The organism is Nocardia sp. NPDC005998 (assembly GCF_040614395.1).
Classification (GTDB): Bacteria; Actinomycetota; Actinomycetes; order Mycobacteriales; family Mycobacteriaceae; genus Nocardia.
In genome coordinates, this window is sequence record NZ_JBEXUI010000031.1 from 1 (window position 1) to 57,671 (window position 57,671).

The 57,671-nt window shown below is 65.4% G+C and carries 37 protein-coding genes and 2 pseudogenes (1 of these 39 running past the window's edge); 16 read left to right on the forward strand and 23 right to left on the reverse strand.

Annotated elements, in window-relative coordinates:
• Positions 1 to 117: 117 nt before the first annotated feature.
• Positions 118 to 280, reverse strand: a pseudogene (locus tag ABZ293_RS30995) (IS1380 family transposase); the annotation flags it as partial.
• 605 nt (positions 281 to 885) lie between these two features.
• Here ABZ293_RS30995 and ABZ293_RS31000 point away from each other — a divergent pair.
• Genes ABZ293_RS31000 through ABZ293_RS31010 form a run of 3 tightly spaced genes read left to right on the forward strand, consistent with a single transcriptional unit; the run spans position 886 to position 3,864 of the window.
• Positions 886 to 1,761 (forward strand): hypothetical protein, encoded by an 876-nt coding sequence (locus ABZ293_RS31000; RefSeq protein WP_355186431.1) that lies wholly within the window; start codon positions 886 to 888, stop codon positions 1,759 to 1,761.
• Positions 1,718 to 2,218: a hypothetical protein gene (locus ABZ293_RS31005; protein ID WP_355186433.1), complete on the forward strand. Its 501-nt coding sequence runs from the start codon at positions 1,718 to 1,720 to the stop codon at positions 2,216 to 2,218. The genes ABZ293_RS31000 and ABZ293_RS31005 overlap by 44 nt, the downstream gene beginning before the upstream one ends.
• A complete protein-coding gene (locus ABZ293_RS31010) occupies positions 2,218 to 3,864 on the forward strand; it encodes a hypothetical protein (protein WP_355186435.1) in 1,647 nt (548 codons plus the stop codon). Before ABZ293_RS31005 ends, ABZ293_RS31010 begins: the two co-directional genes overlap by 1 nt.
• A 563-nt stretch (positions 3,865 to 4,427) precedes the next feature.
• Here ABZ293_RS31010 and ABZ293_RS31015 read toward each other — a convergent pair.
• From ABZ293_RS31015 to ABZ293_RS31025, 3 genes and pseudogenes are all read right to left on the reverse strand, one after another.
• Positions 4,428 to 4,613: pseudogene (locus tag ABZ293_RS31015) on the reverse strand (DDE-type integrase/transposase/recombinase); the annotation flags it as partial.
• A 230-nt stretch (positions 4,614 to 4,843) separates the two neighbouring features.
• The gene (locus ABZ293_RS31020; protein WP_355186437.1) at positions 4,844 to 5,470 is read right to left on the reverse strand and encodes a hypothetical protein; all 627 of its coding nucleotides are present in this window, start codon (positions 5,468 to 5,470) and stop codon (positions 4,844 to 4,846) included.
• A gap of 146 nt (positions 5,471 to 5,616) precedes the next feature.
• Positions 5,617 to 5,904, reverse strand: a complete 288-nt coding sequence (locus ABZ293_RS31025; protein ID WP_355186439.1) for a hypothetical protein — start codon at positions 5,902 to 5,904, stop codon at positions 5,617 to 5,619.
• 151 nt (positions 5,905 to 6,055) lie between these two features.
• Between ABZ293_RS31025 and ABZ293_RS31030 the strand changes: the two genes are divergently transcribed.
• Positions 6,056 to 6,184 carry a hypothetical protein gene (locus tag ABZ293_RS31030; RefSeq protein ID WP_355186441.1) on the forward strand — a complete coding sequence of 43 codons (129 nt, stop codon included), beginning with the start codon at positions 6,056 to 6,058 and terminating at the stop codon, positions 6,182 to 6,184.
• A 345-nt stretch (positions 6,185 to 6,529) separates the two neighbouring features.
• Here the strand turns inward: ABZ293_RS31030 and ABZ293_RS31035 are convergent, their stop codons facing one another.
• Positions 6,530 to 7,807, reverse strand: coding sequence for a hypothetical protein (locus ABZ293_RS31035; RefSeq protein ID WP_355186442.1), 1,278 nt, complete (start codon positions 7,805 to 7,807; stop codon positions 6,530 to 6,532).
• Positions 7,808 to 7,962: 155 nt separating this feature from the next.
• Between ABZ293_RS31035 and ABZ293_RS31040 the strand changes: the two genes are divergently transcribed.
• From ABZ293_RS31040 to ABZ293_RS31060, 5 genes are all read left to right on the forward strand, one after another.
• The gene (locus ABZ293_RS31040; protein WP_355186504.1) at positions 7,963 to 8,583 is read left to right on the forward strand and encodes a DUF2744 domain-containing protein; all 621 of its coding nucleotides are present in this window, start codon (positions 7,963 to 7,965) and stop codon (positions 8,581 to 8,583) included.
• Positions 8,584 to 8,738: 155 nt separating this feature from the next.
• Positions 8,739 to 9,614: a hypothetical protein gene (locus tag ABZ293_RS31045; protein WP_355186443.1), complete on the forward strand. Its 876-nt coding sequence runs from the start codon at positions 8,739 to 8,741 to the stop codon at positions 9,612 to 9,614.
• A 3-nt stretch (positions 9,615 to 9,617) separates the two neighbouring features.
• The gene (locus ABZ293_RS31050) at positions 9,618 to 9,908 is read left to right on the forward strand and encodes a hypothetical protein (protein WP_355186445.1); all 291 of its coding nucleotides are present in this window, start codon (positions 9,618 to 9,620) and stop codon (positions 9,906 to 9,908) included.
• A gap of 6 nt (positions 9,909 to 9,914) precedes the next feature.
• Positions 9,915 to 10,703, forward strand: a complete 789-nt coding sequence (locus ABZ293_RS31055) for a hypothetical protein (protein ID WP_355186446.1) — start codon at positions 9,915 to 9,917, stop codon at positions 10,701 to 10,703.
• Between the two features lie 8 nt (positions 10,704 to 10,711).
• Positions 10,712 to 11,038: a hypothetical protein gene (locus ABZ293_RS31060; protein ID WP_355186447.1), complete on the forward strand. Its 327-nt coding sequence runs from the start codon at positions 10,712 to 10,714 to the stop codon at positions 11,036 to 11,038.
• A gap of 1,420 nt (positions 11,039 to 12,458) precedes the next feature.
• Here the strand turns inward: ABZ293_RS31060 and ABZ293_RS31065 are convergent.
• Entirely contained in the window at positions 12,459 to 12,785 is a 327-nt protein-coding gene (locus ABZ293_RS31065; protein ID WP_355186449.1) for a hypothetical protein, read from the reverse strand.
• 835 nt (positions 12,786 to 13,620) lie between these two features.
• Here ABZ293_RS31065 and ABZ293_RS31070 point away from each other — a divergent pair.
• Both ABZ293_RS31070 and ABZ293_RS31075 read left to right on the forward strand, forming a co-directional pair.
• Positions 13,621 to 14,169, forward strand: a complete 549-nt coding sequence (locus tag ABZ293_RS31070; protein ID WP_355186506.1) for a hypothetical protein — start codon at positions 13,621 to 13,623, stop codon at positions 14,167 to 14,169.
• A gap of 399 nt (positions 14,170 to 14,568) precedes the next feature.
• Complete coding sequence (locus ABZ293_RS31075) at positions 14,569 to 15,177, forward strand: nuclear transport factor 2 family protein (RefSeq protein ID WP_355186451.1); 609 nt, start codon at positions 14,569 to 14,571, stop codon at positions 15,175 to 15,177.
• Between the two features lie 295 nt (positions 15,178 to 15,472).
• Here ABZ293_RS31075 and ABZ293_RS31080 read toward each other — a convergent pair whose 3' ends face one another.
• Both ABZ293_RS31080 and ABZ293_RS31085 read right to left on the reverse strand, forming a co-directional pair.
• Complete coding sequence (locus tag ABZ293_RS31080; protein WP_355186453.1) at positions 15,473 to 18,730, reverse strand: protein kinase; 3,258 nt, start codon at positions 18,728 to 18,730, stop codon at positions 15,473 to 15,475.
• A 137-nt stretch (positions 18,731 to 18,867) separates the two neighbouring features.
• Entirely contained in the window at positions 18,868 to 19,476 is a 609-nt protein-coding gene (locus ABZ293_RS31085) for a GNAT family protein (RefSeq protein ID WP_355186455.1), read from the reverse strand.
• A gap of 163 nt (positions 19,477 to 19,639) precedes the next feature.
• On the opposite strand from ABZ293_RS31085, the gene ABZ293_RS31090 reads away from it, so the two are divergent.
• A complete protein-coding gene (locus tag ABZ293_RS31090) occupies positions 19,640 to 20,761 on the forward strand; it encodes a hypothetical protein (RefSeq protein ID WP_355186457.1) in 1,122 nt (373 codons plus the stop codon).
• A 105-nt stretch (positions 20,762 to 20,866) separates the two neighbouring features.
• Here the strand turns inward: ABZ293_RS31090 and istB are convergent, their stop codons facing one another.
• Together istB and ABZ293_RS31100 are read right to left on the reverse strand one after the other, a co-directional pair.
• Complete coding sequence (istB, locus tag ABZ293_RS31095) at positions 20,867 to 21,754, reverse strand: IS21-like element helper ATPase IstB (RefSeq protein ID WP_355186508.1); 888 nt, start codon at positions 21,752 to 21,754, stop codon at positions 20,867 to 20,869.
• 579 nt (positions 21,755 to 22,333) lie between these two features.
• Entirely contained in the window at positions 22,334 to 23,212 is an 879-nt protein-coding gene (locus ABZ293_RS31100; RefSeq protein WP_355186459.1) for a ferredoxin, read from the reverse strand.
• 121 nt (positions 23,213 to 23,333) lie between these two features.
• On the opposite strand from ABZ293_RS31100, the gene ABZ293_RS31105 reads away from it, so the two are divergent.
• Positions 23,334 to 23,927, forward strand: coding sequence for a TetR/AcrR family transcriptional regulator (locus tag ABZ293_RS31105; protein ID WP_355186460.1), 594 nt, complete (start codon positions 23,334 to 23,336; stop codon positions 23,925 to 23,927).
• 181 nt (positions 23,928 to 24,108) lie between these two features.
• Here ABZ293_RS31105 and ABZ293_RS31110 read toward each other — a convergent pair whose 3' ends face one another.
• The 9 genes from ABZ293_RS31110 to ABZ293_RS31150 all read right to left on the reverse strand — a co-directional run bounded on the left by ABZ293_RS31110 (position 24,109) and on the right by ABZ293_RS31150 (position 32,199).
• Positions 24,109 to 24,363, reverse strand: coding sequence for a hypothetical protein (locus ABZ293_RS31110; RefSeq protein ID WP_355186462.1), 255 nt, complete (start codon positions 24,361 to 24,363; stop codon positions 24,109 to 24,111).
• Between the two features lie 497 nt (positions 24,364 to 24,860).
• Positions 24,861 to 25,511: a hypothetical protein gene (locus tag ABZ293_RS31115; RefSeq protein WP_355186464.1), complete on the reverse strand. Its 651-nt coding sequence runs from the start codon at positions 25,509 to 25,511 to the stop codon at positions 24,861 to 24,863.
• Positions 25,512 to 25,762: 251 nt separating this feature from the next.
• Positions 25,763 to 26,998, reverse strand: a complete 1,236-nt coding sequence (locus ABZ293_RS31120; protein WP_355186466.1) for a cytochrome P450 — start codon at positions 26,996 to 26,998, stop codon at positions 25,763 to 25,765.
• A complete protein-coding gene (locus ABZ293_RS31125) occupies positions 26,995 to 28,281 on the reverse strand; it encodes a cytochrome P450 (protein WP_355186467.1) in 1,287 nt (428 codons plus the stop codon). The genes ABZ293_RS31120 and ABZ293_RS31125 overlap by 4 nt, the downstream gene beginning before the upstream one ends.
• On the reverse strand, positions 28,278 to 28,925 hold the full coding sequence (locus ABZ293_RS31130) for an ATP/GTP-binding protein (RefSeq protein WP_355186510.1): 648 nt from the start codon (positions 28,923 to 28,925) through the stop codon (positions 28,278 to 28,280). Before ABZ293_RS31130 ends, ABZ293_RS31125 begins: the two co-directional genes overlap by 4 nt.
• Positions 28,906 to 29,277, reverse strand: coding sequence for a DUF742 domain-containing protein (locus ABZ293_RS31135; RefSeq protein ID WP_355186469.1), 372 nt, complete (start codon positions 29,275 to 29,277; stop codon positions 28,906 to 28,908). Before ABZ293_RS31135 ends, ABZ293_RS31130 begins: the two co-directional genes overlap by 20 nt.
• On the reverse strand, positions 29,274 to 29,687 hold the full coding sequence (locus ABZ293_RS31140; RefSeq protein WP_355186471.1) for a roadblock/LC7 domain-containing protein: 414 nt from the start codon (positions 29,685 to 29,687) through the stop codon (positions 29,274 to 29,276). Before ABZ293_RS31140 ends, ABZ293_RS31135 begins: the two co-directional genes overlap by 4 nt.
• Positions 29,684 to 30,949, reverse strand: a complete 1,266-nt coding sequence (locus ABZ293_RS31145) for an ATP-binding protein (protein WP_355186512.1) — start codon at positions 30,947 to 30,949, stop codon at positions 29,684 to 29,686. The genes ABZ293_RS31140 and ABZ293_RS31145 overlap by 4 nt, the downstream gene beginning before the upstream one ends.
• 662 nt (positions 30,950 to 31,611) lie before the next feature.
• Entirely contained in the window at positions 31,612 to 32,199 is a 588-nt protein-coding gene (locus tag ABZ293_RS31150) for a GNAT family N-acetyltransferase (RefSeq protein WP_355186473.1), read from the reverse strand.
• A 700-nt stretch (positions 32,200 to 32,899) separates the two neighbouring features.
• Between ABZ293_RS31150 and ABZ293_RS31155 the strand changes: the two genes are divergently transcribed.
• Complete coding sequence (locus ABZ293_RS31155; RefSeq protein WP_355186475.1) at positions 32,900 to 33,823, forward strand: SMP-30/gluconolactonase/LRE family protein; 924 nt, start codon at positions 32,900 to 32,902, stop codon at positions 33,821 to 33,823.
• Positions 33,824 to 33,979: 156 nt separating this feature from the next.
• On the opposite strand, the gene ABZ293_RS31160 is transcribed toward ABZ293_RS31155, so the two are convergent.
• From ABZ293_RS31160 to ABZ293_RS31175, 4 genes are read right to left on the reverse strand one after another with little or no spacing between them, the layout of a single operon-like run.
• The gene (locus ABZ293_RS31160) at positions 33,980 to 35,425 is read right to left on the reverse strand and encodes an AMP-binding protein (protein WP_355186477.1); all 1,446 of its coding nucleotides are present in this window, start codon (positions 35,423 to 35,425) and stop codon (positions 33,980 to 33,982) included.
• Positions 35,422 to 36,552, reverse strand: coding sequence for an acyl-CoA dehydrogenase family protein (locus ABZ293_RS31165; RefSeq protein ID WP_355186479.1), 1,131 nt, complete (start codon positions 36,550 to 36,552; stop codon positions 35,422 to 35,424). The genes ABZ293_RS31160 and ABZ293_RS31165 overlap by 4 nt, the downstream gene beginning before the upstream one ends.
• Complete coding sequence (locus ABZ293_RS31170; RefSeq protein WP_355186481.1) at positions 36,552 to 37,571, reverse strand: ketoacyl-ACP synthase III family protein; 1,020 nt, start codon at positions 37,569 to 37,571, stop codon at positions 36,552 to 36,554. The genes ABZ293_RS31165 and ABZ293_RS31170 overlap by 1 nt, the downstream gene beginning before the upstream one ends.
• Positions 37,572 to 37,591: 20 nt before the next feature.
• Complete coding sequence (locus ABZ293_RS31175) at positions 37,592 to 37,861, reverse strand: acyl carrier protein (protein WP_355186483.1); 270 nt, start codon at positions 37,859 to 37,861, stop codon at positions 37,592 to 37,594.
• Between the two features lie 467 nt (positions 37,862 to 38,328).
• Between ABZ293_RS31175 and ABZ293_RS31180 the strand changes: the two genes are divergently transcribed.
• Together ABZ293_RS31180 and ABZ293_RS31185 are read left to right on the forward strand one after the other, a co-directional pair.
• Positions 38,329 to 46,629 (forward strand): type I polyketide synthase, encoded by an 8,301-nt coding sequence (locus ABZ293_RS31180; RefSeq protein WP_355186485.1) that lies wholly within the window; start codon positions 38,329 to 38,331, stop codon positions 46,627 to 46,629.
• A 53-nt stretch (positions 46,630 to 46,682) separates the two neighbouring features.
• A protein-coding gene (locus ABZ293_RS31185; protein WP_355186487.1) for a type I polyketide synthase crosses the window boundary here: on the forward strand, positions 46,683 to 57,671 show its 5' portion. 192 nt of this gene lie beyond the right edge of the window; only the first 10,989 of its 11,181 coding nucleotides appear in the window; its start codon is at positions 46,683 to 46,685; its stop codon lies off the right edge, out of view.

Below are 57,671 nucleotides of genomic sequence, written 5' to 3' on the forward strand. Positions count from 1 at the left end.
GCTCCGAGCACCCGCACCAGGAATTGCTCCTCGCACACGACGACGCGGTTCGCCGCATTGCTGAACAGGTAGGCGATTTGTGCCGGGGCGCACCGGCCGCACCGGCCGCACCGGCCGCACCGGCCGCAGCAGCGAGGCGATGTCGACGAACGCGCTGATCTGAACCGGGCAGCAGGTCGGTCCGGGCACACAATCGTGACAGGTGCCCGCGCAGCACGGACTCCAATTGGCGAGCATGCCCGAAATTGAACTCCCGCAACAAGATCGAGGGCGCATATACGCGATCGCTATCCGGATATGAGGCAGGAACGATGGTGTTGGGCGCTGGAGAGCCGGGCCGCGGGCGGGTTTGCGCGACATCGGATGTGGATGTTCGGAGGCTGTGATCAGGTACTGGTGTCCATGCGAGTCTTCACCCTCTCCATTCTTGTGGGGTTCAAGTCCGGAGGGCCACTCGACCACTACGCGCACGCTTACCAGCAACGGAAAGTGCTGGTCTTAGAGTGTATGTCGGTCTCGTACCGGAAGAGGCCCAGCCTCGGACCTGATTCCCCCTTCGCCGCAACGGCTTCGAGCCCGCGTAACGGCCGCGCGCCCGAGCCCGAACGGGGATGTGGTAATCCCGCGCTACCCGACGAAGTCTGGTTCGGCATCATCGAAACGCCAAGCCATCCACCGCAGTACCTTCCACAAAGTAGCTGAGCCACGACCAAGTTCTGCGGATCGTCAATGGCTGCAACGTCGCGCCCACACCTTCAACTGGACCAAGACTGCCGACCAGATCGGTGCTGAGGCCGACCCGCCCAGCGACTTCAAATACCGCCCACTGGATTGCGTCAGGTCAAAACACCGTTGTGCGACATCCCGGTCGGGCACAATCAAGGGGTGGGGGACTGGCTGACCCGTTCGTTCCAGCAGTACACCGTGATATGGATCGTTGTGTCGTCATTGGTCGGCGGCGTGATCGGCTCCGGGGTGAAGTTCGTCTTCGAGGACCTGCTCCGACCAGTCTTCGGTGCTCGCCGCGAGACGCGGGTGACTATCCGCAAATACACGACGCCGCTTGTGCGATCCGCCGAATCGCTGGAGCGGCGGATCAACAACTTCGTGCGTAACCGCACCGAGGACTGGTATGCATCCTCCGACTACTACCGGCTGAGCACTCTCTACTGCTTCGCCGACTACCTCGCGTGGGTGCGCGTGATCGAGGAGGAGTTCGGTTTCCTGCCATATGAGTCCTCCCGTTATGGCAGGCGGTTCAACCAGAGGTTTCGCGGGCCGTTCAAAGCACTGTCCAGCTTCTCGTACTTCCATTGGTCACACGACACAGCCGCTGTGGACTCCTCGCAGCTTCCCCGACTGATACTCACCGCCATGGGCGAGGTCGCACTGGACGCGGAAGGGACGGCGCCGATGAGGTTCTCCCAATTTGCACTCGCGCATGAGCGAGACGCGCAGCTTCGCCGCTGGTACGCCGACCTCGATGCGTTCCTCCGCCAGGCCACCGAGGGCAAGCCCTATGTCATCGATCGACTGATCGCAGCGGGAGCCAATCTACGAGCGCTCATCGCATTTCTCGACTCGACCGGATCGCTGGTGCCCGAGCGGCGGATCTCGAATATCGAGCTGATGCCGCATCCGGAGGTTGCCACACGGGTCCGGGCGGACTTCCCCGAGTTGTTCGTAAAACGTAACTTCTTCCAGCAGGTGGTGTCGCATGCAGTCCGAAGATCTGGCAGCGCTGGCCAATTGGGTCGGTGACCTCGTCGGGGACCCTCCACTCGGCGCGCCCTTGCTTATCGAACGGCCCGGTGGCGTTCAGACCGTCCTGATCCAAGGAAGTTACGGACTCTACGAAGTGGTCGAGGGGCCAGATGGCCTTTTGGCGCTGCACATCGACGAGCCGACCAGGCACCCGCTGGGCACCTATAACTTCCAACCGTCCGGACCTGACCGGGCTGCAACAGGGTTGATGACACAGCTCGTCGAGGGGCTGGAACCGCTGGAGTTCCTCGTCGCATATGTGGTGTTCGATCCACACGGGGTGAACTGGAAGCACTTTACGAGCCCTGCCGGTGATGTCGTGTTCAAGTCGCGTCGTGTTCCAGCCGGGTATCTGGAGGCGGAGATAGTGCTCGATGGGCTCGTGATCAGCCTGCGCCACCATCCGGACGGGCGGGTGGACCAAGTCCGGGAGATCCCAGCGAGCAGGCTGTAATGGCGTTCACCGTCCATCTCACAGACCACGATGAAAAGCGGATCGCTGGACTGTTGGCTGAGGTGTGGTCCTCCGGCGGTTCGCCCTACCAGACCGCTGTCATGGGACGGGTCAATCCGTTGGGCGAGGAGGGCACAATTCTGCAGAACGATGAAGCATGCGCCCATCTGGCAGGACTGATTGCCAGGCTGGAGCGGGAGGGCGAGGAGCTGAGCCACGATCTGTCATCCGCACAATGGCTTTACCTGCTCCGCCGAATTCCCGTTGAACAGGTGGCAGGCAAGCACCTCACCACCGGACCCAATCGCCTTGCGGCGGCGGAAGTCCTGAGCGGTCGTTCGGCGAAGACAGTAGACCTGCTCCAGAACAGTGACCTCGTCAGCTTCGAGATCACCACCGACACCATTCAGGTCCTCGTCAGACTGCTGACGACTGCCTCGGTCGCCGTCACATACCAAGCCATGTACCGCATGTGTGCGAAGGGTGCGTCGCTCCGGCTCTCCGGCGGCGGTCAGCACACCGTCCTGACAGGGGAGGACATCGCCCGCGCGAGCGAATTGTACGACAGCAGGATCGGTGCCCCGACCGCCGAAGAGACCGTGTTCACGCAGACGGGAGCCCGCCTGATGGTGCGGGCGGGAAACGTCACGCGTGACGATATCGTCTTGGGCGCAACACGTCTGCACCGGCAAGACCGGCTCGATCTGGATGCCGACTTGGTGCGCGAGCCCCTGCGGCTGCCACCCATGGTCACCAACGTCACCGTCGACACCTACTTCGGCCCATTGCTCCTCCAACTGCGCGCTTTGCGCGACTTCCAGGAACGCACGCCCGAAGGCGAGACCTGGTGGGGTGTCGAGTTATCTGCGCTGCTGGCGTGTATGCGAGCAGCGATCACAACGCTCGAGAGTCATGTCTCTGTGCTGCGATACGGGTACGCGCTGTACGAGCGTCGGACGTTTATCGAGAACTTCGACGCGAGCTTCCAGGAGATCGCGGCGGTCTCCAATCCGGATGGGGCGCTGCGGGCACTCTTCGGCCTGAGCGGCTCTCTCTGGCCGCTCATCCCTGGCCCCGTCATCCGTGTGGCAGGGAACAGCCTTTACGTGGATCTTGTGTCCGCCACGTCGAACCTGCAGCGGCTCACCACCATCGCAAGGCGTGGCGGCAAGCTGGCCAATGTGCGGGCGGATCGTTTCGAACACGATGTCCAAGACGTCATCGACGTCTCGCCGTGGCGGCCGGGCCCCGCCCTCCGTTCGTTGCGCGGGCGCAGCCTGCGCCTGCGCGGGCGCCCGGTGACCGACCTGGACGCGGTCGGTGAGCGCGACGGCGTGCTTCTGGCCATCTCGGCCAAGAGCGTCCCGTACACCCCCGAGTACGACATGGGCGAGCACGCGGCCGTGCGCAACCTCGCCGACCGTTGCGAACGCTTTGTCGCGGAATGGGACAAACGGATCGAAACCCTTGCATCGGACCGTCTGGGTCAGAACTACGACCTCTCCGCCTACCGCGAACTCCTCGGGGTGGTCTGTCTGCCCTTCGCCCCCTACTGCCACATCGGCGGCGCTACCCGCGAGATCCGCCCCGGGCTGCGCGCGGTCTGCTCCCTGCCCGAGATGGCCGAATGGCTGGCAAAGCCCTAACGGTAGTGCGCCGGAAATTTACCGGTTATCCGAACTGCCCAGCTTATGCGCTGTGGACAAAGATCCGCGACGGCGCGGTCGCCAACCGGCCCGTCTGCTTGGCCGTCGGCGTGGATCTGGACGGCTGCCGCATGTGCTCGGATTATGGATCGTTCCAGGGCCGAGCTGCGCAATCGTGGTATCGGCGATCTGCTGACAGGATCGAGATCTCGTTACGCTCTGGGAAATTCAAGTAACGACCCGACATCGGCGTCAGGCTGATCGACCGCAGCCCGCCACTATCACGGAACCACCGCGAGCCCACCGCCGAGGACACAGCGATTCGCACTGCCGCGTCCTCGCTCGACAGCCCACGCGCGATGTTCACCCAAAACTGTTGCTGCTGTACATGTCTCGCGGATTTCGGTCGTCCGGGCGACCGCATCTCCGGTCGACCTGCTCGGTCGGACGCCCACCGTGTCGGTACACCCATCGCAAATCCTCACCACTGAGATGTTGCGATGATCAGTTGAATCCGCCCTGCGAACCTCTATCTGTATGGTGCACAACATCTTTCACGGCCATCCCGAACGCTCACGGGTCCAGATCGCGTGTTTGATCGCGTCGACCACCAGTGCGGTGGTCATCGATGTCGACGTGCGCCAGCCGATGATCCGGCGGGCGTAGTCGATCACGAACGCCACATACACCCAGCCCGACCAGGTCGACACATACGTCATGTCGGCGCCCCAGAGCCGGTTTGGTGTCTTCCCAACCTTGCTGCTCGTCGAAATCCTTCCAGGTACCGATGAGCAGCTCGCCCTCCGACGTGCCGAAGTTGGTGTGGCTGGCGGAGTCCGCCACTAGGCAGAAACCGATGCCGTTCCTCGGCGAACAAGCGGTGGTCGCCGAGGAGTGGTAAAAGTCGCCGGTCGCTGGATCACCGGCCGGACCATCCATGCTGGCGGCGGGCATGTCTGAGCCGGTGATCCCGCCGGTGTCAGAGGGTGCCGTTCTCGATGTCGTGTTTGAGGGTCGCCTGGTAGGCGCGGTGGGATGAGATGCCGTTGTCGGCGGTGAAGTCCAGCAGCAGCGGGTTCGTGGTGAACGTGATGTGCTCGTTCACCGTCGTGGTGCCATTGCCGTTGTCCACGAACGTGATCTTCTGGTGGGTGATGACGCCGGGCTGGTCGTAGCTGTCGGTGAGGTAGTAGTGGTCGGCCGGGTAGAGGCGCTGTTCGGCCTGGGTTTTCGCCGGGTAGTCGACTGAGCCCATCGGAACGTTCTCCAGCGCGGTGAAGTCGATGATCTGCGGGCCGGTGCAGGTGCGGTGCGTGATGATGTCCGTGAGCAACGGATGCCGCCCGATATCATTGCGCAGGTTCGAGTACACCGTCCACACCTTCTCGAGCGGGGCGTTGATGGTGATCGGCAGATCGGCCGTCTGCGTCGCCGTGTCGGAGGAGGGGCTCGTTTGCTCGGCCTGATACGCGGCCCAGCCGGTTTGCCAGTCGGCGGTGTAGGCGTTGGGGGTGTCGGTACAGCCCGGTGCGGAATCCGCCTGCGCCACTGGTGAACCCGTCGTCGCGAACGACAGGGCCAGCGCGCATCCCACAAGATATTTCACGGGCGGACTGTAACGCGTTCTCGTGCCCTTCGCTCGATTTTTCGACGTCGCTGCCGACGCCGTACCAAGGTGCACCTGGCTGCCGACGGCGGGGTCGTGGCCTGTAGTACTCGGCACGATGGGGCTCCTGATCCGATCGCGGGGGTTTAGTGGCGCAGCCGCCGGGTGCGTGCACCGCTGTAGCGGAATCCGTTGCCGACGGTGCGGTGCGCCTCCTCGGCGGTGAATCCCTCGACGGCGGTGTGGGCTGCGGCGGCGTCGGTGAGGACGGTGCGGGCGTCGTGCTCACCGACCTCGCCAGCGGCCACGAGCCGCCCGAGCACCAACGCCGAGCGGAACCGGGTGTGGTTGCGCATGTGCACCCGCGTGCGGGCGACCCGCTCGGCTTCCCCGGCCAGGATCGCCGCCAGATACGAATCCGGCGCCACCGCCACCGAAGTCCTCCAGCCACGGGTCGGTGGCGGGAGCGGAAGGAGTAGAGCTGAGGTCACGGATGGACACCTCCTACATGTTCGAAGGAAGGACGGCCTCTGGGGATGCCGGTGCGCGAGCCGTCATGAGCGAGCCACGCACCGGCATGCCGGGATGGTCGAATTCCCCGAATGGCGACCCGTCATCGGCGACCCCACCAGCAACCGTGATCGCGGACAACGCACCCTCGACATGGTCTCCGACCTCGTTGCTGGCGTTCATGAACTCGGGGTGCTGGCCTGAACAACGTCTATGGGCGGCACTCTGAGTAACCGCCAGTGCACGGTCGAGCCTCATCACGAAAGTCCCGCAGCAAGGTAGACGACTGGCCAACGTGCAGCATTCCCGGATGTTCGGGCCATGGCGCGGCGAGCGTTGCACGGAATCAGGAGCGCCGATCGAAGCGGATGTAGCTGGCGACGGGACCGTGGCATCGCCACCAGGACCGTCGGGCTGTCCGCTCATAGCGTCGATCAGCTCGAGCGTCTGCCGTTGACTCGAGTTGTCCGGTGGCGGCACCAGGTCACAACGTATTGATCGGTGGCTCAGCTGGACAATTCAGGAACACATTGGATGTTAGTGGCGCGGCTAGATCAAAGGGATCCTCTCTTCTCCCTGCTCGGTTGAGCCGTTCGGTGCGTGCTGATTGCCTGGTGCTGGGTCCAACACCGGGCTCCCGGTCCCTTCGAGGGCAATCCTGGCCCGGACCTGGTCGCGCAACTGGGGATCCTCGATGCTGTTGACCATCTCGAGAGTCAGCGCGTAGCGGCGAGATTTCGCGGCTCGCTGTCCGATCATCAGTGAGACACCGCCGAGGGTTCCGCTCGTCAATGCCGTATAGACCACGTTGGATTCGGTGATCAACCCCGATACGCCGAGCACTACGGACGCAACGAACGCCACGACTGCCAGGACCGCCGTGAACTGAGAAATCAACAGTATCCGGCGCAAATCGGTATTAGCGATTGTGCGAAGTTCATGACTGAACATTGCCGACAACGCCGCACCCACAACCGGAACGGACGCTGCCGCGATGGCGGCGATCTCGATTCCCTGCTCCTCACTGCCAGCGGGCGCGGCAGCTAGCACCAGTCCCAAACTCATGAACAGTCCCCTCGAAAGCCATGGTGTATCACGAACATAGCCGCGCACGGTATCCCAGACCGGCGTAGGCCGGAACGGCAGCCTTCTGCGCGGCTTATCCAGAACAATCTTCACGATTTCCTGTGCGGTGCCGACCAAATCGGGTTCACGCACACCGTCGCGTGCGATCGCCCAGGGCGGCGCTACCGGTCGGAGATCGTAGGCGTAGCTGAGGCGGTCAGGGAGAAGGTGCCCGAATGAAAAGTCGATGTTGTATCGAGTGAGCTCCTCGTCCCAGTACAGCCGATGTGTGGGATCGACCACCAAGATGTTGTCCCGCCGCGGCTGCGACCACTCATCGAGTTCTGCGTCCAGCTCCGAGAGGTAAAACGCGGTTATCGGCGAGATCACGATGACGAGCCATCGCGACTGTGCGAGCGCCTGCCTCGTCTCGAGAGACAGGAAGCCCCACCCTTCGTATGTCTGGTATGTCTGGATACCGCCGATGTGGATACGCAGCTCACGTCGGTACCGGGTTCTGGATTCCGTCTGGATGTCTTGCAGCAGTTGCGGGACCCACCACTCCGTGACGTGCCCGGGCAGGTAGATGTCGTAATCACGTCGCACCGACGGGTTCAGAAATCTCGCTACCGCCGAGAGCGCTGCCCCAACTCCCATCTTCAGGAGATACCACGCAGGGCGGCACGCTGCATCCCGACCAACCTCGATCGCGATGTCCTGGACGTCGGTAGGCCCCCGCACGGGATGCGCTGTTCGAATCACGACTCCACTCGACCGATGTTCCGCGCCGAGAACCACGCCAGGATTCGTACGCACGACCCTGGCCCGATCTGCGGATCGGCTGGCGGTCGCCAGGAAATCGCGCCGGGATTCGCCCAGGTCGCCACACGAACCATACAGGGCCACAACATAATCGAATCGAGCCGAGGACGGGTGATGAACCCACGTCATCCGACGGACAATTTCCCACACGCGACAACTGCGACCCCACTGACCCCGAGGAAGCGTTCCTGTGGATGCTTGTCGGCCTGCCCAGTCTCAAAGGTGCACCCCTGCTGCTGCCGATCCAGCACCTACGGGCAGTCTCACGCCGGTTGTGGGACTGCGGCGCGCGCCCCGTCGAAGATCCCGTCATCAAATACCGGCCACTACGCGCTGGTGACCCGCACTGGCTGGTCTCATCCGGAACCTGGGCCGACATCAATGACCCCGACCCCGAGAACGTTTTCGATATCCGACAGTTCGTGGCCGAGCTGCCGCTGCGCCAACGTCAACAATTGGCGGCCGCGCTCGGGTTGACCGGCACCGTCCCCGACACCCCGCCCGAACCGATGCTGCCGGTCACCACCGTAGTCAGCGACGAGGCATCAGCGTCCAATGATCCACCGCCGCTGTTCGATCCGACCCGCCGCAGCGTCAAAGCCGTCCTGGCCTACCTGCGCCGCGCTGACACCGACGAACACGACCGGGTATTGGCCATCGAGCGGCACTTCGGCAAAGCCCGTCCAGCGATTCTGTCGCGCTACCAGCACACCTGACAGGGTCTCGGCCTCCTGGAGGTTCTCGATCTCCTGGCCGCTGTCCATCTGGCATGTCCTCACTCTGATCGAAAGGAGCGCCGAGTGACCGAATTCGGCATCGATATCCGCAACCACCAGGCGAATTCGACTTCGCCCGCGCGGCCGCCGAAGGCATGAGCTTCGCCACCCACAAGATCTGCGAAGCCACCTGGCAAGACCCCTTCTGGCCCCGCGCCCGCGAACACATGCCCGCCCACTTCGAATACTGGGGAGGCTACGTCTACTGCCGCGTCAACACCGCTCCCGAAGTCGAGGCCGACGCCGTCGCGGCCTACGCCGACACGACGGTGCCGATCCAGATCGACTACGAAGACCTCACCGGCACACCAACTCTCGCCGATCTCCTCGCGCGCGTCGACGCCCTCACCGCGCGAGGCTTCAAACTGCTGCCGGTGTATCTGCCGCGCTGGTACTGGCGCGACCACATGGGCTCACCCGACCTCACCGGATTGCCGGTGCCGGTCTGGAACTCCTCCTACGTCAACGGCACGGGCACCGTCGCTCAGCTTTACCCCGGTGACGACCACCCTGGATGGAAACCGATGGGCGGCAAAGACATCGCCATCCTCCAGTTCTCCTCCACCGCTTCGATCCGCGGCCAACTCATCGATGGCAACGCGATTCGTGGTGGGCGAGACCAACTCGCCCGCCTGTTCAGGAAGGAACCTGATATGCAGCTCACCGACATGATCACCAACAAGGACGGCAACGAAGTCACGGTCGGCGAACTACTGGCAAGCATCGACCTGCACGCCTCCTGGGTCGTCGACCAGCTCGCCGGGCCCGACTCCCGCCGCCAGCCCGGCCCCGACTTGAACCCCACCGGATGGACCCAGCTCGACGGCAAGTCGGTGGTCGACTCGGTTGCGTCCGCGCACGACAAGATCGATGCCGTCACCGCCGTGCTCGGCGAGATCCAGGACAAGGTCCAGGCCGTTCTCGAGCGCCTCGACACCGACCCGTCTGTCGGGCGTCACCGCAAGCAGTAGCCGATGGGATGGCTCACCGCAGACCTCATCCAAGCCCTCGGCGTCGCGGTCGCCACCGTGATCGGTGCTGTGACCGCCCGCCAGGCCGGAGAGGTCCGCAAACTCCGCGCCCGCGTCACCGAGCTCGAACGCCAATCCCGCAGCGACGGTGAACGTTTCCGTGACGCCCTGCGCCTGATCCGGCAACTGCTGCGCCACAGTGACGAACTCACCTCACAGCTGCGCCAACACGTGCCCGGCGTGGAACCACCCGATACCCCGGCGATTCCGGCGTGGCTCGAGGCCGAGCTGTAGCGGCCGGTGACGACTCCGGACAAGCCGACCCCCGAGGGTTCCTGGAACCTCGGGGCGTTTCGGCGTTTCCAAGACCAATCACCCGAAGACGCCAAAGCCGCCATCCGCTCCGGAGTCATCGGCGCGTTCACCGGCGCACAAGACATCCACCGCCGCGAGGTCCGCCAACCCATCCAGGCGCGCCCCACCTACGACGAAATCACCACCGACATCCCACTGTGGGCCAACCTCACCGCCACCGACGACACCACCTTCCCCCTCGCCCGCCAACCCGACAGCAACGGTGTTCTTAACGAACCCCCGTTCTACCAACCCGCCACCGGTGCAATCGAAATCGGGATGATCCGCACCCTCCGCGACCGCGAATACCGGCAGGTCGGGCTCATCATCGGCCCCGCCGGATGGTCGTTCGTCAACTCAGCCTTTGTCGCCATCTACAGCCTCGACCCCAACAGTGGTGACCTGACGCTGATCTGGGACAGCGGTGACATCAAGGACGTCCTCAACGCCGCCTCCACCCAATACCGTTTCGACATCCCCACCATCAACGCCCACCAAGGCGACATCTACGGCGTCGGATTCCTCGCCAACTACATCGGCATCGGCTACAAACTCGCCACCGTCGCCCGCTGGGTCATCAACCAGCCCGGGGGAACCGAACCCCGCCAGCCCTACTACTGGAGCCGCGGCACCAACGGCAACGGCGAAGGACCCGGCTACCCCGCACCACCACCATTCATCAGTGCAGCCAACTGCGGCACCAACTACTGGTGGCCTTGGTTCCTCCTCGGATAGGAGCACCTGTGCCCAACTACCTCGGATACCGACCCCACCGATACACCCTCGTTCTCACCCGGGCCGCAGCATTCACTCAACGCTTCGAAACCTCCAGCAGCCCGCTGCCCGAAGGCACAACCTCCTGGATCGACATCTACAACACCGACGACGAACTGCTCACCACCTGGCAAGCCACCACCATCACCTCGTTGGCCGTCGAATACCTCATCGGTCCAAACGACACCGACATCATCGACGCCCATACCCGGGCCGCCTATAACCTCTACCTCAACTACCCCGGCACTCGCCTGCCGTACTGTTGGTTCCGCGGACCGATCACCAGAGAGCACTAGCGAAGGCAAAACTGGGAATGCCTGAGTCTCCGATAACCGATACCGACCCGACGACCCAGACTGTGTGTGCCAGTGCTCCCCGGCCACCGACGCTCCGGACTGCGCCGCCCTCTGTCCCAGTCCGATCAGTCGCGCCGCCTTCCATCATGTCTGGCAAGTCCAGCGTGCGGAAGCTATGCGTTCCCTACGGGTTTGGCATGTAATGGCTGACTTGGGGAGACAGATTCTCCTGCTGCATTCTTACGTGACTGCTCGGTCGGTATCCGCGCAACCGGAGGATGGAAGACGCTTTCGGTGAAACCGAATGAGAATTGACAGCTCTGGCAAGATCACCGCTGGTCAACAAGTGTGCTCCCCGCGCAGGCGGGGATGATCCGTCTTGCAGGTCTTTCTTAGGGTCATCAAACGCGTGCTCCCCGCGCAGGCGGGGATGATCCGGAATTCACTATCCGGGGCTCGGATATGTCGAAGTGCTCCCCGCGCACGCGGGGATGATCCGGAACGCGGCGAAGCGATGGAAGCCGCGGGCGTGTGCTCCCTGCGCACGCGGGGATGATCCCGTGTGGGACGTCGGCCCATCACCGCAATGGCCGTGCTCCCCGCGCACGCGGGGAGCACCCAGGTAAGCCCACAGGCGGCGGCGTTTGCGGCCTGGCTGAAACAGATTGCCCTGCTGGATCTTTACTGGATCTTTTGGTCCGAACACACCCGAATACGGCACCAGCTTGGCGCATGGCCAGCAGGTGAGTCTGTGCAGGTAGATGTAGGAAATCGAAGCCATCCGAAGGTGGCTGTATCGGGTCCGTCATAACCCAGAGATCACAGGTCCGGATTACCCCGAAGAGCGAAGCTGCTGCGCCTTGCGCGCATGAGGCGAGGACTGTCCGGAACTCCACTTTTACTCTATGCTTTCAGCCGAATCCGGCCGAATCCGATGCGGTACAGCATGATTCGACAGAAGATAGCTATAAGCTATTCATGCTGGTAAAAGTATGTAAGCGAAGAAGATCGCAGAGAGCCGAATCCTGTTGTGCCAGAAGCAGAAGTTCTACCATTGAACTTCTGTCGGCCAGCCCGAACGGGAGTCATGATGGCGCATGGTCTCGCGCACCGTCATTCTCACGTCGCACGGTGCCACGTTCTGTGGTGGGAGTCTTCAGTGCTCAGCGGTGGTGTGGCGATCGACGAGCTGGACAGGGATGTCTAGCCGTCGGTAAGCGGCTACACAAGAGATCCCGCCGCGCGCTCTGCAATCTGCTGCGGGACCGAAGAATTCGCGACCAGGCCGACCGGTCTCGACTTGTCCGCTCCGCCAGCACCGGTTGCGGCCTGCCGGACTGAGAGGCACGGTTCATGAAACGCAAGCTGCGAACGAAACCAGTTTCGTTCGCAGCTTGCTCCTTACGCGCCCGACCGCTTCTTACTTGGCCGCCACGGCCGACCAGCCGTAATGCGTCGCGGATCCACCCGCAGCCACGGTCGCAGTGGGTTCACCGCTGCAATCCTTGGATGCGTACACCAGGAAATTGCGCTTACTACGGTTCTCGAAGCGTATGTCACGCGGGAAGCCACTAGCCCAGCACGAGTCCAGGTCGCTCAGCTCCAGTTGGCCGTCGATGATCACCACTTCTCGGCTGTCCCCACCCCCAGCTGAGCCGGGGGTGGGGAAGGCGGAGGCAGTGGGCGCCGCGACGGACACTGCAGCGACAACGAGAGCGCCTGCGACAGAGCACATTCCAGTTTTCACCAGTTGATGCTACAAGCTACTGACTCCCGGCCCGCCACCGCCTCACCTGCCGCTCTATCACCGCTGCCGCCAGATCACCGACTGACTGTGATGGAAGGGGTCTCGGAAATATTTTGAGGTCGTTGCACGCCGCTGCCCTGAAACTGATTGGATAGCACAGTGATTGCTGCGTCTGTGCAGACTTTGACCGAGGCGACGGTGGATTGAGCCTGCGAGCGAGCGGTCGCCCCACGGTTGTCGCTCAGGTGGTCACCATTTACTCTCTATTTTCATCCGAATACGACCGAAATCGATCGACCGCCAACGCATTCCAGGTTCTCGCCCTCTTGGAATATTCGTGCAGCTAAACCAAGGAAATCGAACGTAGCCGAATCCGATCGAATCAGCTGGTGAGCCGTAGACTGCGAATCCATTGGTCGCGGGTTCTGGGATCGACTCTTGTAGCCGCGTGACGCGGAACATCGAGCTAGTCCGCCCAGTGTGCTACACGGTGGACCGCATGTGAGCCGGGGACTGTGTTCTGACCGGTCAGTTCGGGCCTTGGCTGCGGTGATGGTGGACGGCACCTATCCCTTCGTGTCGCAGCAGCCGCTGAAGCGGTCCGCTACGTCCGGTCGTCCATGACGCCGCTGGGAGATGCCTCCCAGCCTCCTGAGAGTTCGTGTCGCGTTGAGTCGGCTATACGGCCTTCTTGGCAGCTCATCCACGCGAAAGGTGGGTCTGAGCTGCATCTTTACGCTCTAGTGCAGACGTCGCTCATGGCTACCCCTTTCCGAAATTCTCCTGGCTGGAACAGGGGCGCCAAATTAATGTCAGCGTACAGGTTTTGAATGCAGTGGCGCGAACTTTGTCGTTGGATGCTGCGGAGAAGGCGCATCTATATCGGTTGGCGGATGTGCCGACGGTGCCGACCGTGCACGCGGGAACCGCTCTGCCGGAGGAGCTTCAGGTGATTTTGGATCATTTGGAGCCGTTGCCGGGTGTGGTGCTGAGTCCGCGTTATGACGTGCTGGCTCACAATAAGTCCTATGAGGCGCTGTGTCCGGGTTTCGTGCGGGGTGAACGGAATGTGGCGCGTCGGGTGTTTCTGACTCCGGAGTGCTGCAATACCTATCACCATAATTGGGATGATTTGCGGCGCATGGTCGGTTATCTGCGTGATTCGTATGCGAAGAATCTGGGTGATTGGGAGGGTTTTATCTCCGAGTTGTGTTCGGAGAGTGAGAGTTTCGCGTCGTTGTGGGCGCGCAATGATATGGCGGTGCCGGCGAGTCGGACGAAGCAGATCCGTAATTTGGCGGTGGGGGAGTTGGAGATGTTTTTGACGAGTATGAGTTTGCCGTCGTTGCCGCGCGTGGATGCAGGTGTACACGCCGACAGATGAGGCGGCGTGGGGGAAGTTGCGTGAGTTGTTGGCGATGAGTGAGGAGCAGCGTCAGCGTCCGTGGGTGGAGCATCGGGAGCTGCATCACGCGGCGGTGGGGTAGTGCGGGGTGGTTGTGTGAACGGTTTTGGTTCGGGCTCTGTGGGATGGCACGTTCTGTTTGGTGCCGATGCGTGAGGAAGGCCTGGCCACCATGCTCGAGATTCCTTGCAACCGCCGACGGCACGACCGTGGCATCGAGGGCTATCGGCTGTGGGATTGCGATGCAGTACGTCGAGGGCACGATGTGGCTCGGCCGATCCGCGACAGTGGCGGAGTGCTGCCGACACGGCAGGCTGTGTCGGTCTGTCCGCCCGGTAGGGGTGCGGGCTGAGCTGTGTTGAGGCATGGTGGGAAGCCATGAGCGACAACCGAATCGAAGACCGCTGGGCGATCAGCGAGTTGATGACAGGCTGGATCCATCGGGACAAGGAGCAGTGGGACGAGCTGTCCGGCTTGTTCCATGAAGACGCCACGCTGAGGATCCTGTGGTTCTCCGGCTCTGCCCACGACTTCATCGACGCCGGTCGTCGTATGGGGCACGGGCCGCTGCGTAGTAAGCACTTTATCGGCGCTCCCACCATCCGCTTCGCCGGCGATGGCGCGTTCGTCGAGACCAACGCGATCCTCCTCGCGGAACTCACCGGTGCGGGGATCGGCGCGACCATCCACAACCGATTCCTCGACCGCGTGAGCCGACGTGATGGGATCTGGCGCATCGAGCATCGTGACTCCGTCTACGACATGGGCGGATTCACCTACCCGTTCGGCGTCACAGGTGCCCCGGACATCGACGCGGAGTCGCTTTCCGGTCGTCATCCTCGGGAGTACGCGGCGCTGGCCTACCTGCTCGAAACCGCCGGGCACCCGGTGATCGGCACCTACCCGACTCGCTTCAGCGAGCAGGAGGCGGCCATCTTGGAAGCAGGCAACGCATGGCTGGCCGAGGCGAACGGCGCGCAGAGCTGAGACGCGGTCCGGACAGCGCCGTCGTGGCTGCTCGGACTCGAGGTGTTGCAGGCACTCGGTCGCCGATCCTGAGCATCGATCGGAGCGGGACGGAAGCTCACAGAACCATCGGAGGATAGGTAAAGTCCCTCGGCTACTTTGTGTCCGGCACCCCTCCCCAGGCACAATCCTGCGGCTACTCCGAGACCACGACCAGGCCACATCGAGGGCCAGCTGATCCGGCGCAGACCAGCAGCCGTCACCAGCGAAAACTGAACTCACGGCAGGTTTCTGGCGTATTCCGGCCGACCCGCTACTAGACCTTATTGCCGGAGTGTTCTGCGGCCCAGATGGCGATCTGTGCTCGTGAGGTGAATCCCAGTTTGGTGAGGATGTGCTCTACGTGTCCTTCTGCTGTGCGCTGTGAGATCACCAGTCGGGCGGCGATCGCCTTGTTGGTCAGTCCTTCCGCGATGAGGTCGGCGACTTGCCGCTCGCGCTTGGTCAGGCTGGCCGAGCCACGATCTGACTGTGCCATGGCTCGAGGCTGCTCCCGCAGCGCGAAGTCGACCGCTGCCTGGAAACTCATCGCGGCGCCCTCCCGATAGCCGGACTCATAGCCCCGCCTGCCGAGAACATCACGCGCGCATTGCTCGCACTGCTCATGGTAGGCAGCCATATGGGGAAACATGATGCTCGAACCGACCGCGTGACCGAGCCCGTAGGCCGCACCCAACAGCACGGCGGCCCGCCGGGCGTCACGCTTCTCGGCGGCCATCCATGCCAGTAACTCCACACACACCGAAGCGACGAGCGGATCGACCACCGGTCGCACCAATCGAAGAGCCTCATCCAAGTGTCGCTCAGCCTGCTCGTGCTGACCCTGTTGCCAGGCCGCCAGCGCCATGGGTCGCAGTGCCCGTGCCCGGATCTCGGTGTCGCGGTGCGCATCCGGAACAGTCAGCACCTTTTCCAGGCAGGCGACGCCGCTGGGCATATCCCCCTGTAGGACACGACTCCAGCCCAGTAGAACCAGTGCCCTCAAGTGGAATGCAAGGTCATCGGGGGCACTGAATCCTTCGACGGCATCGTTCAACCGGACGCCTGCGCGAGCCAGATCGCCACTGCTGATCGCGGCGGTACCGTCTGCGTAGGCGAGCAGGGCGCCAATCGTGGGGTTGGCTGGCTGCTGCTCGGCGAGGACGCGCAACTCGGCTGCGCGACTGGTTGCGGCCGCAATGTCTGCCAATTGCGCGGCGAAAGCGCTGATAGTGAACAGGGCTTTGGCGCGGTCGGTCGCTTCGCCGCGTGTACTGGCCAGTCCACGCTCGCACCAGCGGATTCCCTCAGTGAGCCGCCCACTCGAAAACCAAAAGCTGAATAGCGCTGCAGCGGTGCGTAGGCCGGCTGCGTTGCGGTCTGCGATGCTGAACTCCAGCGCTTTGCGCAGGTTCGGTAGCTCGCGCTCGAGCTGGATGATCCAATTCAGTTGGCGGGGGCTGACCCAGTCGGCTTCCGCGTCGAGTGCTAGCCGTTCGTACCAGTCGCGGTGATGGCGACGAAGATCGGTGTACTCGCCGGCCTCGATGATTTTCTGACTCCCGTATTCCTGCACGGTTTCGAGCATCCTGAAGCGCACCGCAGCGCCGGACTCTTCCCGAATCAGGATCGACTTGTCCACCAGAGCCGACAACGCATCGAGGAATTGCGGCTCGGTCAGGTCGGTGCCGCAGACATCTTCGGCGGCGTCGAGTTCGAAGCTTCCTGCGAATACCGACAGCCGCCCCCACAGTCGCTGTTCGGTCGGTGTGCACAGGTCATAGCTCCAGCCGATGCACCAGCCCAGCGTTTGCTGTCGGGTCGGCGCATCCCGTCGCCCGCGCGTCAGCACGGCAAACCGATCTGTCAGTCGTGTCAGGATCTGCTCAGGGGACATGGTACGCAGCCGCGCCGCAGCCAATTCGATCGCCAAGGGCAACCCATCGAGCCGGGCGCAGATCCTGGCCACGCTGTTGCGATTGTCCTCGTCCAGGTGAAAGCCCGGCACCGCCGCGGCGGCACGCTCGGCGAACAATGTCACCGCCTCGTAACCAGCCGCACCCCGCACCGCCGACCCGCTACGCGGATCGGGAAAACTCAGCGGTGGCACCGGAAGCACGGCTTCCCCACCCAGACCCAGGGACTCGCGGCTGGTGGTGAGGATCCGCGTCTTCGGGCACGCGCGCAACAGTGATTCGACCAGTTTCGCGACTGCTTCGATCATGTGCTCACAGTTGTCGAGCACGAGCAGCACCTCGCGGGTGAACAGGTGTTGCATCAGGACCTCGAGCATCGGTCGGCCGACCTGCCGCACACCGAACGCGGCGGCTACGACATCGGCCAACAACGACGGATCGCGCAACTCACCCAGCTCGATCAGCCAGACGCCGTCGGCATAATCTCGCTGCAGTTTGTGGGCGATCCGCAGCGCGAGCCGTGACTTGCCGACCCCACCGATCCCGGTCAGCGTCACCAGAGACGACCTCGACAGCAGGTTCTTCGCCTCCATCACCTGGCTACGCCGATCCACGAAACTGGTCAGCTCCGGCGGCAGGTTTCCTGTTCCCTCCCGCTGCTCAACGCCCCTGGCTGCGGGAATGCCGGTCACCTGGGCGGGCGCCACCGCTGGTCTGCTGCCTTGTTCGACGTGCAGTGCCATCTGGTCGACGGCGAAACCGTGCGTGAGCTGGAGCAGCTGTAACTGCTCGCCGAACAGCGCGGCCGTGGGGCGGTCCTGGGGGTCCCGGCACATCGCGGCCTCGATGAGGGCACTGACGTCTTCGGGGATGCCACGCTCGCGCAGGTCGGGTACCGGTTGGGCGGTGATGCGCAGAAACTGGGCCACGACTTGTTCGCCGCTGCGGCGCTCGAAGGCGGCGTGACCGGTCAGCGCACAAAACAACGTCGCACCGAGCCCGTAGACGTCCGACGCCCGGCTGGTCGGCTCCCCGTTGAGGACCTCGGGTGCGGTGAACGCCGGGGAGCCGGTCACCGTGCCAGTGGATGTCTGAAAACCCCCGGTCAGATGAGCGATGCCGAAGTCGCTCAGCGTCGGCTCGCCGTAATCGGTGAGCAGGATGTTGGCCGGTTTGACGTCGCGGTGGAAGATGTCTGCATGATGCGCCGCTTCCAGCGCACCCGCCAGCTTCACCCCCACATGCAGCACCTCCTCCAGCGGCAGCGGGCCATCGCGGCGGATCCGTGCGTCCAGCGAACCTTGGCAGTGATACGGCATGACCAGGTACGGTTGGCCGGTGGGGGTTTCGCCGACCTCGAGCACCTCCATGATGTTCGGATGCGCGGTCAATCGACCCATCGCCCGCTGCTCACGAAGGAAACGCTCTCGATTCTCCTCCAGCTCGCAGGTCAGGACCTTCACCGCCACTACGCGGTCCAGCCCTGGTTGGGTGCAGCGATACACAACACCGAAACCACCCCGCCCGATCTCGGCAACGTCAACAAACCCGACCGCACGCAACTCCGTGACCAGATCTATGCCTAGATCACGTTGAGTTTTGAAGAAATCAGAATCCATAAACAGTCACTTCGCACTGCATCGCCGGAGCTCAGCACAGAATACGCCGCGGGTTCGCTAGCCGAATGCGACCGCAGTCGCCGATGATCAGCCAGTCCCGGCTGAGGGTCGATGCTTCGGTGTGGGGGTGCAAGAGTTCACAGGTCGACGCTCCGCACGGCGTCGTCACGATGCTGTCCGGACTCCGAACAGCGGCAGGCACTCCGCCAGCAGGTCACTTCCACCGGCACGCTCCGATGGGCTTCCCATCGAGCGCGGGTCAGCCGCAGCCGTCGTATCACCGCCGGTTTTCCCCGGACCGCGTGCACCTCGAGACCGTCCTGCTCGTACCCGAGTTTGTGTGAGACCCCGTGCGAGCCCAGGTTGTCCTCGAACGCGCCCGATACCGCCGAGTCGGCCCCGAGCCGGGCGAAGGCCAATTCCAGAACAGCGGCCCGCATCTCCGTTCCGATGCCTTGGCCGTGGTAGGTCCGGCCGAGCCAGGATCCGCTGTTCACCTCGGAGCAGACCGCGAAGTTCTTCGCACTGATCGTTTGGGTTCCGACCAGCTCCTCGTCTCGGAGCACGACGAGGTTGAGTGTCCACGCGTCGACTTGCCAGGCGGCCCAGCATCGCCAGTGCCACCGCAGCACCCGCTGCGCACGTTCGTCCGGTTCCGCATCCGTCCACTCCGCGGTGAACGGCTGCACCGCCGGATCATGCACTCCCTCCGCAGCTAGTCCGGCAAGTACGCCCAGGTCCTCCAAACCAGGCATCCTCAGTTTGGCTGTGTCAACCTGATTTGGCCCCGGCGTGACGGCTTGTGTTGGCCCCGCCTTCGAGAAGCTCAGTCGCTGGATCCCCAGTGTTGGTAAGGCTTGCGGGGTGAGTCCGGGGACGATGCTGGATATGTCGAGCATCCTCACTCCCATGCGCTGGTCTGACATCGTCGGCTGGACGGGCATGTTGATCGGTCGCACGGTGAAGACGGGCGGAAATGGGCAGGACCGGGAAGAACATGGGTCTCCGTCCACACATGCGCATGCGCATGGTGCGGGTCGGGTGGGCGACCTGGTCGGGACAAGAAGCCGATTGGTGCAGGCCGTCGCCATCAGCGTTGCGCTGTCGGGGCTGATCGTCGGCTGCGGTGTGGATGCTGACCGGTCGCCGCGTCCGGCGCAGATCGTGTTCGCTGGCGATGGGTACTCGATCTTCGTGATGAATCCCGATGGCACCGGGGTCACCCGGATCGGCGACGGCGCCTGTCCGAGCTTTGCCCGTGACGGCTCGAAAATCGTCGTCGGTGGGTACACGATCACGGTCATGGATCCCGACGGCAGCAACGTCAGGAAACTCAACGACGGTGGGTACACCTGGTACACCTACCCGACGTTCTCTCCCGACGGCACCAAGATCGTGTTCGCGCGTGGTAGTGCCGTCTACGTGATGAACGCCGATGGCAGCGAGCTGAAGCAACTCGGCGTGATCCCCGATCCCGTCCCGACTGACCTCCCCAGCCTCCCCGTCATCGTCATCCCCGGCGCTAACGTCCCTGTTCCGTCCGGTCGCGTCGAGGACCCTGACAGCGAGGGCTCGACGGATCGTCCCGCCTTCTCGCCGGACAGTTCGAAGATCCTGGTCGCCAAATCCGGAGCTATCTGGGTGATGGCATCGAATGGAACCGGTGCGAGGCAACTGCTGCCGGGTGATCTGATTGACAATTCCGGTCCGGTGTTCACCCCGGACGGAGCCGGGATCGTCTTCGCCAGCAACCGCGCTCACAATGGCCGGTCGGGGATCTACGTGATGGATATCGATGGTCACAACATCCGACTGCTCAACGACGACGGGTGGGGCCCGTCGTTCTCGCCGGACGGCACGAAGATCATCTACACCCGCGCCGCCCGTGATCCGGAATCCACACAAGGAATCGAGTTCCGGGAGCTCTGGGTGATGAACAGCGACGGCAGAAACCCGCACCGTCTCACCGATCCGAAACAATCTGTGCAGCGAGCTGGTTGCGGCAGTTGGGGCAAAGGACCCGATGTGTGATCGAGGGACCGAAATCCACCGACCGGTGGTAACAGACCGACATCGCAACCGGGCCGCCGAAGCCGTGGTGGCGAGGACGTTTTCGGCGTTCGTCGGTTCCGATGGTTAGTCGCTCGAGGGTTTGCGTGCTGATTTGGATCGGTTCGTGGGGGTGTTGGGTGAGGGCGCTGGTGATCGCAGGGAAGGGGTTGTGGTCGAGGAGTTTTGACTCGGCCGCGTTTTGGCGTGTTGTGTTTTGGAGTGGGCAAGTCGGTAGCTGTCTGTGCCGGTTTGGATAATGGTTCCGCCGTAGGTGAGTCTGTCGACAATTGCGGCGCATAGGCGGGGGTCGGTGAATGTTTTCGTCCATCCGGAAAAGGCTTCGTTGGATGCGATAGCGACGCTGTTCTTTTCCTCGCATTCGGTCAATACTTGGAACAGGAGTTCGGCTCCGCGTTTATCGAGTTCCATGTAGCCGAGTTCATCGATGCATAAAAGGTCCACTCGGCCGTAGCGGTTGATGGTTTTGGCGAGTTGTTTCTCGTCGGCGGCTTCGACGAGTTCGTTGACCAGTTTCGTGGCCAGTGTGTAGCGGACCCGGTAGCCTTTTTCGGCTGCGGCGGTGCCCAGAGCGATGAGTAGGTGCGACTTTCCGGTGCCGGAGTCGTCGATGAGGCAGAGGGGTTCGCCTTTGCGGATCCAGTCGGCGGCGGCGAGGGTGTGGATGGTGGCGGCGTTGATGTTGGGGTTGGCGTCGAAGTCGAAGTCCCCGAGCCATTTCTGGCGGGGGAAACCGGCAGCTTTGACCCGGCGGATGGTGGAGCGGCGGTCGCGGTCGTCGCATTCGGCCAGCAGCAGCTCGGCTAGGAATCCTTGATAGGTGAGTTGTTCGCGGGTGGCCGCGGTGAGCGCTTCGTCGAGGACGGCGCGGATGGTGGGCAGCCGTAGTCGTCGGCAGGCTTGGTCGACGGCCGCGCCGGCGGCTTGTTCGGTGAGCCCGCGGCGTCGTCGCAGGGTGGCGCCGTTGGCTGCGCCCCTGCCAAAGCGTGGCGCACCGTTCGCCGATGCACCTGATGCCGACGAGCCAGCTCACGAATAGAAAGACCCTCGACACCAGCATCACGCCGAATGGCAGCAAACAACTCCACCCGAGGCTCTATCCCAGACCCCTTCCACCAACTCGAAAACGACCATGTCGAAATCGAGCTTGGGGTGGGGCCAAATCAAACCGTCACAACCCACCCAGCGCGTCGCAAGTGGGGCGACATCAGACCGTCACGCCGGGGCCAAATCAGGCTGTCATAGCCATCAGTTCCAGGCGCGGTGTCGGTACCTGCAATCCGGCCAGGGGCCAGTACTTCATCAGGCTCATGCCGCCATCATGGCCGCCAGTCGGCATTCGCGGCCACATTCAGGCGACGGGCACGGTGATCAGCTGGGTCGTGAAAAGTAGTCGGCGATGTCCCGGGCGCGTCGTGCTATGGCGCCGGTCCGGTTGGCGGTCCGGTGGGCACGGTAAGCCCGATCAGGCGCCGCGGGTACACGGGCGGGTTTACGTCGGCCCGCGTTGCGAACCCGAGTGAGCGAAGCGTGTTACATGTCTGTCAGGTCGCGCCGCAGTCGTGCGACCAGCGCTTGTAGCCTCCGGCGCATGTCGCTCGGTTCCAGCGTCGGGCTGATCGTGCCGTGGGTGGGCACGACCTGCGCGAATTCGTAGCCGCTGAGCCGTTCGAGTGAGTCGACCTGGGCGGGCCAGGAGTACCAGCACATGTACGGTTCTGCGCCCAAGTCGTGGCGATAGGGGTCCCAGCCGAGTGAGTCGCCGCTGAAGAGGGTGCCATCCTCGGTCAGGTACATGATGTGGCCCTCGGTGTGCCCTGGGGTGGGGATCGCCAACACGCCGACGGCGACCTCATGGGCGTCGACACCGGTCAGAATTCGTTCTGCGAACGGGGCGGCATCGGCATCGGCGGAATGAATGGCCACCTCCGCACCGAACGCATCGGCATAGCGCTCGGCGTCGCCGACGTCGTCGCGGTGTGTCAGCAAGATCGTCGCGATCCCGCCGAGCGATTCGATCCAGGTACGCAGCGCCGGGGTGAAGCGCGGCGCATCGACGAGAAGATTCCCGGCGGCGCGCTGCACGACGAAGGCGTTGCCACCAGCGGCCTTGGGCGAGTTCGACCCCGTTCGCCAGATGGCAGGTGCGATCTCGAGGGGGTGATGCCGCCGCCACCTCACGCCGGACTCGGTACCGATCGACCGGGACGGGCACACCTCGGCGGCGAGCTGCGCCTGCAGGACCTCGTTCTCGGTGGTCGGCTGGCGCGTCATGATGAAGTGCTTGCCATCGCTCGCCAGCCCGAACAGCGTCGGCGCGATCGAGACCGAACCCCCACAACCGATACAACGATCATCGACGAACCAGTCTCCGGCCACGCTCTCGGGGTGGCGTCGGTCTCCGCGAGCCATCGTCGTTCCTCCTCTGAACAAGGGTCACTCGGCGGACCAACTTACCATCTAAATGGAACATTGATGTTCCATTTATGATAATCCAAGTCCCCTATCGGAACTTAGTAGTACAGTCACCAGCATGAAGGAGCCCGGGCTCGAGACCGCAGGAACACGAACACGCGGTCGTACGCGCCGTGTCATCCTCAGCGCGGCCGCCTCCGTGCTCGGCCGCGACTACCACGCCACGCTGGCGGACATCGCGGCCGCCGCCGGCGTCGGCCGAACGACGCTGCACCGCTACTTCTCTGACCGCACGAGGCTCATCAACGCAGCCATCGAGGACTCGATCGAAGCGATCGAACAGTCGGTGACCGACGCGGCTATCGACCAGGACTCTCCCGTCGAGGCCATGCGCAGGCTGGTCACCGCGATGGTGGCGGTCGGCGACCGGTTGGTATTCCTGTTCGGCGATCCGCGCGTTCTGGAAGGCCGCAGCGCAGCAGACACACCGCCGCCTCTCGATGACCCTGTGATCGCGCTCATCAAGCGCGGGCAAGCCGAAGGAGCCTTCGATCCAGACCTCACTCCCGCATGGATCCAACGTGTGCTCTGGTCGCTCGTATACACCGGATACAAGGATGCCGACGCCTGCGGACTGCCACGGCACGGCATCGTCTCCACCGTCATCCGTACGCTCGAAAACGGCATTCATACACCCAACCCGAAACACTGAACGGCATGAGCCACGAACTCACCACGGCCGACCAGCAAATCAGATGATGGACGTCCCACTCCGACGAGGCTCAGAAGCGGGGTTCCGCATTCGGATTGTATTGCGGCTGGCACCTGCCCCAATACCCGTATGTCCCGGAGCAGACATGCCGATCGACCTCTTCCGACGCTGACTACTACTGCTATTGGCGCGACTCTCGCGAATACCGCTGCGCTGCATCGCGATGACCGAGGAGCAGCGGCAGCTTCCGTGGATCGAGCATCGCGAGCAGTACCACCTGGCAGTGGGGTAGCGGCGGCTGGAGCGCGGGGGCAAGAGTGCGGTCGGGCCTTGTTGTCTGCGGCACCAACTCTGGATCGGCGACGGCGTCAACGACACCGAGGATCAAGCCGACATCGCCGACTTCCCCGAGATCGCCGCCGCTCAAATCCGGCACCGACATCTCATCCGGCGACACGGTAAACGGCGAGTCAGATACTTCAACTGGCTCGCGCAGGAAGCCGTCGACTGGTCATCCAAGACCGCCTTCTTCTCGACAACCCCGAGAGGCAGGCGCAGACACCACTTCTTCACCCGTGAACAGGCCCAAGTCCTTCCCTGGTGTTATGACAACGCCGCCCGCTACCCTGAGGTCTTCGGCGTCCTCAGCGTTCTTGCCCCCTATTGGTGGCGCCTGGAGCTATCCGATCATCCCGGCGATCGGCGACGGTTCTACCAGCAGATCGGGACAGCGGGCTGATCAGCGGCACGCCTGAGCGGAACGCGCCTCTGCTCGAGTGGATTCACGAGCACCGCGATCGCCGGTCGATCGACGACCTTCACGGCGAACACCTCATCGAATGGCTGGACATGTGAGACCTGGCGTCAGTTGCAGGTGACTTTTGGGAATCGTGCCGGGCCTCCGATGGCGTTGTGTGCACGATTCGCCGGTCCTCAGCGGGTTCTTTGAAGGGAGCCGATGAGGAACCCCCAACCGGCCAGCAACACTGCCACAAGCAGATTCCACCAGGTGGGTGTCAACCATGGGAAGGAGCCGGCGACGAACGCGGCTGCGATGGCGATCCCGACGATGGTGGCGGGCCACTTCGCAGGGCTCACGAACCAGGTCAGCGAGACGGTGGTCACAGCGAAAGCGAGAAGCGCGAGATGCAGAGCACCGAAAGTGACACTGACGAGCAAGGCGACGACGTCGGCGGAAAGGGCGATTCCATAGGCCGGATACACCAGTCTGCCCACAGCGAGCAGCACCACCACAAGGGAGACGAGGCTGACCATCGAAGACGCCGCGCCGAGGTCGAAACGCGTTGAACGACGGGTTATCCGATCGGCGAGGCTGCCACGAAAGCCCGCGCCCAGCGATACCACGGCGAAGAAAAGCAGTTCATCACTCCACATCAGTTGCGCGCGGCCCTGTGCGACCCAATGAACCAGGTCGTTTCCATCCGATGGAACGGGCGGACGCGCCATGAGAAGGAACACCGCCGCGCCGGCGAGGATCCCGCCGATACCGAGCAGCCAGTCGTGGCGAGGTAAGCGCAACCGACGTCGCCATAGTGCTGTGTCGACCAAACCGAATCCGTCCATGCAGAAGAGGGTCGCCGCCTATGGCGTCGCTCGATATGTGATGGGCCGGCGGCTCGCCGCACTGCCCACCGCATCCTACGACTGAACCGACGACACCAGTCCGAAGTGGTCGACCTGGATGACGCCAGCGACGACGACACCGCAACTTGGCTCGGAATGACTGAGAGAACCGCTTATCCCCATTCTCATCCAACCTAAGCCACCCCAGCTCAACGGCAGTCCAGCGGCTCAGATTGACTGTCGCTGCGCCCTCAGCTTTCGAGCCGAATCGGGAACGATTCCAAGTCGTTTTGGGTCAGGACGGGCAGGTTGTGGATGTTTTCGACCGGCACAGCGAGTTTCAGGTCAGGGAAGCGGCTGAACAGTGCGGGTAGTGCGATGCCGCCTTCGAGGCGTGCCAGCGCCGCGCCCGGGCAAATGTGTGGGCCGTACCCGAATGTAATGTGCCGGTTCGCTGTTGGGCGGGTGATGTCGAAGTTGTTCGCGTCCGGTCCGTGGATCGTGGCGTCGCGTCCGATCGCACGGTAGGACATGACAACCCCGTCTCCCTTCTCGATCGTGATGCCGTCGACGGTGATGTCTTCGCTGGCGAACCGCATGAGCAGGTGCGTGACGGGGCTGTCCCACCGCAGTGTTTCCTCTACTGCCGCATCCCAGTCCACGTCGCCGGACACGAGGCTGGCCAGTTGGTCAGGGTTGCTCAGGAGCGCGCGGACGCTGTTGAGGATCAGCCCGATCGTCGTTTCGTGTCCGGCGGCGACGAGGGCTTTGAGGTTGCCGACCACTTCCTCTTCGGTGAGTGGTTCACCGCCGTCGCTGGCCTGGATGAGGGCACTGGTCAGGTCGTCGGTGGGGGTGGTGGTCTTGGTGCGCACCAGGTCGGTGAAGTAGGTGTCGAGTTCGTCGATCACCCGTAGTCGCTCGTCCTGCGGGGTCAGTAGCGAGAAGAACGCCTTGTACCAGGCGAGCAGCATCGGGTGGTCGGCGCGGTCCACGCCCATGAGTTCGCTGATGACCCGCATCGGTAGCGGGTAGGCGAACACCGACTTCAGATCCACCACCTCCCCGCCGCGGCCGGCGGCGGCGAGGTCGTCGAGCAGTTCGGCGGTGAGGGCTGCGATGGTGGGGCGCAGGGCATCCAGTCGGCGTTTGGTCAGCGCCTGAGTCGTTTTGATTCGTAGTCGCCGGTGTTCGGAGCCGTCGACGGTGAACATGGACCGGCCCGCGTCGATCATCCCGATCAGTGGCCACTGCCGGGTGACAACCCCGGACTGCCACAGCTTCCAGGCGTTGATGTCTTTCACCAGCCGGGTATCGACGAGCAGCTGACGGGCCAGGGCGTGGCGGGTGACCGTCCAAGCGGGCACTCCGAGCAACTCGATTCGGGTGAGGGGTTCCGCGGCAACGAGATAGGCGGTTTCCCCCGCGAGGTCGGCGACCATCGGGTCGATGACGAGGGGCTGGGTATGTGGGCAGACCTGGGTCACGGGATACCTCCAACAGCAGTAACAGGGGTGAATCGAACCGGCAGCGTTGTCATGCCGCGCAGGAACGGCGACGGGCGGCGCACCAGGGCCTCCGCGGGCACCGCAAGGTCGATGTCGGGCAGCCGGTCCAGCAGCACTTCGATGCTGGTGCGCGCGATGATCTCGGCGATCTGCTGAGCGGGGAACGGGCATCGGTATTCGCCGTAGGAGAACGCGAAGTGCGCACTATTGCCGCTGTAAACGGGCTCGACTGTGTCGGCGACGTGCTGGCGGATGTGGGGATCGGCGTTGGCGGCAGCAAGACCCAGCAGCAGCATGTCCCCGGCCCGCACCGCCTTGTCGCCGAGGCGGGTATCGCGGGCGGCCCACCGTCCAGCAAGGATCTGGGTGGGTGTGTCCTCCCACAGCACTTCGTTCATCGCCTGCGCGATGCTGTGGCGACCGCCGCCGAACGCCGCGGCGAAGCGGTCGTCGGTGAGCATCAGTCGCACCGAGTTCCCGATCCAGTCCGAGGTCGGCAGGTATCCGGCGGCGACGACGGCCGTCAGGTCCAGCGTGTATTCCTCGTCGGTGAACGGTGCTGGATAGTCCAGCATCCGCGAGACCACGTCGTCGCCGCGCCACTGCTGTTTGGTGGCCAGCATGTGCTGCATGTGTTCACCCAAACGCACGAACCCGATGTGTGCGTCAGCGCCGCCGTCGGCGAGAACCTTCATCGCCCACGCCAGGCTCGGGCCGTCCTCATCAGGAAAACCCAGGATTCGGGCGAGTGCGAGCACCGGCATCGGCACCGCGAAGTCGGCGACCAGGTCGGCTTCGCCCGTTCCGCAGAACCCATCGATCAGCCGGTCGGCCAATTCTTCACAGGCACGCCGCAATTGGAAGGGATCAACCGCGTCGAGCGCCGGTTCGACCATCGCCAGATGCCTGCGGTGTTCGGCGCCTGCGGTGAAATAGATCGACGGTTGCGGCGTGCCGACCATCGGCAACAGCGGCCAGTCCTCGGGGATGTTGGGCCACTGGTTCCACAGGCCGACATCGCGAGGGAACAGCTCCGGGTCACTGGTGACCTGATGCAATTCGCGATAGCCGATGACCAGCCATGCAGGGACACCGCCGGGCAGCTCGACAGCCACGACCGAGCCGTGCTCACGGCGCATATCGGCGTACAACCGTTGCGGATCGGTGTGAAACCGAGGACCGCTCAACGCCACTGGGGCGAGGCCGGGATGTACAGGGCACCCGCCGCGGTTGGCGTCGGCTGCGGTGTTCGGGGTGTTCACAACGCCCCTTCCCGTGTGCTGAGCATGCGGTGGCGGCCATCGGCTGCGGCGGCGAGGTTCACCAAGTGCTCGACCAGGGTGATGAGAACGCCTTTGCACGACTCGCGGGAGCGCGCATCGCAGTCGATGAGGGCGATGTGCGGATCCAGGTCCAGGGCGTCGCGGATCTTGTCGGGATGGTGGTGTGATCCGCCGAAGTTGTTGGAGGCGACCACGAATGGGACGCCCTGGTGTTCGAGTCGGTCGATGGCGTACCAGGAGTCGGCGATGCGACGCTGGTCGACCAACACGATCGCGCCGAGCGCGCCGGTGAACAGCCGGTCCCACAGGAACCAGAACCGTTCTTGTCCGGGTGCGCCGAACAGGTAGAGCACATGCTGGGTGTCGATGGTGATACGCCCGAAGTCGAACGCGACAGTAGTGGTGGTTTTGCCGGTCACGCCGGTGAGGTCGTCGACGGCTTTGCCTTGCGCGGTCATCGTCGCTTCGGTGTCGAGGGGCCGGATCTCGCTGACCGAGCGGACGAAAGTCGTCTTGCCGACCCCGAAGCCGCCGATGATAACGATCTTCAGGGCTTGACTGGTGTTGGCGTGTAAGGGCGCGTCAGCGCGGGCGGGCCGGGAGTCAAAGGCTGCGGATTCCAACAAGAACCTTCTCGAGGATGGCCAGGGTGGGCCGCGAATCGTACGGCGCACCAGGCAGTGTGGGGCTGGTTTGGGGGTGGCGGGCGGTGATCTTGCCGGCGAGCAGCAGGTCAGAGAGCAAGATCGTGGCGACGCCAACGGGGACGCGCAGTTCAGCAGCGATTTCCACGACAGCGGTGGGGGCACCGCACATGTCCAGGATCCGGACGTGTTCGGTCTGCATGTCAGGAGTCGGATCGCACTCGGTGACCACCAGAGTCACCAAGTCGAAGTCGTCAGTGGCGGGTCTGGTGCGGCCGCCGGTGACGGTATATAGCCGGTCGGGGTCCTCGTCGCGCCTTAGTCTGCTCACGACACGCTCGCTCCCCCGAAGCGCGGCTCGGCCACAAGGTAGTGGCTCATCTGCTCGACCAACTCCAGCATGTTGTGCCCGACCAAACCCGCGTCGGCATCTTCGGTCGCGATGACCGCGATATGCGCGCCCATCCCGGCGTCGACGATGAACAGGATCCCGCCGGAGAACTGGGTCATGGACTGGCGGACTCCACCGCGGCCGTCCCCGAATTCCATGGACGCGCCGATCGATAGGCTTTGAATGCCCGCGGCGATCGCGGCGAGCTGATCGGATTTGTCGACCGTCAGGCCTGCTGTGTTGTTCATCCGCAGGCCGTCGCTGGACAGCAACAGTGCGTGTGCAGCGCCGGGGGTGCGGGCGACGAGGCCTTCGAGCAGAAAATTCAGCTGTGATCCAGACGAGGTCATCGGTCGTTCTCCACGGCTACAGAAGGGACGGGGTACGCGGTGGCCTGGTCGCGGCCGTTGGTGAACACACTCTGGAACGCTCGCAGCGCGTCAGGGTTCGCGGTGTTGGGCGTGGCAGCGTGTATCGGGGTGGACAACCCTTCGGGATGCACGGCAGTCAGAGTGCTTCCTCGGCGTCGTTTGGGAAGTTCGGTGCCGCCGACTGATGGCTGCTCAGCAGGCGGGGGCACTGCCAGTGGTGCCGGTGCTGGTGTGGTGAGGCTGGTCTGGACTCCGGTCGGGTCCACCCGGGTGATCAGCTCACGGGGAACCATCACGACCACGGCTGTGCCACCAATAGCCGAGGGCCGGTAGGAAACCCGCAGGCCATGCTTGCGCGAGAGCAGACCGACCACGGCGAGCCCGAGTCGCGTGCCCGACAGCGACGACAAATCCAGCGTGGAGCCAGGACGGCCCGCGCCGATGTTCCCGGCGACGGCGGCTTCGGCGCGCGCCAGCGCCGATTCGCTCATGACCAGTCCGCTGTCCTCGATGGTGATGATCACCCCCGCCGGAACTTCGGCGGCATAGACGTGCACCTCAGTGGTGGGTGGGGAGAAGTTACAGGCGTTGTCGATCAGCTCCGCGAGAAGATGCATGATGCCCTCAGCGGCGTGCCCGACGATCGCCACGTTGGCCACCACACGCTGTCGCACCCGCTGATAGCCTGCGACGCGTCCCTGTGCGCCGCGCAGAATCGATTGCATGACAATCGGTTTGGGCCACCGTCGCCCGGTGCGACTTCCAGAGAGCACCGCGATGCTGTCAGCGAGACGGCTCAACTGGCCTGTGCGGTGATCCAGTTCGAACAAATCGCCCATCACGGTGGGATCGGCGTGACGGTCCTGCATGTCGCGCAGTTCGGCAAGCATGCTCGTGGCCATCGCCTGGATACGCCCGGCCGCAGCAGCGAAAGACGCCATGGCGGCGACACGGCCGTTCTCGCTGCTTCTGGCGCCCGCGGTGTGCGCGGCTGCCGCATCCTGCGCGGCCGTCAGCTGCTTGCGCAGATCATTGATCGTTGAGGCGACCTCCGCGTGCGCGTCGGCGCGTGCCGAGGCCGCTATCTGCCGGGCGTCGATGGCCCCACGCCGGTAGAACACTGCCGCGCTCACCGCCGTAGACAGCACCAGCGCAGCCAACCCAGCACCGATCGACAGCGCTATGCGGAAGTCGTTGGGAGCGTTGAAGACTGCGGCGGTGACCGCACCACCGGTGACCACCAAACATGCCAACCATGTCCGGTACGGCAGGGGTGGACCGCTGCGTGTACGGGGGTCTGCGAGGTCGACTTTTGGCTGATTCAGTGACTGTGACAAGTCCGTGCTACCACTCTCGCGCTCACCGCCAGGGGAAAGATATCGGTTCCCCTGACGCCCCGCTCCCCTTGCTCGCCACCCAAATGTGCAGACCGACAAGCAGGTTCGGATCTCGGGGCCGAGCATAGCGGCAGCGGAGGACACCCGCTACCGCAGGATCCGTGCGACGCCGAACCTCCCAGGTCGGGAGGGGCGCCAGGCGATGCCATCCACCGCGACGGCGAGAGCGAAGGCGACAGGCACACCGGCCGCACGAGTCACCGCCTCCGACGTCGTGAAGTCGGCGAAACCGCAACTGCCACAACCGATCCCATTGCCGGTGTGTGCGGCATGCCCCACCACAGCAGCAGTCGAACCTACCAACCACCACACCGCCACCGGCGAAACAACCACGCCCACAACAGGATAGCTTCGACGCTGCACACGGCGAGGCGGACGGGCAGCGAGTCAATGTGGGGTGGGTCGACCGGTTATTCCGCTGCTCAGCGGCACCGATGCCACTAGAGCTGCCAAGGTCAAAGAGACCGCGTAGGTTAGATCCTGCACCAGCTGGCAATTGCCCCGAATCAGATCCAGTAGCGTCGGATCAGCGTCCCGTCACTCCACGGCTCAACCGATTCGAGTGTGCCGCCGCAGGATTCGATGATCTGACGGCTTCCTTCGTTGTCGTCGTCGCATGTGATGAGCACACGCTCGATACCCATCTGGTGCGTGAGGTCGAGACTCTGCCGCAGGATAACGCGGCCATGGCCTCGGCGTCGGTGTTCGGCGAGGACGGCGTAGCCGATGTGTCCGCCTCTGCGAGCCAGGTGGTCGTTGAGCGTGTGCCGGATGTCGGCGCGGCCGACGATTTCGTCGTTGACGGTGGCGATCAGAAAGGTCGCGGGAATGATGCCGTCCGGCAAGTTGCGGCCCTGACGGTAGTCCTCGAGCATGTCGAGGTACCGCTTCCAATCCATCGCAGGCTCCAGACCGAGAGCGAAGTCGAAGCCGTCCTCGGCAGCCATGGCGCGGTGGGCTGCTCGTATGACCTGCTCGTCGCCCATGCGAGGGGAGCGCAGAATCACGTTACCGATGCTGAAACCGTTGACGGACATGGCAGAACAGTAAAGTCCACGCGCGTGCGGAGTCGATCGCTTTTCCCTCCGGCACATTAAGGTTTACTGCCCTGACCGGCGGCCGGTCGGCGACGCCCACCCCTTCCACGAGACCGATGTTCTACGCAACCCCCACAGAGGCGCGAGAACACTTGAAAGAACTGACCGGACAGCTACTTCAGCTCGACGAACTCGCCGGAGCCGTGGAACACCACCAAAGCACCACCGTTGCCCGAAACGCGAGCCCGACATAAACGGGCCGCCCGATCACGACAACCCGTCCAGCCGCTGGGACTGCGCATAGCAACTGTGGAAAGGTTGGTGGGGTCGGGAATTCGAGTCAGATGCGATCGACAACCTTGAACCTGTTTCCAGCGGTTCGCATTTCACACTTCCAGCGGTACCAGTCAGACGTTCATCATCCGACCAGCCGCGACATCGGCGGCGGTAAGCTGACCGGAAATCGTCGATCTGCCGTATGAGAGTCGTCCGACATTGGGAGCTCCCTAGATGAGCGTCGCAACAACCGAACTGATCGCGCGAGCTGTCATCGGCTCCGCCGACGGGCTCGTGCCGATGACACGTCGTTGTGCAGGCCCAGTGTCTTGTCTTGGTTGACTCTGGGCAGTGACCATGGGCTGGTCGCCGAGTCTCGCCATGGTGTGATTTCGTATCACTCGATCAGCGATATCGTCGCCGAGGCCGGCGCCGTTCCGCATCAGGGACTCTGCACAGCCGGTTTGGTATTGTGCGCGGAATGAGTTTGGTGGGGAAGCGAATTCGGGCGTTGTGTGTGGCTGCGGTGTTCGCCGCCGGCTGTGTGGCCGGGGCTGCACCGGCGTCGGGAGATGTCTGGGCTGGGTGCGAGGGCTGGCAGGTCGACACGGTGGTACAGGGGCTAGAGAAGCTCGAGAACCTCGAACCCGACGGACACGACGGCTTCTATCTCGCGGGCATTGACTCGACGCTGTACCACGTCGACTCGTCGGGGCAGGTGCACACAGTTCTCACCCACCAGGGCAACGGCTTCGGCGGTCTACAACTCGACGGATCCACCCTGTACTTCGCCGACTTCACCGACGGCGGCACGTTCTCGAAACTCGACACCACCACTGGTAGGTCGGTCGTGCTGGCCGCGTCCGGCGGTAACGGCTTGCTGCGCCTGCCTGGCGGTGACCTGCTGACCACCTGGGTCGGCACCGAGGGCGGCCCCTCGAAAGGGCTCACACGCTATTGGCACGACACCGGGGTAGTGCAACCCAATTGGGCGTCGGTGCCTCGGTCGGAAGGCCTGGCATTGAGCCCGGACCACCGCACCGTCTACACCGACGACCTGTTTACCGGCCAAATCTATCGGGTTCCGCTGGAGGCCCCAGACCGCTGGACGGTGGCCGGGCGGCTGCCCGGTCTCGCCCCGGGGCCCGACGATCTGACAATGACAGCGTCCGGGGACATTTTTGTCGCCGCGCACCTGGAGGGCACGATCTACCGCTTCGACTCGAACACCGGCGCTTCATGCGTCGTCGCGTCGGGCTTGTCTAGTGGATGGACCGGGCCGAGTTCGGTGCGCGTCGGCCCGGACGGCAAGGGATGGGCGTTGTACGTCACCGGTTTCGACGGCACACTACGTCGCCTGCGGCCACCGGTCGGCGTCGATCTCGCACCGGCGCCGAAAGCCTGAGACCGTCTCAGACGCACTGTTCTGCCGTTATCGAACAATTCGCGTTGCCCTCACCGGTGTGATGTTCGGAAATGTCGGCCAGCCACAACTGGTTCGGCACCTGTGCGGAGAAATTGCAGCGGACCAGATCGTCGTGGACTTTGGCGAATGCTACGGCTACCTCTGCGCGGCAGCGAGTTCGGTCCGATCGAGCTTTCCGTTGGCCGTTCTCGGCAGCTCGTCGACGAGGGACAGTGAGTCGATGAGCAGGTAGGTCGGGAGTTGGGCGGCGCAATGTGCCTTGAGTGCGAGCAGTGTCGGCGGGGCGTCGGCGTCATGTGGGACAACCACCGCGTGCAGCCGGGCGTCGAGGCCGGTGCCGAGCACCGTGGCGGCCACCGCGGCGACCGCCGGATGCGCCAGCAATACCGACTCGACGTCGCCCAGTTCCACCCGGTGCCCGCGCACCTTGACCATGGCGTCGCGGCGACCGATGTATTCGAGCTGGCCGGCATCGTTGGCGCGCGCCAGATCGCCGGTTCGGTAGGGGCCGCGGTGCGGGGGCAGGCCCCAGTAGCCCAGCATCACGGTGGGGCCGTCCACCACGATTTCGCCCTCATCTGCCGGATCCAGCGTCAGCAGGGCACGGGAGGCCGCGGCGCCGATGGGGACCGCGCGTTCGCGGGTGAGATCGCGTGCCGTGACCTCATATGAGGCGCAGACATTGGTCTCGGTCGGGCCGTACCAGTTGAACATCCTGACGTTGGGCCACGCGGTGCGCAGCGAGAGCAGGTCGGCGATCGGAAAAGGCTCACCGGCGAACACGCACGTGCGCAACAGCTGTGGTTCGGCACGGTGGAGCAGCGCGCCGTACCGCATCATCAGCTGTAGCGCCGAGGGCACCGAGTACCAGACCGTGATGGCGCGATCGCACAGGAACTCGACCAATACGTCGGCCGCATAGGCCTGATCGCTGGTGATCAGATCGACGGCGGCGCCGGCGCGGAACGCGCCGTAGAGATCGAAGACCGACAGGTCGAAGTTGAATGGCGCGTGATTGGCCAGCCGGTCCGCGGCGACCAGTCCGGTCGCGGCGACCGCCCACTCGACGAAGGCCAGTGCGTTGCGGTGGCTGAGACACACTCCCTTGGGTGCTCCGGTGGAACCGGAGGTGAACAGGATGTACGCCGGATCGTCGAGGTCGGGCCGGTGGCACTCGGCGCCGGGTGCGTTCGTGTGCAGCGCGGCAAACTCGACAGATCTCGTGCGAGGCAAGGAGATTCGGCTGGCTCGCGCGGCATCGGTGACGAGCAGTGTTGCCGAGCAGGAGTCTGCGATCAGTTCGACCCTGGCCGCCGGGTTGGCCGGGGCGAGTGGGACATAGATGGCGCCGATGCGCAGTGCGGCCTGCATCAGCGCGATGACCTCGACGCTCTTCTCTGCCCAGATCAGCACGCGATCACCCGGCGCGACACCTAGCTCGACCAGCGCCGCGGCGTAACCCCGGGTCATGTCGTCCAACTCGCGGTAGCTGACCGTGACCGGGCCGCAGTGCACGGCGGGCGCCGCTGGTGTGCGTGCGGCCGCGGCGATGACCAACTCGGCAAGAGACACGGCCTTCACAACCCCATCTCGATAGCGATCAGCTGACGTTGGATGTCGGAGGTTCCGGAAAAGATGGTGCCGCCGACGGCATCTCGCAGCGCCGCCTCGATGCCCTGGTCGCGCAGATAGCCGCGGTAGCCGAATAGTTGGATCGCATCGGTGGCACCGGCCAGCGCGGCCTCGGAGGTGGCGAGTTTGGACAGGGCGGCGAACAGCACCGTCGGCTCGCCCGCGTCATGCGCCCAGCAGGTCCGGTACAGCAGCAGCCGGGCACTCTCGACTCGCAGCTTCATGTCGACGATCCGATTGGACACCGACTGGAATTCGGCGAGCCGCTTGCCGAATTGCTTGCGCGCCCGGACGTGTCGGACGCTTTGCTCGATCAGCCGGTCCTGCACGCCGAGGTACAGCGCGAACAGGCAGGCCCGTTCCCAGCTCATGGAGTGCTGGAAAACCATCGCGCCCTGACCCGGTGCGCCGAGCACGGCGTCGTCGGGCACTGGAGCGCGGTCGAAGGTGACGGCGGACGCGGCGCAGCCGTCCATCCCGAGTTTGTCCAGCGGCGTGCCGATCTCGACCCCCGGCACGGTCGCATCGACCACGAATGCGGTTGTGGCGAACGGTCCGGCTTCCGGATCGGTTACCGCGTACGTGACGAAGACATCGGCAACGGGGCCGTTGCTGACGAATGTCTTTGTCCCGCTGAGCAGATAGCCGCCATCGACCCGCTCGGCGGAGGTGCTCATGGCCGCCACATCCGAGCCGGCATCCGCTTCGGTCATCGCGTTACCCGCGACGAGATCACCGCAGGACAGTGCACGCAGCACCCGATCACGCAGCGTCGCAGAGCCGAACTCGGCGATCGGCATCGCACAGGCGAACAGATGGGCCGCGGCGGCGAATACCAGGCCTGTGTTCAGGCAGCCGCGCCCGAACGCCTCGAACACCAACGCCGTGTCGAGTGCGCCGAGGCCCTGTCCGCCGTATTCGACCGGCAGGCTCGCGCCGAGTAGGCCGAGTTTTCCTGCAGTGCACCAGTTTTCGCGATCGAAGGCCGGGCTGTCGCCGCCGGGGAATGCGTCGAGGGTTGCGGCCAGTGTCTGTTCGTAGCGGTGCCGCTGATCCTCGGACCAGCCGAACTCCATCAGGCTACCCAGCCGGGCCGGTCCACGATGTGGAAAATAGCTCCGGCCAAACTGAATCCGGGTGCCACGCCGAAGGCGAGCACATAGTCACCAGGGCCTACCTCGCCCGTGGTGAGGACGTGATCGAAGGACATCAAGTAGTCGCTGGGACCGGCATGGCCGATGCGCCTGCCGAAATCCCACGTCGAGCGGTCCAGCGGCACCTCGATCAGGTTCAGCAGCCCGTTCTCGACGAAGTCACGGGAAGCGTGCTGCATGAAGACCCGGGTGAGGTCACCGGCCGCGATCCCGGCGTCCTGGAGCAGTTGCTCCATCAGTTTCGGTGCGGCGGTGAGATAGCCCATCCAGAAGCCCTCGGCGTTCTCGGTGCCCTCGAATTCGATCAGCCGGTCTGTGAAGTCGAGCTGCCTGCCCGCCGGCAGTAGCGGCTGGGTGCCGCGGTGCATTTCCTCGAACTCGGGCAGCGCCAGCGAGCCGATCGCGGCCAGGCGGGCGAAGCCCTCCTTGGCCAGCACTACCGCCGCACCGCCGTCGGCAAGCAGCATGTGCGGTCTACCGCATTGCCACCGGTCCACATCGGCGGAGGTGAAGTTGTCGCCCGCCGCAATGAGTGCGACCGCATGGTCGGCAGAGCCCTGCAGGTATCCCGCCGCGAGTTCGAGCGCGCCGAGCACGCCATTACACCCCTGCCGGATCCCGGCCGCGAAGGCTCGGCCGCCGACGAGTCGTTTTTGCAGATAGGCATGGGGGAGCCAGCCTTCGGGGCCGGCACGGAAGGCGTCGGCGTAGAGGAGCATGTCCACCTGTTCGGCGGAGGTGCTCGCGCGTTCGAGGGCCTGACCGCTCGCCATCAGCGCCATTTCGGGCGCAGAGAGGTCGGTGGAGACGGTGGCGCCCAGTAAGCCGGTCTGTTCCGCCTGCTCAGCGGAATACAGACCCTGCGCGATGGCCGTGTCGACGCCGACCACCTCGGGCCGGTAGGTGCCGATGCCTTTGACGAAGATGTTCTCGGGTATCACGGAATCGCTCTCTGCCCGTTTCAGGATTGATTGCGCAGCGTGCCGACCAGCCCGGCGATGCTGGATAGATCGCGGAAGTTCGCTGCGGTCACCTCGGTCGGTGGAATGCGGACGCCGAGGTGATTTCGGATGTGCGCCACCAGCCGCGCCATTTTGATCGAGTTGAGCACGCCCCATTCCACTAGCGGAGTGCTGCTGGTCAGGCCGTCGGCTTCGCCGGGACCGAGGAGTTCGGTACTGACATACTCGGTCAATTCGGCGAGCAGATCGCCGACGTCAGAATCTCGCATGGCGGTGATCGGATGCTCCTTTCGTGGGGTACATCGGCCCGCTTCAGACACCGGTTCCGCTGCGGCCCCGCGTCACAGAGCATGCCCTGCGCGATCCGATCGGGCAAGTCCGTCGCGTCCCGAAATAGATTGTCCGACTCGCGAATACATGTTTAGATTGCGGACCAGCGGTAGCCGATCGCATCGGCCCGGATGAGTCGACCCGCTGATGGAACTGGAAGCCAAATAGAACATGTTCTACATTGGTGACGAAGTGTAAGTTGGTTACGGAGGAGTCGCAAGGTGGCGCAGGGCGACAACCCTTCGCGGCGAGATCACTTGGTGTGCGCGGCGATTCGGGATCGTCGTTGTGGTGTGGATTGCGCCGATGTTGGGTTGCTGATCCAAAGGTGTTGTCGTCACCGCGAATTCGATAGCGGAGGCGCATAAGTTTCAGGGGCAGGCTGCGGGGGAGATTGGGAGTTCACGTGGCTGATCCGGATGCCGTCGCGGTAGTCGGAATCGCAGGCAGATTTCCTGGTGCCGATTCGGTGACGGATTTGTGGAGGATGCTGGTAGCGGGCGATCATGTCGAAGCCGGACTACCCGACCACCGTCGGCTGCTATTGCCGGATGCGCAGGCACACAGGGAGTTTCGCGCCAATTTCCTGGAAGACATCGACATGTTCGACGCCGAGTTCTTCTCCTCGGCGATGTCGGATGCCGCGGCCGCGGACCCGCAACAGCGGCTCATGCTCGAACTCGGCTGGGCGGCGTTCGAGGACGCAGGACTGATCCCCGGTGATTTCCGCGGGCACCGAGTCGGGGTCTTCGTCGGTGCCATGTGGGACGACTACGCCGAACTCACCCGCGGCGAGTCGGGCGCGGTGTCCGCTGGCACGGCATCCGGAATCCAACGCAGCCTGATCGCTAACCGACTGTCGCACTTCCTAGGTGTCGACGGGCCGAGCCTGGTGGTCGACACCGGGCAGTCTTCGTCGCTGGTGGCACTGCACCTGGCGTATCAGAGCATCCGCACCGGCGAGTCGGAGCTGGCCGTCGCGGCCGGGGTGAACGTGATCCTGAACCCGCAGAACTCCACCGTTTTGGCTGAATGGGGCGGACTTTCGCCGGACGGCAGGTGCTTCACGTTCGACGGCCGTGCCAATGGCTTCGCGCGTAGCGAAGGGGCGGGCGTGGTGCTGCTGCGGACGCTGTCGAGCGCGCTTGCGGAGGGCAATGAGATCTACGGTGTGGTGCGTGGCAGTGCGGTGGGACACGGCGGCGGTGCCGATGTGACGACGCCGAGTGTCGAAGCGCAGCGCGACGTGCTGCGCAGGGCCTACTGCGCGGCCCGCATCGAGCCTGCCGACGTTCAGTACGTGGAACTGCACGGATCCGGGACGCGGGTAGGGGATCCGATCGAAGCGGAATCACTCGGGTCGGTTCTGGGCGCCACGGCGAACCGCACGCAGGACTTGGTTGTCGGAAGCGTTAAGGCCAACATTGGGCACCTGGAAGGCGCGGCAGGCATTGCCGGTGTCATCAAAACCGTGCTGTGCCTGAAGAATCGGCGGCTGCCCGGCATGCCGGATTTTGTCGCGCCGAATGCCGATCTATCGTTGGCCGAGCGGGGATTGGCGGTTCGGACCGCGCCGGGGTCGTGGCCGAGTCCGGACCGGCCACTCGTCGCGGGCGTGAGTTCCTTCGGCATGGGTGGCACGAACTGCCATGTGGTGCTGTCGGATTGGCAGCCCACCGCAAGTGCGCCCGAACCCATGGCGACCGGCCGTTCGATCCCCTGGGTGGTGTCGGCGCGGAGTGAGCACGCGCTGCGGGCGCAGGCCGGCCGGTTGCACGAATACCTGCGAGACGGCGCAGATCTGGATCCGGTGGATGTCGGCCGGTCGCTGGTGTCGACGAGATCACTGTTCGAGCGGCGGGCAGTGCTGTGGGGCAGGGATCGGGAAGCGCTGCTGGGTGATCTGGCTGCGATGGCAGCCGGGAAAACCGCTGACGGTGTGGTCACCGGCGCCGCCGAGACCAACCCGGGTGGAGTGGTTTTCGTGTTTCCGGGTCAGGGGTCGCAGTGGGCCGGAATGGCGCGAGCGATGCTGGTCGATTCGCCGGTCTTCGCGGCGGAACTGGGCGCGTGCGACGACATCCTGACGCCGTTGCTCGGTTGGTCGGTGCGCGATGTGCTCCTCGGTGCGGGCGGCCCACTGGATGCTGAGCGTGATGATGTGGTGCAGCCGGTGCTGTTTGCGGTGATGGTGGCGCTGGCGGCGGTGTGGCGTTCGCTGGGTGTGGTGCCCGACGCGGTGGTCGGCCATTCGCAGGGGGAGATCGCGGCCGTGTGTGTGGCGGGCGGATTGTCGCTGGGCGATGCCGCGCTGATCGTCGTGCGACGCAGCCGGCTCCTGGCGGAGCTGGCGGGTACGGGTGGCATGCTGTCGATTCCCTTGCCGTGCAGCGAAGTTGCCGCACGGTTGGCGACATGGGGTGGACGGCTGTCGGTGGCGGCGGTGAACGGTCCGCGGCATGTCGTGGTATCCGGTGCCCGCGCGGATGTCGACGAGTTCTGTGCGACTCTCGTGGCGGAAGGCGTCGAGGTTCGCCGGATTCCGGTCGACTACGCCTCGCACTCGGCACAGGTGGAGCAGGTCCGGGAACGGATGTTGTGCGAATTACACACCGTCACACCGTGTTCGGCGGATGTGCCGGTGTGGTCCACGGTCACCGGTGGGCCGGTGGACACCGCGACGATGGATGCCGAGTACTGGTACCGCAATCTGCGCGAGACGGTGGAATTCGAGCGGGCGGTGCGCGGGCTGTCGGCGACCGGGCACGGGGTTTTCGTGGAGGTGAGCCCGCATCCCGTGCTGATCTACGGGATGGAGGAGACGGTCGCGGACAGCGGCGCTGTGATCGCCGGTTCGCTCCGGCGCGATCACGGTGGGCTGGACGAACTGCTCCGGCAGGCTTCGCGGATCTTCGTGCGGGGTGCCCGGGTGGACTGGGATTCGGTGTTCTCCGAGTCGGTAGGCAAGCGGGTGCGGCTGCCCACCTATGCATTCCAACGTCGGCACCACTGGCTGGGCAGCCGCCTGCGACCGGCCGGGCAGCGGTTGCCCTCAGCGAGCCCGACCACCATGTTGGGGGTGCAGTTGGCCGCATTGCCTGCTGACCAGCGACTGGCGGCGGTGCGCGAGCTGATCCGGGATGAAGGCGGGCGGATACTGCGCACCGAGCTCGCGCGGCCGGATGCCGAGACAGCCGTCTTCACCGACCTGGGCTTCGATTCGGCCTCGTCGGTCGAATTGCGCAACCGGCTCGGCTCGGCGCTCGGAATACAGCCCGCCGCAGGCGTCATGTTCAACTACCCGACGATCGACTCGCTGGCCGGGCAGTTGTGCGGGCAGCTGGCGGGTGCCGACGGCGAAAGCACTGAATTACCCTCCGCTGTAGCTACTTCGGATGATCCGGTGGTCATCGTGGGCATGGCCTGCCGGTTCCCCGGGGGGATCAGCTCACCCGACGCGCTGTGGGACCTGGTGCGGCGAGAGGGCGAGGTGATCTCGTCCATGACCGAATCCCGCGGCTGGCGGTCCGGCGGCTACCGGGGCGGATTCCTGAGCGACGCGGCCGATTTCGACGCGGGTTTTTTCGGGATCAGTCCGCGCGAGGCGTTGGGGATGGATCCGCAGCAGCGGCTGTTGCTGGAGTCGGTGTGGGAGGCGTTGGAGGATGCGGGTATCGACCCGGTGTCGTTGCGGGGCAGCGCCACCGGTGTATACGCGGGATTGGCGGCGCAGGACTACGGGCCGCGAGGCGCGTCGTTGACGGGGGTGACGCCCAGTGTCGCCTCGGGGCGGGTCGCGTACAGCCTGGGATTGGTCGGGCCTGCCGTGTCGATCGATACGGCGTGTTCGTCCTCGCTGGTGGCCGTGCATCTGGCGGTGCAATCGCTGCGGTCTGCGGAGTGCTCGCTGGCATTGGCGGGCGGCGTCACGGTGATGTCGACGCCGCACATGTTCGTCGAATTCGCGCGCCAGGGCGGGCTGGCGGCAGACGGCAGATGTAAGCCGTTCTCGGCGGCGGCCGATGGCGTGGGGTGGGCGGAGGGGGTCGGAGTGCTTGTGCTGGAGCGGCTTTCCGATGCGCGGCGACATGGCCATTCCGTGCTGGCGGTCGTGCGGGGCAGTGCGGTGAATCAGGATGGTGCGTCGAATGGCCTGACCGCGCCGAATGGTCCGTCGCAGGAACGGGTTATCCGTCAGGCGTTGGCGAATGCCGGGCTGGCCGCATCCGAGGTGGATGTGGTCGAAGCACATGGCACCGGCACTCGGTTGGGCGATCCGATCGAGGCCGAGGCACTGCTGGCGACCTACGGACAAGATCGGTCTGTGCCGGTGCGGCTGGGTTCGGTGAAGTCGAATATCGGTCACACCCAGGCGGCCGCGGGCGTTGCCGGGATGATCAAAATGGTGCTGGCGATGCGGCACGGGATGGTGCCGGCCACGTTGCACGCGGAGGAGCCGTCGCCACACGTGGATTGGTCTGCCGGTGCGGTGGAGCTGTCGATCCGACCACATGAATGGACGACCGGCGGCCGGCCTCGGCGTGCGGCTGTGTCGTCGTTCGGGATCAGTGGCACGAACGCGCACGTGATCCTAGAGCAGCCCGCGACAGCCGATACCGGCTCGGCCGACGAGGCGGCGGGAACCGGACGGGCAGCGGTGCCGTGGGTGGTGTCGGCGAAGTCGGCATCGGCGTTGCGGGCGCAGGCGGCTCGGCTGCTCGGGCATGTGCGGGATCGGGATCTCGATCCGGTAGATGTGGGTTGGTCGCTGGTGTCGACGCGGTCTTTGTTCGCTCATCGTGCAGTGGTGGTCGGCCGGGATCGAACCGAACTGCTGGCGGGGCTGGACGCCGTCGCGGCGGGAGAAACCCACGGCGGCACCGTGATCGGCACCGCGGCGAACTCTCGGCTCGGCTTGGTGTTCGCCGGCCAGGGCTCCCAGCGGGTCGGCATGGGACAGGAGTTGTACTCCACCTTCCGGGTGTTCGCCGACGCATTCGACGAGGTGTGCGAGCAACTCGACCCGCTGCTGGGCAGCGCGTTACGTGATGCGGTGTTCTCGGGGGCGGGCCTGGACGACACCGCATTGGCCCAACCCGCGCTGTTTGCGGTGGAAGTGGCACTGTTCCGCCTGCTCGAATCGTGGGGCGTGGTACCGGATGTCGTGTTCGGGCATTCCGTCGGCGAGATCGCCGCCGCGCATGTGGCCGGGGTGCTCGGCCTGACAGACGCGTGTGTGCTCGTTGCTGCGCGCGGCAGGCTGATGCAGGCGCTGCCCACCGGGGGAGTGATGGCGGCGGTGCAGGCCGGTGAGCAGGAGATCGAGCCGCTGATGGCCGGTCGGGAATCCGAGTTGGGCATCGCGGCGGTCAATGGCCCGTCATCGGTAGTGGTGTCCGGTCGCGCGGAGGCGGTGGCCGACATCGTCGAGCAGTTGCGGTCACGAGGGCGCCGGACACAACGGTTGCGCGTGAGCCACGCATTCCACTCTCCGCTTATGGCGCCGATGCTCGACGAATTCCGGCGTGTGGTCGTCGAATTGGACTTCGCGCCGCCACGGCGGCGGATGATCTCCACGGTCACCGGGCAGATGCTGGACGCGGATACCCTGTCCGCCCCGGACTACTGGGTCGAGCATGTGCGGCGCACTGTCCGCTTCGCGGCCGCAGCAACCACAGCACACGATGCGGGCGTTGATTCGTTTCTGGAAGTGGGACCGGATGCGGCGCTGTCGGTGGCACTGACCGACAGCCTGCCCGGCACGGTGCTCGCCGCGGCGGCAATGCGCCCCGACCGCTTCGAGCCCGCACAACTCCTCACCGCCGTGGCCCAGGTGTTCGCCCGTGGCATTGCGGTGGACTGGAATTCGGTGTTCGCGGGATCCGGTGGCGTCCGCGTCGGCCTGCCGACCTATGCGTTCGAGCGCAAGCGGTTCTGGTCGGATCCGGCGGGCCAGGATTCGGCGGGCCCGGATACGGCCGGTCATCCGTTGCGGGGCACGGCGGTCGACATGGCCGACGGGGGTGTGATCGTGACGAGTCGGTTGTCGTCCACCACGCAGCCCTGGCTGGCCGACCACGTCGTGCACGAGTCGGTTCTGCTTCCTGGCACCGCAGTGGTGGAACTGGTGATCGCGGCAGGTGATCGCGCCGGGTTCGGGCGGGTTGCGGAGCTGAGTCTGGCTGCCCCGCTTGTCGTTCCGGAGCGCGATGAAGCCGAGATCCAGGTAGTGGTTTCGGCGGCTGATGACCGGGGCCGGTGTGCTGTCGCCGTGTACTCACGCCCCGTACCGGGCCAGGGTGGGTGGACACGGAATGCGACCGGAGTACTGACCACCGACGTGCACGTGGCACGGTCGGACTTGCGAGTGTGGCCGCCGGTGGATGCGGTGGAGCTCGACGTGACCGGCACCTACGAACGGCTCGCCGATCACGGCTACCGCTATGGTCCGGCGTTTCAAGGATTGCGTCGAGTATGGCGGCGCGGCGCGGAGATCTTCGCCGAAGTGACCGCTGCGGGGGAGGGCGCGGGATTCACGGTGTCGCCGACGCTATTCGACAGCGCGCTGCATGTACTGCTCCCGGGTGTCATTGATGCGGATCGACCTGGCGGCGTGCCATTTTCGTGGACCGGAGTGAGTGTGGCCGCGACGGGCGCGGACCGTGCTCGGGTGCGAGTGGCCCCGGTGGGAGCGGACGCGGTGTCGGTAGAACTCGCCGACCATGCGGGCAGGCCGGTGGTGACCGTGGATTCGCTGGTGATGCGTGCAGTCTCCGCGGATGCGCTGCATGCTGCGATTGGGGCGCACCATGATTCGCTGTATCAACTGGAGTGGGCGCCGTTCGCGTTGCCGGAGGGCCGCGGCGGCCAACCGGATCGAGTGTTCGTCGGGTCGGGTGACGTAGCGTGGCTCGATCCGGCGGCGTTGGGTGTTCGGCGTTCGTTTGACGACCTGCATGAGCTACGAGCAGCACTCGACGCCGGAGAGCCCGCTCCCGTGGTGGCGATAACAGCACTGCCGGTCCATGGGCACGAGACCGTGGCGGATGTGTACGGCGCCGTGCACGACGTACTTGCACTGGTGCAGGACTGGTTGGCGGAGACACGGCTGGCCCATGCCCGATTGGTGATTCTCACCCGCGGTGCGACGGGGATCGGTGGCGACGACATGGCGGCCGCGGCCGTGTGGGGCCTGGTGCGTTCGGCGCAGACCGAGCACCCGGACCGCTTCGCGTTGATAGACGTCGACGAGTTCTCGCAGTCATCGGCGCTGGTGGCCACGGCGGTGGATTCGGCTGAGCCGCAAGTTGCGCTGGTTTCCGGGCAAGCCCGTGTCCCGCGTCTCGCGCAGGCCGCCATCGCACCGCTTTCCGCGACTGCTGGCGGTGGTTCGGCCGGCGCGGTGTGGGATTCGGAGGGGACCGTCTTGATCACCGGCGGGTCCGGTGGGTTGGCGACGATGCTGGCTCGCCATCTGGTGGTCGAGCACGGGATTCGGCACCTCGTGCTGGTCAGCAGACGTGGTCTCGCCGCCGCCGGCGCGGCTGAGTTGCGTGCGGAGTTGGTCGATCTCGGCGCCGAAGCGGTCTCGATTGCCGCGTGCGACATCACCGATCGCCGAGCCCTGGCGGCCGTGCTCGCGTCCGTCCCCGCGCAGCATCCATTGCGGGTGGTGGTGCACGCGGCGGGCATGCTGGATGACGGTGTCGTGACATCGCTGTCCGCGGAGCGGGTGGATACGGTGTTGGCACCGAAAGTGGCCGGTGCGTGGAATCTGCACGAGCTCACGCGCGGCCACGATCTGACCGGATTCATCCTGTACTCCTCGGTGTCCGGGGTGCTCGGCACGGCCGGGCAGGGCAACTACGCCGCGGGAAATGCGTATCTGGATGCGCTGGCGCGGCACCGGAATCGGCTCGGCCTGCCCGCTACCGCGCTGGCGTGGGGCCTGTGGGAGCAGGCCAGCGGGATGGCGGCTCATCTCCGGGACGCCGATCTGCGCCGAATGTCGCGTGGGGGAATTGTTCCGATGGGATCCACGCAGGGTTTGCGGTTGTTCGACCAGGCGTTGACGCTCGGCGCGGCCGCGGTTGTCCCAGCGCGACTGGACGTCGCGGCCCTGCGGGACGAAGCGGGCACGGTTCCAGCTGTTCTGCGTGGATTGGTTCGGACTTCCGCCCGCCGTGCGGTGGCGGTTGGCGGGGTGGATGAGTTGTCGCTGCGGGAACAACTGTTCGGCGTCGAGCCGGAGCAGCGGCTGGTGCTGGTGGGCGGGTTGGTTTCCGGTGCGGTGGCCGCGGTGCTCGGGCACGCGCAGACGGATATCGGGGCGGGACGGGCGTTCAAGGAGTTGGGTTTGGATTCACTGGCGGCGATCGAGCTGCGCAACCGGTTGACCGAGTTGACCGGGGTCGCGCTGCCGACCACCCTCGCCTTCGACTACCCGACGGTCGAGCACCTGACCGACTATCTGGCGCGGGAACTAGATGCGGGTGAGAGCCCGCGCGCGTCGGTTTTCGACACCATGGACGCGCTCGAATCCGCTTTGCCGGATGTTCTTTCCGACGAATCCCGGCGGAAGGAGGCGGCCGTCCGCCTCCGGCAGTTGCTCGACCTGTGCAAAGAACCGGGTACGCCCGCCGACGATGTGGATCTGGACGCCGCGACGGATGACGAGCTCTTCGCGCTTGTCAACGAATCCAACTGAGCCGCACCAGATCTACCGCGCGTGACCGCGTCGACCTTCGAGGAAGTATCCCCATGAGTATCGAAGACAAGCTCCGCGAACATCTCAAGCGGTCGATTACGGATGCGCGTGACCTTCGCAGCCGTTTGCGCGATGTCGAGGACCGACAACGCGAGGCTGTGGCGATTGTCGGTGTGGGGTGTCGCTTTCCGGGCGGTGTCGAGTCGGCCGAGGGATTGTGGGGGCTGGTCGCCGACGGGGTGGATGTGGTGTCGGCGTTGCCGGTTGATCGGGGGTGGGATCCCGACTTGTTCGATGCCGATCCGGATGCGGTGGGCAAGAGCTATGCGCGTGCGGGCGGGTTTCTGTACGACGCGGCCGATTTCGATGCGGGCTTCTTCGGGATCAGTCCACGTGAGGCGTTGGGGATGGATCCGCAGCAGCGGTTGCTGCTCGAGTCGGTGTGGGCGGGGTTGGAGGATGCGGGGATTGATCCGGTGTCGTTGCGAGGCAGTGCGACCGGCGTCTTCACCGGAGTCATGTACCACGACTACGCACCGCCCGCCGGACGCGCACCCGCCGAGATCGAAGGCGCGATTCTGACCGGAACCGCGGGCAGTGTTCTCTCGGGTCGCGTCGCTTACACCTTGGGTCTGGTCGGCCCTGCCGTGTCGGTGGATACCGCCTGCTCGTCGTCGCTGGTGGCCTTGCATCTGGCGGCGCAATCACTCCGTTCGGGCGAATGCTCGCTGGCATTGGCGGGCGGGGTCACGGTGATGTCGACACCCGAGACGCTGATCGAGTTCTCCCGGCAGCGCGGTTTGGCGCCGGACGGGCGTTGTAAATCGTTCTCGGCCGACGCGAACGGGGTGGGGTGGTCGGAGGGTGTCGGAGTGCTTGTGCTGGAAAGGCTTTCCGATGCACAGCGGTTGGGGCATCCGGTGCTGGCGGTCGTGCGCGGTAGCGCCGTTAATCAGGATGGTGCGTCGAATGGCCTGACCGCGCCCAATGGTCCGTCGCAGCAGCGGGTGATTCGTCAGGCGTTGGCAAACGCCGGTGTTGTCGCCGCCGAGGTCGATGTGGTGGAGGCTCACGGCACTGGAACGACGTTGGGCGATCCGATCGAGGCGCAGGCCTTGCTGGCGACGTATGGGCAGGATCGGCCGGTCGATCGCCCGCTGTGGCTGGGTTCGATCAAGTCGAATATCGGTCACACTCAGGCCGCGGCCGGTGTGGCCGGGGTGATCAAGATGGTCGAGGCGATGCGACGAGGGGTGGTGCCGAAGACCTTGCATGCGGATCAGCCGTCGCCGCACGTGGATTGGTCCACCGGTGCGGTGGAGTTGTTGACCGAACCCAGAAGATGGGAACGGTCCGGTCGGCCGCGCCGTGCCGGGGTGTCGTCGTTCGGGATCAGTGGGACGAACGCACATGTGATTATCGAGGAGGCGCCCGCCGAGGTAGCCGACGACAGGGTGGATGCCCCGGCGGGCGGCGCAGGCTCAACAGTGCGGCCGGAAATCCCGGTCGTGCCATGGGTGGTGTCGGCGAAGTCGGCATCGGCGTTGCGGGCGCAGGCGGCTCGGCTGCTCGGGCATGTGCGGGATCGGGATCTCGATCCGGTAGATGTGGGTTGGTCGCTGGTGTCGACGCGGTCGTTGTTCGCTCATCGTGCAGTGGTGGTCGGCCGGGATCGAACCGAACTGCTCGCCGGGTTGGGTGCGGTAGCCGGTGGCGAGAGCGGCGGAGACATCGGCATCGGATCGGCCGAAGCCGCGACGAGCGAGGTCGTTTTCGTATTCCCTGGCCAGGGATCTCAGTGGGCCGGCATGGCGCGGGGCGTCCTGGCCGACTCACCGGTATTCGCAGAGGCTTTGGCGCGCTGCGACCGCGAACTGACTCCCTTGCTCGGATGGTCGGTCGTGGATGTCGTGCGCGGTGCCGAGGAGAAGTCTTTGGACAGAGCCGATGTCGTACAGCCGGTGTTGTTCGCGGTGATGGTGGCGTTGACGGAGGTGTGGCGGTCGCTCGGCGTGGTGCCGGCTGCCGTGGTTGGGCATTCACAAGGGGAGATTGCCGCGGTCTGTGTGGCGGGAGGCCTGTCGTTGGCCGACGCGGCACTGATCGTTGCCCGACGCAGCCGACTGCTGGCCGAACTGGCAGGCACCGGCGGGATGCTGTCGATTCCGCTGGCGCGCGATGCGGTGGAGGCCGCACTGGCGAGATGGGGTGGGCGGCTGTCGGTGGCGGCGGTGAACGGCCCACGGACCACGGTGGTGTCCGGCGAGATCGGGGCGGTGGACGAGCTGTGCGCGGCACTCGAGTCCGAAGGGGTCGCGGTTCGCCGGATTCCGGTCGACTACGCATCGCATTCGGTGCAGGTCGAGCCGGTCGGTGCGCAGTTGACGAACGAATTACGCAGTGTCACACCGCTTTCGGCACAGGTGCCGGTGTGGTCCACGGTCACCGGCGGGCGGCTGGACACCACGGCAATGGATGCCGTGTACTGGTACCGCAATCTCCGCGAGCCAGTGGAATTCGAGCGCACGGTGCACGGCCTGGCGGCCGCGGGGCACACAGTGTTCGTCGAGGTGAGCCCGCATCCTGTCCTGACCGCCGGGGTGCAGGACATCGTCGAGGATCGAGGCGGGGCGGCCGCGGTCTTCGGAACCCTGCGGCGTGATCGCGGCGGACTGGATGAGCTGCTCCGGCAGGCATCCGGGATGTTCGTGCACGGTGTTCCGGTGGACTGGGCCGCGGCATTGCCAGGTGGGCGGCGTGTGGCGCTGCCGACGTACGCGTTCGAGCGGAAACGGTTCTGGCTGCGGCCGGTTGCCGGAGTCGCGGACCTCGCGGGGGCCGGCCTGACGGTCGGCGGGCATCCGTTGCTCGAGGCGGCCGTGGAGCTGGCCGACGGTGGCCTGGTTGCGACGGGACGACTGTCCTCGGCGAAGCACACGTGGCTCGCCGATCACGCGGTGTCCGGGGTGACGGTGTTGCCGGGGACCGCGTTCGTGGAGTTGGTTGTCGCGGCCGGAGATCGGGTCGGTTGCGGGCGGGTCGATGACCTGACTTTGACGGCCCCGTTGACCGTCCCGGAGCGGGACGAGGTTCGACTTCAGGTCGTGGTGGCCGCGCCGGACGATGCGGGCCGGCGGGTGGTCGCCGTGTATTCGCGGCTGCCTCGCGGGGCAGGGGCGCAGACCGACTGGACGCTACACGCGACGGGGATGCTCGGCGCCGGATCGGGTACGACGGCGCGGCAGTTGCCGGAGTGGCCGCCGATCGGTGCGGCCGAGGTCGAGCTTACCGGCGCCTACGAGCGGGTTGCCGAACACGGCTACGAGTACGGCCCGGCATTCCAAGGATTGCGGCGGGTATGGCGACGCGACGACGAAATCTTCGCCGAAGTGGTGCTGGCGGAGGCACACAGCGACGAGTTCGTGCTGCACCCGGCCCTGTTCGACAGCGCGTTGCATGCCTTGCTGCCCGGTGTCGTCGAGCCGCAGCGGCAGGGCGGCGTGCCGTTTTCGTGGAGCGGGGTGCGCATCCACGCGCACGGCGCGACGCGCCTGCGGGTTCGATTGTCACCGGTGGGGCAGGAGGCGGTGTCGGTAGCACTGGCCGACGACGCGGGTGAACCGGTTGCGACGGTGGAGTCGCTTGTGCTGCGGGAGATCTCGGCCGCATCCTTGCGGGCGGCGGATAAGTCGCCGCACGATTCGCTGTACGAGCTGGACTGGGTGCCGGTCACAGTGCCCGATGGTGCGCGGAGTCGGTGGGATCAGGTGTTCATCGGAACCGACGCCGCGCCGTGGACGGATCTCGCCGTGATGGACAGCGGCAGATCATTCGCCGACCTGTGGGCGCTGCGGGATGCACTGGGGTCGGGAGCACCGGTGCCCGCCGCCGTGGTGGTGGCGATGCCGACGCGTGCCGGAGATGTGGTCGAGGACGTGCACGGCGCCGTGCACGACGCGCTTGCGCTGATCCAGACCTGGCTCGCCGAACCACTCTTCGCGGACATCCGGTTGGTGGTCCTGACCCAGGGTGCGGCAGTACTCGACGACGACGGGGTCGCAGACCGCACGTGTATCGGTGCGCCGACGGGTGGTTTTGCCGGTGCGGCGCTGTGGGGTCTGCTGCGCTCGGCGCAGACCGAGAACCCGGACCGCTTCGTACTGATCGATCTGGATAATTCCCCGCGGTCATGGGAAATGTTGCCCGCCGCAGTGGATTCGGCCGAACCGCAGCTGGTGCTGCGCGACGGGCTGGCCCGCGTTCCCCGCCTCGCCCGGGCGACGACCACCGCGCTCGCGGCACCCGACGCACCGAGCTGGCGGCTCGACGCACCGGACGTGGGCGCGATCGACGCGCTGGCGCTGGTGCCGAGCGACGCCGCAACGGTGCCGTTGGCGCCGGGCCAGGTCCGGGTCGCGGTGCGGGCCGCTGGAGTCAACTTCCGCGACGTGCTGATGGCATTGGGGATGTACCCGGGCGACCTGGTGCTCGGCAGTGAAGGGGCGGGTGTCGTCCTGGAAGTCGGTGCGGCAGTGCACGACCTGGCTCCGGGCGACCGGGTGATGGGTGTGTTCCTGCGCGCGTTCGGCCCCGTGGCGGTCGCGGATGCGCGGATGCTTGCCCCGATGCCTGCCGGCTGGTCGTTCCCGCGCGCCGCAACCGTGCCGGTGGTCTACCTGACCGCCTACTACGGATTGGTCGACCTGGCTGGACTGCGTGCGGGTGAAACGGTGCTGGTGCACGCGGGTGCCGGTGGCGTCGGCATGGCCGCGATTCAGCTGGCCCGCCATCTCGGCGCCGAGGTGTACGCCACCGCGAGCCCGGCCAAACACGGCATCCTGCGCGGACTCGGGGTGGACGAGGCGCACATCGGGTCTTCCCGCTCGATCGAGTTCGAAGCTCGGTTCCGTACGGCGACAGCGGGGCGGGGCGTTGATGTCGTACTCAACTCGCTCGCCCACGAATTCGTCGACGCGTCGCTGCGGCTGACCGCGGCGGGCGGACGGTTCGTGGAGATGGGCAAGACCGACATCCGTCAGCCCGAAGAGATCGCCGGACACCACCCAACGATCACCTACCGCGCATACGACCTGCTCGATGCCGGGCCCGAGCGCATGGGGCAGCTGCTCGCCGAGGTCTTGGAGCTGTTCCGGCAGAAAGAATTCCAGCCGCTGCCCGCCAGGGTGTGGGATATCCGCCGGGCCCGTGACGCCTTCCGGTTCATGCGTGAAGGCAGGCACGTCGGGAAGAATGTGCTCGGTATCGACGCGGTCTGGGATCCGGACGCAACCGTGCTGATCACCGGGGCATCCGGGGCGTTGGGGGCGATGCTGGCTCGCCACCTGGTTGCCGAGCACGGGATTCGGCACCTACTGCTGGTGAGCCGGGGTGGGTCCGCGGCGGTGGCGGGGTTGCGATCGGAGTTGCTCGAGCTCGGTGCGGTGAGTGTCACCGTCGCGGCGTGTGACGTCGCCGATCGGGAAGCACTGTCGGTGGTGCTGGATGCGGTTCCGGGCGAACGACCGTTGCGGGTGGTGGTCCATGCCGCGGGCGTGCTGGATGACGGTGTGGTGACGTCGTTGTCGGCGGAGCAAGTGGACCGGGTGCTGGCGCCGAAGGTGGCGGGTGCGTGGAACTTGCACGAACTGACCAGAAATCATGATCTGACGGGGTTCATCCTCTACTCGTCGCTGACCGGGCTGATCGGGACGGCGGGCCAGGCAGGCTATGCGGCAGGGAATGCGTTCCTGGACGCGTTGGCTCGGCATCGGAGCGGTCTCGGGCTGCCGGGGACATCGCTGGCGTGGGGCTTGTGGGAGCAGGCCAGTGGAATGACCGGTCATCTTCGTGCCGCCGACCTGGATCGGATGGCGCGCGGCGGGATCGCCGCGCTCGATGCCGAACAGGGTCTGCGGTTGTTCGACGAGGCGGTGGCAATCGGCGCTGCTGTGATCGTTCCGGCACGTCTCGATCCCGCGGCGCTGCGGGCGAATCCCGGTGGGGTATCGAGCGTGTTGCGGGGACTGGTGCGGGTTCCGGTGCGGCGCATGGCGATCGGGTCGGCAGTGCATGGTTCGTCGTGGCGGGAGCGGCTCGCCGGTCTCGTTGCCGAGCAGCGGCTCGTGCTGCTCGGCGAGCTGATAGCCGGTGAGGTGGCGGCGGTCCTCGGACATGAGAAGACAGCTATCGGGGCTGGCCGCGCGTTCAAGGAATTGGGGTTCGATTCGCTGACGGCAGTCGAATTGCGTAATCGGCTGACCAAGCTGCTCGGGGTCAAGCTACCGGCCGCGCTCCTGTTCGACCACCCGACCGTGACCGAGCTCGCCGAATTCCTGAGTGGACTGTTCGGGTCGAGGGTGAGTCCTACCGTATCGGTGCGGGCGTCGACTGTCGGCACCGATGGCGACGCTGTGGCGATTGTCGGTGTGGGGTGTCGCTTTCCGGGCGGCGTCGGGTCGGCCGAGGGGCTGTGGGGGTTGGTCGCCGACGGGGTGGATGTGGTGTCGGGGCTGCCGGTGGATCGCGGGTGGGATCTCGGTCTGTTCAGTTCCGATCCGGATGCGGTGGGCAAGAGCTACGCGGTGTCGGGTGGGTTTCTCTATGACGCCGCGGAGTTCGATGCGGGGTTCTTCGGGATCAGTCCGCGGGAGGCATTGGGGATGGATCCGCAGCAGCGGTTGTTGCTGGAGACGGTGTGGGAGGCGTTGGAGGACGCGGGGATTGATCCGATGTCGTTGCGAGGCAGTGCAACCGGTGTCTTCACCGGGGTGATCGCGCAGGATTACGGGCCCGCGGTCGGTGCGGTGCCACCGGAATTGGCCGGGCTGTCGTTGACCGGGGTCACGACGAGTGTGGCGTCGGGCCGCATTGCCTACAGCCTGGGTTTGACCGGCCCTGCTCTGTCGGTGGATACCGCCTGTTCGTCGTCGTTGGTGGCGCTGCATCTGGCGGCGCAATCACTCCGATCAGGTGAATGCACGCTGGCATTGGCGGGCGGGGTCACGGTGATGCCGACACCGAGGACCTTCGTGGAGTTCTCCCGGCAGCGGGTCATGTCGCCGGACGGCCGCTGTAAGTCGTTCTCGGCCGCCGCCGATGGAGCGGGCTGGTCGGAGGGTGTCGGAGTGCTTGTGCTGGAAAGACTTTCCGATGCACAGCGGCATGGCCATCCGGTGCTGGCGATCGTACGCGGGAGCGCCGTGAATCAGGATGGCGCCAGCAACGGTTTGACCGCCCCCAACGGTCCTGCGCAGCAACGGGTTATCCGGCAGGCGTTGGCGAATGCCGGTGTCGCCGCGTCCGAGGTGGACGTCGTCGAGGCGCATGGAACGGGAACGAGATTGGGTGATCCGATCGAGGCCGAGGCACTGCTGACGACCTACGGACAGGATCGGCCCGCGGATCGGCCGCTGTGGCTGGGATCGATCAAGTCGAATATCGGTCACACCCAGGCCGCGGCCGGTGTGGCCGGGGTGATCAAGATGATCGAGGCGATGCGGCGAGGCGTGCTGCCGAAGACCCTGCACGTGGAACAGCCTTCACCGCAGGTGGATTGGTCGGCCGGTGCCGTCGAGTTGTTGACCGAGCCGCGTGCATGGACAACCGAAGGACTGCCACGGCGTGCGGCGGTGTCATCGTTCGGCATCAGCGGAACGAACGCGCACGTGATCCTGGAGGAACCGCCGACCGAATCGATGGCCACTGCGACCGCCGCGGCGCCACGGTCGACGACAGCGGTCGTGCCGTGGGTGGTGTCGGGGAAGTCGGGCGCGGCCTTGCGGGCCCAGGCTGCTCGGTTGCTCGCGCATGTGCGTGATCGTGATGTCGATCCGGTGGACGTCGGTTGGTCGTTGGCATCGACGCGGTCGATGTTCGCCTATCGTGCGGTCGTCGTCGGCCGGGATCACGCCGAACTGCTCGACGGCCTGCGAGCGGTTGCTTCGGAAGAAACCGACGGCGACGGCCCGATGCCAGGGTCCGATTCCGGAGTCGTGTGGGTATTTCCAGGACAGGGATCGCAATGGGCCGGGATGGGCCGAGTGTTGCTGGCCGACTCGGCGGTGTTCCGGGAGCGGCTGGCCGACTGTGATGCCGCACTCTCGCCCTGGATCGGTTGGTCGGTGCGCGATGTGCTGATGGGCGCGGAGGGCGCGCCGGAACTCGACCGTGTCGATGTGGTGCAACCGGTGCTGTTCGCGGTCATGGTGTCGCTGGCCGCGGTCTGGCGGCGCTGGGGTGTGACGCCGTCGGCGGTCGTCGGGCACTCCCAGGGGGAGATCGCTGCGGCCTGTGTGGCGGGTGCGCTATCGCTGCGCGAGGCGGCGCACGTAGTCGCGGTGCGTAGCAGCGCACTGCGAGAACTCGCCGGTGACGGCGGCATGCTGTCGGTCGCATTGCCGGAGTCCGACGTCCATGTGCGTCTCGGCACGTGGCGCGGCGCGGATCAGGTGTCGATCGCAGCGGTCAACGGCCCCGACACCGTGGTGTTGTCGGGTCCGGCGCAGGCCCTCGACGGCATCGAACGAATGCTGACCGAGCAGGAGATCCGGTGCAGGCGAATCCCGGTGAACTATGCGTCGCACTCGGCGCACGTCGACCAGATCGAACAGGCACTGGTCGAGCAGCTGGCGGTGATCGAACCACAGCAGGCAGAAGTGGCGTTCTATTCGACCGTCACCGGCGGGCAGATCGACACGGCGACGCTCGATGCGTCGTACTGGTTCGCCAACCTACGCAGCACCGTTCGTTTCCATGACGCCGTCGCCGCGCTGGCCCGTGCTGGGCACCGCACGTTCCTGGAGGTCTCCCCCCATCCGGTACTCGTCTCGGGGATCGCCGAAACTCTCGACACGGCAGCGGAACCCGGTGTGGTAGTGGGCAGTCTGCGACGTGCGGAGAACGACAGTGAACGCCTGCTCGGCACCGCGACCGAACTGTGCACCACCGGTATCGATATCGACTGGGCGAGCGCACTATCGGATATCGGGCTGGCCGGGCGGCGAGTGCCATTGCCTACGTATGCCTTCCAACGTCAGCGGTTCTGGTTCGCCGCAGGTGCCGAACCAGGCTCGACCGCGTCGGATGGCGTGGACGAGCATTTCTGGCGGTTGGTGGAGCAGGGTGACACACAGGAGTTGGCGAACAGGCTCACCGCCGGCTCCGACGGGGTTGCCGCCGAAGCATGGCTGCCGGTGCTGCCCGCGCTGCGGTCGTGGCGCAAGGCACAGCAGGCCCGCGCCACAGTAGATGGATGGCGGTACCGGGTCGAGTGGAAATCCGGCACCGACAGCGACGTCGCGGTCGCGGCGGGTACCTGGTTGCTCGTTGCGCCCCACGAATGCGACAGGGCCGCGACAACCGAACAGTGCGCCGCGGCGCTGCGGGCACGCGGTGCCGATGTCGTTGTCGTCACGGCGCCTGACGACGCCTCGGTCGGTGACCGCGCGCAGTGGCGGGCTCGGCTGCTCGACACGGTCGCGAAATCGATTGGCGGGACGGATCTTGTCGCGGGGGTGGTGTCGCTGCTGTCGACCGTTTCGCGCCCGCTCTCGGCTTCGCCTGCGCTGTCGGTGGGTGTGGCCGGGACGCTCGGCTTGGTGCAAGGTATGGGCGACGCCGGACTGGAACGGCCGCTGTGGTGCGTGACGAGCGGAGCGGTATCGGTCGGCGCGCCGGATGTCCTCACAGATCCGGCACAGGCGGCGGTGTGGGGCCTCGGCCGGGTTGTGGCACTGGAGCACCCCGCTCGCTGGGGCGGATTGATCGATCTCCCCGCCACGATCGACGGGCGCACCTGGGATCGTGTCTGCACCGTCGTGGCGGGCGCCGAGGATGAAGATCAGGTCGCGGTGCGGCCTTCCGGGGTGTACCTGAGGCGGTTGGTGCCCGTGCCGGCGACGACCGCGCAGTCGTCGACGTGGACACCGACGGGCACCATCCTGATCACGCTCGGTGCGGACCGGCTGGGTGCGCACACTGCGCGGTGGCTGGCCGGATTCGGCACCGCGCGCCTCGTCGTGGTCACCGGCGATCGCGACGCGGCGGCCGTAGCGGAGCTGGCCGCGGAACTCGAGGCCAGCGGGACACCCGTACGGACCGTCACCGATGACCTCACCGATCGGCCCGCGCTGACCCGCATTCTGGACGGCATTTCCGCCGAGCATCCGTTGACTGCCGTATTCCATACCGCAGCAACGACATTCGACAGATCGGTCGATGAACTGGAGGCCGCCTCGTTTGCCGAGGCAGTGGCGGAGAAAGTGATCGGGGCGAGGGTACTCGACGAACTCCTCGCCGAGCGTGGCGGGGAGGTTGCGCTGGTGTCGTTCTCGTCCGGCGCCGGAGTCTGGGGTGCCGGTGGCCGAGCCGCTGACGCGGCGGGCAGCGCCTACCTCGACGCCCTCAGCGAATACCGCCGCAGCGCAGGCATGCCCGCAATGACGATCGCCTGGGGCATGGTGGCCACCGGTGACCCGATCGACGCCGATACGAGCAGGCAGTTCGATCGACTCGGGCTGATCTCGATGCCCGCCGAGCTCGCGACCGCCGCGCTGCACCAGGCCATCACCGCCGAGGAGACGACGTTGGTCGTGGCCGACGTCGACTGGTCGCGGTTCTACCCGGCCCTCGCCATCGCGCGTCCGCGTCCCCTATTGCACGGCCTGCCCGCGGTCGCGCAACTGTTGGCGGCAGAGGGCGCGTCGCAGCAGCTGGTATCGGACGCCGGATTCGCCGCACGGCTGGTAGACCTGCCCGACGACGAACAGCGCGCGACCATCGTGCGGCTGATCGGGGCCCACACTGCGGCTGTACTCGGCCACACCACCACCGATGAACTCGATGCCGAACAAGCCTTCCGCGACCTCGGCTTCGACTCGCTCACCGCGGTCGAGCTGCGTACCCGGCTGAACAAGGCCACCGGGCTGCGGCTACCGGCGACCGCGGTCTTCGACCATCCGACACCCGCCCTGCTCGCGCGGCACATCCGAGAAGCGTTGCTGGGCAATGGATCGACCGTGATGACCATGGTGGACGACCTGGAA

Coding starts and splice junctions, on each gene's coding strand:
- ABZ293_RS31105 (WP_355186460.1), top strand. CDS start 23,334: ATGAAGGAGCCCGGGCTCGAGACCGCAGGAACACGAACACGCGGTCGT.
- ABZ293_RS31175 (WP_355186483.1), bottom strand. CDS start 37,861: ATGCGAGATTCTGACGTCGGCGATCTGCTCGCCGAATTGACCGAGTAT.
- ABZ293_RS31005 (WP_355186433.1), top strand. CDS start 1,718: ATGCAGTCCGAAGATCTGGCAGCGCTGGCCAATTGGGTCGGTGACCTC.
- ABZ293_RS31140 (WP_355186471.1), bottom strand. CDS start 29,687: ATGACCTCGTCTGGATCACAGCTGAATTTTCTGCTCGAAGGCCTCGTC.
- ABZ293_RS31115 (WP_355186464.1), bottom strand. CDS start 25,511: ATGGACGGATTCGGTTTGGTCGACACAGCACTATGGCGACGTCGGTTG.
- ABZ293_RS31165 (WP_355186479.1), bottom strand. CDS start 36,552: ATGGAGTTCGGCTGGTCCGAGGATCAGCGGCACCGCTACGAACAGACA.
- ABZ293_RS31150 (WP_355186473.1), bottom strand. CDS start 32,199: ATGTGCCGGAGGGAAAAGCGATCGACTCCGCACGCGCGTGGACTTTAC.
- ABZ293_RS31030 (WP_355186441.1), top strand. CDS start 6,056: ATGGTCGAATTCCCCGAATGGCGACCCGTCATCGGCGACCCCACCAGC.
- ABZ293_RS31090 (WP_355186457.1), top strand. CDS start 19,640: ATGCGCTGGTCTGACATCGTCGGCTGGACGGGCATGTTGATCGGTCGC.
- ABZ293_RS31045 (WP_355186443.1), top strand. CDS start 8,739: ATGAGCTTCGCCACCCACAAGATCTGCGAAGCCACCTGGCAAGACCCC.
- ABZ293_RS31100 (WP_355186459.1), bottom strand. CDS start 23,212: ATGGCTCGCGGAGACCGACGCCACCCCGAGAGCGTGGCCGGAGACTGG.
- ABZ293_RS31010 (WP_355186435.1), top strand. CDS start 2,218: ATGGCGTTCACCGTCCATCTCACAGACCACGATGAAAAGCGGATCGCT.
- ABZ293_RS31050 (WP_355186445.1), top strand. CDS start 9,618: ATGGGATGGCTCACCGCAGACCTCATCCAAGCCCTCGGCGTCGCGGTC.
- ABZ293_RS31155 (WP_355186475.1), top strand. CDS start 32,900: ATGAGTTTGGTGGGGAAGCGAATTCGGGCGTTGTGTGTGGCTGCGGTG.
- ABZ293_RS31075 (WP_355186451.1), top strand. CDS start 14,569: ATGAGCGACAACCGAATCGAAGACCGCTGGGCGATCAGCGAGTTGATG.
- ABZ293_RS31080 (WP_355186453.1), bottom strand. CDS start 18,730: ATGGATTCTGATTTCTTCAAAACTCAACGTGATCTAGGCATAGATCTG.